Origin of the sequence: Enterobacter sp. 168J2 (genome assembly GCF_034107265.1) — a bacterium.
Lineage (GTDB): Bacteria > Pseudomonadota > Gammaproteobacteria > Enterobacterales > Enterobacteriaceae > Enterobacter > Enterobacter nematophilus.
In genome coordinates, this window is record NZ_JAWNEB010000002.1 from 1 (window position 1) to 57,103 (window position 57,103).

At 56.4% G+C, this 57,103-nt stretch carries 54 protein-coding genes, 3 tRNA genes and 1 rRNA gene (1 of these 58 cut by a window edge); 32 read left to right on the top strand and 26 right to left on the bottom strand.

The features are described 5' to 3' along the window. Window positions 1-109, top strand: a 5S ribosomal RNA gene (gene rrf, locus USG84_RS08060); the annotation flags it as partial. A 221-nt stretch (window positions 110-330) separates the two neighbouring features. Here the strand turns inward: rrf and USG84_RS08065 are convergent. Continuing rightward, a tRNA-Phe gene (locus USG84_RS08065) sits at window positions 331-406 on the bottom strand. Between the two features lie 168 nt (window positions 407-574). On the opposite strand from USG84_RS08065, the gene USG84_RS08070 reads away from it, so the two are divergent. Both USG84_RS08070 and USG84_RS08075 read left to right on the top strand, forming a co-directional pair. Further along, window positions 575-1,420: an AraC family transcriptional regulator gene (locus USG84_RS08070; protein WP_253540404.1), complete on the top strand. Its 846-nt coding sequence runs from the start codon at window positions 575-577 to the stop codon at window positions 1,418-1,420. A gap of 37 nt (window positions 1,421-1,457) precedes the next feature. After that, window positions 1,458-2,048, top strand: coding sequence for a LysE family translocator (locus USG84_RS08075; protein ID WP_151413444.1), 591 nt, complete (start codon window positions 1,458-1,460; stop codon window positions 2,046-2,048). Here the strand turns inward: USG84_RS08075 and USG84_RS08080 are convergent. The 5 genes from USG84_RS08080 to aspA all read right to left on the bottom strand — a co-directional run bounded on the left by USG84_RS08080 (window position 2,045) and on the right by aspA (window position 7,640). Further along, entirely contained in the window at window positions 2,045-2,620 is a 576-nt protein-coding gene (locus USG84_RS08080; protein ID WP_028015225.1) for a transcriptional regulator, read from the bottom strand. The two genes, USG84_RS08075 and USG84_RS08080, sit on opposite strands and share 4 nt — an antisense overlap. Before the next feature lie 49 nt (window positions 2,621-2,669). Next, window positions 2,670-4,373 (bottom strand): protein-disulfide reductase DsbD, encoded by a 1,704-nt coding sequence (locus USG84_RS08085; protein ID WP_151413445.1) that lies wholly within the window; start codon window positions 4,371-4,373, stop codon window positions 2,670-2,672. Further along, the gene (gene cutA, locus USG84_RS08090; RefSeq protein WP_014168278.1) at window positions 4,349-4,672 is read right to left on the bottom strand and encodes a divalent cation tolerance protein CutA; all 324 of its coding nucleotides are present in this window, start codon (window positions 4,670-4,672) and stop codon (window positions 4,349-4,351) included. Before cutA ends, USG84_RS08085 begins: the two co-directional genes overlap by 25 nt. 113 nt (window positions 4,673-4,785) lie before the next feature. Continuing rightward, on the bottom strand, window positions 4,786-6,087 hold the full coding sequence (locus tag USG84_RS08095; protein ID WP_008502949.1) for an anaerobic C4-dicarboxylate transporter: 1,302 nt from the start codon (window positions 6,085-6,087) through the stop codon (window positions 4,786-4,788). A gap of 116 nt (window positions 6,088-6,203) precedes the next feature. Further along, window positions 6,204-7,640, bottom strand: coding sequence for an aspartate ammonia-lyase (gene aspA / locus USG84_RS08100; protein ID WP_003855923.1), 1,437 nt, complete (start codon window positions 7,638-7,640; stop codon window positions 6,204-6,206). Between the two features lie 335 nt (window positions 7,641-7,975). Between aspA and USG84_RS08105 the strand changes: the two genes are divergently transcribed. Further along, window positions 7,976-8,440: an FxsA family protein gene (locus USG84_RS08105; protein WP_253540407.1), complete on the top strand. Its 465-nt coding sequence runs from the start codon at window positions 7,976-7,978 to the stop codon at window positions 8,438-8,440. 22 nt (window positions 8,441-8,462) lie between these two features. Here the strand turns inward: USG84_RS08105 and yjeH are convergent, their stop codons facing one another. Further along, window positions 8,463-9,710 (bottom strand): L-methionine/branched-chain amino acid transporter, encoded by a 1,248-nt coding sequence (gene yjeH / locus USG84_RS08110; RefSeq protein ID WP_253540410.1) that lies wholly within the window; start codon window positions 9,708-9,710, stop codon window positions 8,463-8,465. Between the two features lie 177 nt (window positions 9,711-9,887). Here yjeH and USG84_RS08115 point away from each other — a divergent pair, with 177 nt between their 5' ends. Together USG84_RS08115 and groL are read left to right on the top strand one after the other, a co-directional pair. Further along, on the top strand, window positions 9,888-10,181 hold the full coding sequence (locus USG84_RS08115; protein ID WP_003855929.1) for a co-chaperone GroES: 294 nt from the start codon (window positions 9,888-9,890) through the stop codon (window positions 10,179-10,181). Window positions 10,182-10,212: 31 nt separating this feature from the next. After that, window positions 10,213-11,856, top strand: coding sequence for a chaperonin GroEL (gene groL, locus USG84_RS08120; RefSeq protein ID WP_023310114.1), 1,644 nt, complete (start codon window positions 10,213-10,215; stop codon window positions 11,854-11,856). A gap of 64 nt (window positions 11,857-11,920) precedes the next feature. Here the strand turns inward: groL and iadA are convergent, their stop codons facing one another. From iadA to USG84_RS08135, 3 genes are read right to left on the bottom strand one after another with little or no spacing between them, the layout of a single operon-like run. After that, window positions 11,921-13,084: a beta-aspartyl-peptidase gene (iadA, locus tag USG84_RS08125; RefSeq protein WP_151413447.1), complete on the bottom strand. Its 1,164-nt coding sequence runs from the start codon at window positions 13,082-13,084 to the stop codon at window positions 11,921-11,923. 10 nt (window positions 13,085-13,094) lie between these two features. Continuing rightward, entirely contained in the window at window positions 13,095-13,556 is a 462-nt protein-coding gene (locus USG84_RS08130) for a YjiG family protein (RefSeq protein WP_061099499.1), read from the bottom strand. Next, complete coding sequence (locus USG84_RS08135) at window positions 13,537-14,202, bottom strand: nucleoside recognition domain-containing protein (protein WP_061099498.1); 666 nt, start codon at window positions 14,200-14,202, stop codon at window positions 13,537-13,539. Before USG84_RS08135 ends, USG84_RS08130 begins: the two co-directional genes overlap by 20 nt. A 234-nt stretch (window positions 14,203-14,436) precedes the next feature. Here USG84_RS08135 and USG84_RS08140 point away from each other — a divergent pair, with 234 nt between their 5' ends. Then, window positions 14,437-14,790 carry a DUF4156 domain-containing protein gene (locus USG84_RS08140; protein WP_014882205.1) on the top strand — a complete coding sequence of 118 codons (354 nt, stop codon included), beginning with the start codon at window positions 14,437-14,439 and terminating at the stop codon, window positions 14,788-14,790. Window positions 14,791-14,854: 64 nt separating this feature from the next. Here the strand turns inward: USG84_RS08140 and epmB are convergent, their stop codons facing one another. Continuing rightward, window positions 14,855-15,883: an EF-P beta-lysylation protein EpmB gene (gene epmB, locus USG84_RS08145; protein WP_253540412.1), complete on the bottom strand. Its 1,029-nt coding sequence runs from the start codon at window positions 15,881-15,883 to the stop codon at window positions 14,855-14,857. 40 nt (window positions 15,884-15,923) lie between these two features. Between epmB and efp the strand changes: the two genes are divergently transcribed. The 3 genes from efp to ecnB all read left to right on the top strand — a co-directional run bounded on the left by efp (window position 15,924) and on the right by ecnB (window position 16,935). Beyond that, on the top strand, window positions 15,924-16,490 hold the full coding sequence (efp, locus tag USG84_RS08150) for an elongation factor P (RefSeq protein WP_003855940.1): 567 nt from the start codon (window positions 15,924-15,926) through the stop codon (window positions 16,488-16,490). Window positions 16,491-16,548: 58 nt separating this feature from the next. Further along, window positions 16,549-16,680 carry an entericidin A/B family lipoprotein gene (locus USG84_RS08155; RefSeq protein ID WP_028015234.1) on the top strand — a complete coding sequence of 44 codons (132 nt, stop codon included), beginning with the start codon at window positions 16,549-16,551 and terminating at the stop codon, window positions 16,678-16,680. A 108-nt stretch (window positions 16,681-16,788) separates the two neighbouring features. Beyond that, window positions 16,789-16,935 carry a lipoprotein toxin entericidin B gene (gene ecnB / locus USG84_RS08160; protein ID WP_003025482.1) on the top strand — a complete coding sequence of 49 codons (147 nt, stop codon included), beginning with the start codon at window positions 16,789-16,791 and terminating at the stop codon, window positions 16,933-16,935. 37 nt (window positions 16,936-16,972) lie between these two features. On the opposite strand, the gene USG84_RS08165 is transcribed toward ecnB, so the two are convergent. Further along, window positions 16,973-17,572: a helix-turn-helix transcriptional regulator gene (locus tag USG84_RS08165; protein ID WP_151413448.1), complete on the bottom strand. Its 600-nt coding sequence runs from the start codon at window positions 17,570-17,572 to the stop codon at window positions 16,973-16,975. A 257-nt stretch (window positions 17,573-17,829) separates the two neighbouring features. On the opposite strand from USG84_RS08165, the gene sugE reads away from it, so the two are divergent. After that, the gene (sugE, locus tag USG84_RS08170) at window positions 17,830-18,147 is read left to right on the top strand and encodes a quaternary ammonium compound efflux SMR transporter SugE (RefSeq protein ID WP_061099494.1); all 318 of its coding nucleotides are present in this window, start codon (window positions 17,830-17,832) and stop codon (window positions 18,145-18,147) included. Here sugE and USG84_RS08175 read toward each other — a convergent pair. Together USG84_RS08175 and blaACT are read right to left on the bottom strand one after the other, a co-directional pair. Further along, on the bottom strand, window positions 18,144-18,674 hold the full coding sequence (locus USG84_RS08175) for a lipocalin family protein (protein WP_119917119.1): 531 nt from the start codon (window positions 18,672-18,674) through the stop codon (window positions 18,144-18,146). The genes sugE and USG84_RS08175 overlap by 4 nt on opposite strands. A 106-nt stretch (window positions 18,675-18,780) precedes the next feature. Further along, entirely contained in the window at window positions 18,781-19,926 is a 1,146-nt protein-coding gene (blaACT, locus tag USG84_RS08180; protein WP_253540414.1) for an ACT family cephalosporin-hydrolyzing class C beta-lactamase, read from the bottom strand. 132 nt (window positions 19,927-20,058) lie between these two features. Here blaACT and ampR point away from each other — a divergent pair, with 132 nt between their 5' ends. Further along, complete coding sequence (ampR, locus tag USG84_RS08185) at window positions 20,059-20,934, top strand: LysR family transcriptional regulator AmpR (protein ID WP_151413449.1); 876 nt, start codon at window positions 20,059-20,061, stop codon at window positions 20,932-20,934. Window positions 20,935-20,963: 29 nt separating this feature from the next. Here ampR and frdD read toward each other — a convergent pair whose 3' ends face one another. The 4 genes from frdD to frdA are packed head-to-tail and all read right to left on the bottom strand — an operon-like array spanning window position 20,964 to window position 24,257. Continuing rightward, a complete protein-coding gene (gene frdD / locus USG84_RS08190; protein ID WP_151413450.1) occupies window positions 20,964-21,323 on the bottom strand; it encodes a fumarate reductase subunit FrdD in 360 nt (119 codons plus the stop codon). Window positions 21,324-21,333: 10 nt separating this feature from the next. Beyond that, on the bottom strand, window positions 21,334-21,729 hold the full coding sequence (frdC, locus tag USG84_RS08195; protein WP_028015239.1) for a fumarate reductase subunit FrdC: 396 nt from the start codon (window positions 21,727-21,729) through the stop codon (window positions 21,334-21,336). Window positions 21,730-21,739: 10 nt separating this feature from the next. After that, entirely contained in the window at window positions 21,740-22,474 is a 735-nt protein-coding gene (locus USG84_RS08200; RefSeq protein ID WP_041911494.1) for a succinate dehydrogenase/fumarate reductase iron-sulfur subunit, read from the bottom strand. Further along, window positions 22,467-24,257: a fumarate reductase (quinol) flavoprotein subunit gene (frdA, locus tag USG84_RS08205; RefSeq protein WP_116344014.1), complete on the bottom strand. Its 1,791-nt coding sequence runs from the start codon at window positions 24,255-24,257 to the stop codon at window positions 22,467-22,469. The genes USG84_RS08200 and frdA overlap by 8 nt, the downstream gene beginning before the upstream one ends. Window positions 24,258-24,567: 310 nt before the next feature. On the opposite strand from frdA, the gene epmA reads away from it, so the two are divergent. Together epmA and yjeM are read left to right on the top strand one after the other, a co-directional pair. Continuing rightward, the gene (epmA, locus tag USG84_RS08210; RefSeq protein ID WP_061099488.1) at window positions 24,568-25,545 is read left to right on the top strand and encodes an elongation factor P--(R)-beta-lysine ligase; all 978 of its coding nucleotides are present in this window, start codon (window positions 24,568-24,570) and stop codon (window positions 25,543-25,545) included. A gap of 198 nt (window positions 25,546-25,743) precedes the next feature. Further along, window positions 25,744-27,243: a glutamate/gamma-aminobutyrate family transporter YjeM gene (gene yjeM / locus USG84_RS08215; RefSeq protein ID WP_253540417.1), complete on the top strand. Its 1,500-nt coding sequence runs from the start codon at window positions 25,744-25,746 to the stop codon at window positions 27,241-27,243. A 37-nt stretch (window positions 27,244-27,280) separates the two neighbouring features. Here yjeM and mscM read toward each other — a convergent pair whose 3' ends face one another. The 3 genes from mscM to rsgA all read right to left on the bottom strand — a co-directional run bounded on the left by mscM (window position 27,281) and on the right by rsgA (window position 32,742). Next, a complete protein-coding gene (mscM, locus tag USG84_RS08220) occupies window positions 27,281-30,604 on the bottom strand; it encodes a miniconductance mechanosensitive channel MscM (protein ID WP_253540420.1) in 3,324 nt (1,107 codons plus the stop codon). Between the two features lie 19 nt (window positions 30,605-30,623). Continuing rightward, window positions 30,624-31,592, bottom strand: a complete 969-nt coding sequence (asd, locus tag USG84_RS08225; RefSeq protein WP_151413451.1) for an archaetidylserine decarboxylase — start codon at window positions 31,590-31,592, stop codon at window positions 30,624-30,626. 97 nt (window positions 31,593-31,689) lie between these two features. Then, entirely contained in the window at window positions 31,690-32,742 is a 1,053-nt protein-coding gene (gene rsgA, locus USG84_RS08230; RefSeq protein ID WP_248037420.1) for a small ribosomal subunit biogenesis GTPase RsgA, read from the bottom strand. Window positions 32,743-32,849: 107 nt separating this feature from the next. On the opposite strand from rsgA, the gene orn reads away from it, so the two are divergent. The 3 genes from orn to USG84_RS08245 all read left to right on the top strand — a co-directional run bounded on the left by orn (window position 32,850) and on the right by USG84_RS08245 (window position 33,900). Further along, window positions 32,850-33,395, top strand: coding sequence for an oligoribonuclease (orn, locus tag USG84_RS08235; RefSeq protein WP_151413453.1), 546 nt, complete (start codon window positions 32,850-32,852; stop codon window positions 33,393-33,395). 196 nt (window positions 33,396-33,591) lie between these two features. After that, window positions 33,592-33,667: transfer RNA gene (locus tag USG84_RS08240), tRNA-Gly, on the top strand. A 157-nt stretch (window positions 33,668-33,824) separates the two neighbouring features. Further along, window positions 33,825-33,900 (top strand) — tRNA-Gly (locus USG84_RS08245). 270 nt (window positions 33,901-34,170) lie between these two features. Here USG84_RS08245 and queG read toward each other — a convergent pair. Continuing rightward, a complete protein-coding gene (gene queG / locus USG84_RS08250; RefSeq protein ID WP_253540423.1) occupies window positions 34,171-35,310 on the bottom strand; it encodes a tRNA epoxyqueuosine(34) reductase QueG in 1,140 nt (379 codons plus the stop codon). On the opposite strand from queG, the gene nnr reads away from it, so the two are divergent. From nnr to rlmB, 14 genes are all read left to right on the top strand, one after another. After that, entirely contained in the window at window positions 35,309-36,832 is a 1,524-nt protein-coding gene (gene nnr, locus USG84_RS08255) for a bifunctional ADP-dependent NAD(P)H-hydrate dehydratase/NAD(P)H-hydrate epimerase (RefSeq protein WP_253540426.1), read from the top strand. The two genes, queG and nnr, sit on opposite strands and share 2 nt — an antisense overlap. Then, window positions 36,825-37,286 (top strand): tRNA (adenosine(37)-N6)-threonylcarbamoyltransferase complex ATPase subunit type 1 TsaE, encoded by a 462-nt coding sequence (tsaE, locus tag USG84_RS08260; protein ID WP_028015250.1) that lies wholly within the window; start codon window positions 36,825-36,827, stop codon window positions 37,284-37,286. The genes nnr and tsaE overlap by 8 nt, the downstream gene beginning before the upstream one ends. A gap of 16 nt (window positions 37,287-37,302) precedes the next feature. Next, window positions 37,303-38,634 carry an N-acetylmuramoyl-L-alanine amidase AmiB gene (gene amiB / locus USG84_RS08265; RefSeq protein WP_151412989.1) on the top strand — a complete coding sequence of 444 codons (1,332 nt, stop codon included), beginning with the start codon at window positions 37,303-37,305 and terminating at the stop codon, window positions 38,632-38,634. Window positions 38,635-38,643: 9 nt separating this feature from the next. Then, a complete protein-coding gene (gene mutL / locus USG84_RS08270; RefSeq protein ID WP_151412990.1) occupies window positions 38,644-40,488 on the top strand; it encodes a DNA mismatch repair endonuclease MutL in 1,845 nt (614 codons plus the stop codon). Next, complete coding sequence (gene miaA / locus USG84_RS08275) at window positions 40,481-41,431, top strand: tRNA (adenosine(37)-N6)-dimethylallyltransferase MiaA (protein ID WP_151412991.1); 951 nt, start codon at window positions 40,481-40,483, stop codon at window positions 41,429-41,431. Before mutL ends, miaA begins: the two co-directional genes overlap by 8 nt. Window positions 41,432-41,516: 85 nt before the next feature. Further along, window positions 41,517-41,828 carry an RNA chaperone Hfq gene (gene hfq / locus USG84_RS08280; RefSeq protein ID WP_008502919.1) on the top strand — a complete coding sequence of 104 codons (312 nt, stop codon included), beginning with the start codon at window positions 41,517-41,519 and terminating at the stop codon, window positions 41,826-41,828. Between the two features lie 73 nt (window positions 41,829-41,901). Beyond that, window positions 41,902-43,182 carry a ribosome rescue GTPase HflX gene (gene hflX / locus USG84_RS08285; protein WP_151412992.1) on the top strand — a complete coding sequence of 427 codons (1,281 nt, stop codon included), beginning with the start codon at window positions 41,902-41,904 and terminating at the stop codon, window positions 43,180-43,182. Window positions 43,183-43,238: 56 nt separating this feature from the next. Next, window positions 43,239-44,498: an FtsH protease activity modulator HflK gene (gene hflK, locus USG84_RS08290; protein ID WP_028015254.1), complete on the top strand. Its 1,260-nt coding sequence runs from the start codon at window positions 43,239-43,241 to the stop codon at window positions 44,496-44,498. A gap of 2 nt (window positions 44,499-44,500) precedes the next feature. Continuing rightward, entirely contained in the window at window positions 44,501-45,505 is a 1,005-nt protein-coding gene (gene hflC / locus USG84_RS08295; protein ID WP_061099477.1) for a protease modulator HflC, read from the top strand. Window positions 45,506-45,576: 71 nt separating this feature from the next. Further along, on the top strand, window positions 45,577-45,774 hold the full coding sequence (locus USG84_RS08300; RefSeq protein ID WP_003855996.1) for a DUF2065 domain-containing protein: 198 nt from the start codon (window positions 45,577-45,579) through the stop codon (window positions 45,772-45,774). 104 nt (window positions 45,775-45,878) lie between these two features. Then, window positions 45,879-47,177 carry an adenylosuccinate synthase gene (locus tag USG84_RS08305; protein WP_024907332.1) on the top strand — a complete coding sequence of 433 codons (1,299 nt, stop codon included), beginning with the start codon at window positions 45,879-45,881 and terminating at the stop codon, window positions 47,175-47,177. A 192-nt stretch (window positions 47,178-47,369) separates the two neighbouring features. Further along, a complete protein-coding gene (gene nsrR / locus USG84_RS08310; RefSeq protein WP_061099476.1) occupies window positions 47,370-47,795 on the top strand; it encodes a nitric oxide-sensing transcriptional repressor NsrR in 426 nt (141 codons plus the stop codon). Window positions 47,796-47,833: 38 nt separating this feature from the next. Then, window positions 47,834-50,275 carry a ribonuclease R gene (gene rnr, locus USG84_RS08315; RefSeq protein WP_151412993.1) on the top strand — a complete coding sequence of 814 codons (2,442 nt, stop codon included), beginning with the start codon at window positions 47,834-47,836 and terminating at the stop codon, window positions 50,273-50,275. Between the two features lie 65 nt (window positions 50,276-50,340). Further along, window positions 50,341-51,075 (top strand): 23S rRNA (guanosine(2251)-2'-O)-methyltransferase RlmB, encoded by a 735-nt coding sequence (gene rlmB / locus USG84_RS08320; RefSeq protein ID WP_320738237.1) that lies wholly within the window; start codon window positions 50,341-50,343, stop codon window positions 51,073-51,075. 90 nt (window positions 51,076-51,165) lie between these two features. Here rlmB and USG84_RS08325 read toward each other — a convergent pair whose 3' ends face one another. Beyond that, on the bottom strand, window positions 51,166-52,440 hold the full coding sequence (locus USG84_RS08325; RefSeq protein ID WP_253540433.1) for an MFS transporter: 1,275 nt from the start codon (window positions 52,438-52,440) through the stop codon (window positions 51,166-51,168). 194 nt (window positions 52,441-52,634) lie between these two features. On the opposite strand from USG84_RS08325, the gene USG84_RS08330 reads away from it, so the two are divergent. Next, window positions 52,635-54,257 (top strand): isovaleryl-CoA dehydrogenase, encoded by a 1,623-nt coding sequence (locus USG84_RS08330; protein ID WP_048998725.1) that lies wholly within the window; start codon window positions 52,635-52,637, stop codon window positions 54,255-54,257. Here USG84_RS08330 and USG84_RS08335 read toward each other — a convergent pair. From USG84_RS08335 to bsmA, 3 genes are all read right to left on the bottom strand, one after another. Continuing rightward, entirely contained in the window at window positions 54,254-56,185 is a 1,932-nt protein-coding gene (locus USG84_RS08335; RefSeq protein WP_253540435.1) for a methyl-accepting chemotaxis protein, read from the bottom strand. The genes USG84_RS08330 and USG84_RS08335 overlap by 4 nt on opposite strands. Window positions 56,186-56,356: 171 nt before the next feature. Then, on the bottom strand, window positions 56,357-56,644 hold the full coding sequence (gene yjfN, locus USG84_RS08340) for a DUF1471 family protease activator YjfN (RefSeq protein ID WP_032644956.1): 288 nt from the start codon (window positions 56,642-56,644) through the stop codon (window positions 56,357-56,359). Between the two features lie 136 nt (window positions 56,645-56,780). After that, window positions 56,781-57,103 carry the 3' portion of a biofilm peroxide resistance protein BsmA gene (gene bsmA / locus USG84_RS08345; RefSeq protein ID WP_028015263.1) on the bottom strand. It continues 7 nt past the right edge of the window, so the window shows 323 of its 330 coding nt (coding positions 8-330); its start codon lies off the right edge, out of view; it ends in the stop codon at window positions 56,781-56,783.

Below are 57,103 nucleotides of genomic sequence, written 5' to 3' on the forward strand. Positions count from 1 at the left end.
GCTTTAGCGCGGTGGTCCCACCTGACCCCATGCCGAACTCAGAAGTGAAACGCCGTAGCGCCGATGGTAGTGTGGGGTCTCCCCATGTGAGAGTAGGGAACTGCCAGGCATTAATTAAGAAGAACCCCGTACCGTAAGGTGCGGGGTTTTTTGCTTTTGTGCGTAGAAAAAACCAGTAGCGCTGCGGGCTTAGTAGGCCGGATAAGGCAAAGCCGCCATCCGGCAACACAGGCCGCACGATCCCACGGCAAAGAGAAGCAAGAATATAAAGAAGGGATTTAGAAACGCAGAAAAGCAAAAACCCAGCCATAGGCTGGGTTCTTTAAATAGTGGTGCCCGGACTCGGAATCGAACCAAGGACACGGGGATTTTCAATCCCCTGCTCTACCGACTGAGCTATCCGGGCAACGGAGCGCATTAAACCGCAATCGCGCCTTATCGTCAACATTATTTCAGGAAAAGCTGTTCAACTGCTTAAGTTTGCGGCAATCTGTTCGTTTTCGCCGTGAAAATGCACAAATCTTCCAGACAATACCGGGCCGTGCGGCAATGCTGATAACAACAGGAGGGCAGTATGGCAAACGACTGGCTTGAGCTTCGTCAGCATGCGGATACCGGCATTGAAACGATCAAAGCGCACTTCGAAGGCCATGCCTTCGATCCCCACTGGCACGATAGCTATCTGGTCGGGATTACCCTTTCAGGCACCCAGCAGTTCCACTGTCGTCGCGAACGACACCACAGCCGTCCGGGTGATGCGTTCTTACTGGAGCCGGGTGAAATTCATGACGGCGACGCGCCTGTGGAAGGGGGCTTTACCTATCTCACCTTCTATCTTGACGAGCAGTGGCTGACGCGCACCCTCCGGGGATTATATGAAGCCACGCCGGATCGCTACTCGCTTCACTTTGCTCAAACGCTAACGCGAGAACCTCAGCTGGTCCGTTCTATCGGCGAGACGTTTAACGCGCTGCATAGCGATGAGATGAAAATTGTTCAGCAGAGCACAATGGATAAGCTGCTCTCTCAGATCACCTCCCATTGCCACTGGCGTAAGAAACTCCCGTCGCAGCTACAAAGCGCTGCCGTGGCGCACCGCGCACGCGACTATCTTTATGCGCATATCGGCGAGAACGTGGGGTTGTCTGACCTTGCGCGCGAGACGGGCACGGATCGCTTTACGCTGACGCGCTGTTTTAAGCGCGAGTTCAACATGGCACCGCACGCCTGGCTTATTCAGCTGCGTCTGGCAAAGGCGCGACAGCTGCTGGCGCACGGCGAGCAGCCTGTTAACGTGGCTACAGCGCTCGGCTTTGCCGACCAAAGCCATCTGGGACGCTGGTTCCAGCGTGCATACCGCATTTCCCCTGCCCACTACCGCCGGTTATGCACAAACCTTCCAGACGTTTCCAGAAAATAGCGGCACAGTGATGGCTCTAAGAAAAAAGGAGCCCTCTGTGAGTCTGATGCCTTATCTGTTGTTTGCCTTTGTCGCGTCGATAACGCCCGGCCCGACGAATATCCTCGTTCTCACTAACAGCCAGCACTTTGGCGTGAAAAATACCGTCCCCGCCATTTTGGGGGGATGTATTACGGCGAGTCTGATTGTGCTGATATCGGGCGCAGGTGCCGGAGAGGTGCTGCGTCAGTTTCCTCTGATACGCCAGGCAATGAGCTGGGCGGGCGTAGTGTGGCTCACCTGGATGAGCTGGAAACTGTATCGCGCGCCTGCGGCGAATCTTTCTGAGAAGGCGCCTCATCGCTTCACCGCGCAAGCCGCAGCGCTGCTGCAGGTGGTGAATCCGAAAACGTGGATGATGGCGCTGGCGGTAGTGAGTCTTTTTGCCCCCGCGAGCATTCATCCGTTAAGAGATATTGCGCTGATGGCGCTATGGTTCTTACTGATTTCTGTGATGTGCCTGATGTGCTGGGCGTGGCTGGGGAAGGCGGTAAACCGGGTGTTTCGCACCACCGTGGCGATGGTGCGGTTTCAGCGCATGATGGCGCTATGTCTGCTCGTCTCCGCCTGGGCAGGCATGCTGGTTTAGGTCAGCGCCCCGCCCATACGACATTGGGCAAAGCGCAGAATGTCTTCCGCCAGGCGGTGCGCCGTATCCACATCGGCCTGACTACGGTTCACCAGCATGCGGCTCAGGCAACCTTCCAGTACGAGCTCCATCTGCTTAGCGACCATTGCCGGGTCATCCACTTCAAGCGTTGTCAGCAGTTCGTGGGTGAAGTCATGCGCCGCACGTTTTTGCTGATCCGCCAGCTGGTGTATTGGATGGCCAGGATCGGGGTAAAACGTACAGGCAGCAATAAACAGGCAGCCTGGATAACGATTGTTGCTGACGCATTCTGTCAGGGCGGTGTAGCGCGCCAACAGCTTTTGCTCAGCCGTCAGCTCTTCATTCAACATTAGCTGCCTGCGCCAGATATCCACCTGCTGGCTAAGATAGCGTAGGGCATCATAAAGCAGCGCCTCTTTATCCGGCCAGAAGCGCTTTAGCTCATCCAGAGGGTAATCGATACGGTCGGCTACCATCTCAAGCGTGGTGCTGGCGATCCCTTGAATCTCAAGTAGTTGCAGGGCTTGTCCCAGTACGTCTTCGCGTTGCACGGTTATCTCCTCCGCTATTCCCAACGGTATGTCCCGTCTAAAGTGTTGTTTACGGTTGGCGATTGCGCAAATGCGCGCTGAATGCCGTTGCATCCATAAACCCGGTTACACGCTGTTCTGGCTGCTCTTCCCCCTGCTCATTAAAGAACAGAATAGTCGGCAGCCCGAGTACGGTAAGGTGTTTAAGCAGGGCCTTATCCTGCGCATTGTTGGCTGTGACGTTTGCCTGAAGGAGTACCGTCTCTTTCAGGGCATTTTGCACCTGCGGATCGCTAAAGGTGTATTTTTCAAACTCTTTGCAGGCGACACACCAGTCGGCATAGAGATCGAGCATCACCGGTTTGCCTTTTGCCTGCGCCAGCGCGCTGTCGAGCTCATCGACGTTCTTAACGTGTATAAAGTTTAAATGTGCCTGCGTCTGGCCCACAGGCGAGCCGAACGCCCAATCCTGAAGCGGACGCACGCTCACCAGCGCGGCGGCGAGCAGGAGAATTTGCACCAGACGCATCCACGCTTTTTTTGCCCCCAGGCTAACGATAAACGCCCAGGAGAAGAACGCCACGCCAAGCATGGCCCACAGGCGCAGACCCCACGCGTCACCAATAATGCGTTCCAGCAGGAACACCGGAAGCGCCAGGATGACAAAGCCAAACGCGGTTTTCACCGTCTCCATCCACGGGCCGCTCTTCGGCAGCAGTCGGTTGCCAAACACCGTCACCAGAATCAGCGGCAGGCCCATACCCAGCGCATAGAGATACAGCGTACCGCCGCCGAGCCACATGTTGCCGCTCTGGGCAATGTACAGCAGGATAGCGCTGAGCGGTGCGGTGGTGCAGGGGGAGCAAATCAGCCCGGCGATGGCACCCATTGCGAACACGCCGCCCGCAGAGCCGCCCTGCTGGCGATTGCTCATCAGCGTTAAGCGGGTTTGCAGCGAAGAGGGCAGCTGCAGCGTGAACAGGCCAAACATCGACAGCGCCAGCAGGATAAATACGACGGACAGGCCGATAAGCACGTAAGGGTGCTGAAGCGCCGCCTGGAACTGCAGCCCGGCCGCGGCGACCACGAGCCCGAGCGCGGTATAGGTGAGCGCCATACCCTGCACGTAGATAAACGCCAGCAGCAGCGCCCGGGCGGTAGAAAGACGCTGTTTGCCGCCCAGTACAATCCCGGAGATAAGCGGGTACATCGGCAGGACACACGGGGTAAAGGCAATGCCGATACCAATCAGTAAGGCCCAAAGCGCTGAGAAAGGCAGTTCAGAAGCAGCTTCGCCTTCACCCCTCACCCTGGCCCTCTCCCCTGAGGGGAGAGGGGAGGCAGCCGCTTTAACTTCACTAAGCGGAACGACCTTCGTTTCAGGGGGGTAGCAGAAGCCCGCGTCGGCACAGCCCTGATACGTCACCGTCAGCGTGGCATCTTTATCCGCCTGATTCACCGTGACGGGCACGCTCAGGCGCTGGCGATAGATTTCACTTTTACCGTAGAACTCGTCCTCGTGCCACTCGCCTGCGGGCATCTGCGGTGCGCCGACGCTAGCCTTTGCAGGCGTGATGCTGACCTGCTTGCGGTAGAGGTAGTAGCCCTCTTTCACCTGCCAGGTCAGATTGAGATCGTGCTGGTTTTGCTGAAAGTCGAAAACAAACGCCTGATCGGCAGGAATAAAGTTTGAACGGCCGGGTGCGTCAAACAACCCGGCAAATACTGACGTGCTGCACAGCAGCAGGATCAGCGTAAAGAAGCGTTGAGCCATGAGAGATAGTCGTTATCGCCGTGGACCACTGGCAGCACCAGCAGCTCCGGGGTTTGGTAAGGATGATGAGACTTGAGGCAGTCAAGGAGCGCCTGCTGATTCGCCAGATTGGTTTTAAGTAACATCTGGACTTCATACTCCTGCTCCAGCTTGCCTTCCCAGTAATAGAGGGAGGTCGCGCCGGGGAGCAGCGTTACGCAGGCTGCCAGTTTTTCGGCCAGCACCTTGGCGGCGAGATCCTGGGCAGAGGCTTCATCAGGGGCGGTACACAGTACGACGACAGCATCAGGCGTGTTCACAAGTCGACCTCCTCATCACGAAAGTCTTCACTATATCACGCAAGACGATTGGTCATTAATGAAACGGGCCGCAGAGCGGCCCGATTTTAACTATTTTTACAACGGCTAACGGTTTACAGCACAATGCCGCCGATGATAAAGCCGAGGACGACGCAAAGCGTAATCGCCACCACGCCCGGGATCAGGAACGCGTGGTTAAACACGTACTTACCGATGCGGGTTGAGCCGGTATCGTCCATCTCAACCGCCGCCAGCAGGGTTGGGTAGGTTGGCAGAACGAACAGCGCAGAAACCGCCGCGAAAGAGGCAATCGCCGTCAGCGGCGTCACGCCCAGCATCAGTGCCGCAGGCATCAGCGCTTTGGTGGTGGCAGCCTGGGAGTAAAGCAGCGTCGCGGCAAAGAACAGTACCACCGCCAGCAGCCACGGGTAGTTGTGCAGCAGGTCGCCGGCAACGGTCTGGATGTCGCTGATGTGCGCTTTCACGAAGGTGTCACCGAGCCACGCCACGCCCAGTACGCACACGCAGGCGCTCATACCGGATTTGAAGGTGCTGGCGTTCAGCACTTCGCTGGTGTCGATTTTACAGGTGATGCTAATCAGCGTTGCGATGGTCAACATGAACACCACGATCGCTTCGTTACGCGGCAGCACCGGGTTCTGAATCAGCCCCACGGTGTCGCTGATGGCGGTCGCGTAGAACATCACGGCGACGATACCGATCAGGAACAGCAGCACGGAGCGCTTCGCGTGCGGCTTCAGTTCGAAGACCTGGCTACCGCGCAGGCTTACTTCACCTTTTGCCAGACGCTCCTGGTAAACCGGATCGTCTTTCAGCTCGGCGCCGAGGAAGTTACACAGCACGGCGGTAATCATCACCGCAATCAGCGTAACTGGAATACAGATCGCCAGCAGCGTCAGGTAGCTCACGCCCATCGGCTCAAGGATACCCGCGAAAAAGACTACGGCGGCTGAGATTGGCGACGCGGTGATCGCAATCTGCGATGCCACCACGGCAATAGAGAGCGGACGAGACGGGCGAATACCCTGTTCTTTTGCCACTTCAGTGATCACCGGCAGCGTGGAGAACGCCGTGTGGCCGGTTCCCGCGAGAATGGTCATAAACCAGGTCACCAGCGGGGCAAGGAAGGTTATATATTTCGGATGGCGGCGCAGCATGCGCTCCGCCAGGCTCACCAGGTAGTCCATACCGCCTGCCACCTGCATGGCCGCAATAGCGGCAATAACCGCCATGATGATTTCGATAACGTCAAAAGGGATTGCGCCGGGTTTAATCTGAAAGATAAGGGTAAGTACGAGCACCCCGAGACCACCGGCAAAACCAATGCCGATACCCCCGAGCCGCGCGCCCAAATAAATCGCCAACAGGACGATGACGAGTTCTGCTCCAAACATAAAGACCTGCCTTGCTTATTAACAAGTTGATATTGAATTGTTGTATTTAGGTAACGCCTAAAAAGAAAAAAGGCACGTCACAAGTGACGTGCCTTTCGGAAGCCTAGCCTGAACTGTTACTGTTCGCTTTCATCAGTATATCGTTTCGCTTTATATGCCGGGTGCATCAGGTTCTGGGCCGAGAAGATATCGTCCAGCTCAGCTTCGGTCAACAGTCCGCGCTCCAGCACGACTTCACGCACGCTCTTACCGGTTTCGGCACAAATCTTACCAACGATGTCACCGTTGTGGTGGCCGATGAACGGGTTGAGGTAAGTAACGATCCCGATAGAGTTATAAACATAGCCTTCACAGACTTCTTTATTCGCGGTGATGCCGTTAATGCATTTTTCCAGCAGGTTGTAGCAGGCGTTTGTCAGGATGTGAATGGATTCAAACATCGCCTGGCCAATCACCGGCTCCATCACGTTCAGCTGCAGCTGACCCGCTTCGGAGGCCATCGTCACGGTGGTGTCGTTACCGATGACTTTGAAGCACACCTGGTTCACCACTTCCGGCACAACCGGGTTTACCTTGGCTGGCATGATGGACGAACCGGCCTGCAGTTCTGGCAGGTTGATTTCGTTCAGGCCAGCGCGCGGGCCGGAGGAGAGCAGGCGCAGGTCGTTACAGATTTTGGACAGTTTCACCGCCAGACGTTTCAGGGCGCTGTGTACCATCACGTACGCGCCGCAGTCGGAGGTGGCTTCAATCAGGTCTTCCGCAGGTACCACCGGCAGGTTAGACACTTCCGCCAGCTTCTGAACCGCCAGCTGCTGATAGCCATCCGGGGTGTTCAGACGCGTACCGATGGCGGTTGCGCCCAGGTTCACTTCCAGCAGCAGCTCGGAAGTGCGCAGCAGGTTTTTAGTCTCTTCGTTCAGCAGCACGTTAAACGCGTGGAATTCCTGACCCAGCGTCATTGGCACTGCGTCCTGCAGCTGGGTACGACCCATTTTCAGAATGTCCTGGAACTCAACCGCTTTACGCTGGAAGCCATCGCCCAGCTGGTTGATCGCGTCCACCAGTTTGACCACGGAGGCATACACCGCGATGCGGAAGCCGGTTGGGTAGGCGTCGTTGGTGGACTGGCATTTGTTAACGTGATCGTTCGGGTTCAGGTACTGGTACTCACCTTTCTGGTGACCCATCAGCTCCAGGCCAATGTTTGCCAGTACTTCGTTGGTATTCATGTTGACGGAGGTACCCGCGCCGCCCTGATAGACGTCAACCGGGAATTGGTCCATACATTTGCCGTTGTTCAGCACTTCATCGCAGGCAGCGATAATCGCATTTGCCGCGCTTTTAGGAATGGTTTGCAGCTCTTTGTTCGCCAGCGCTGCGGCTTTCTTCACCATCACCATGCCACGGACAAACTCAGGGATGTCGCTGATTTTGCTGTTGCTGATGTAGAAGTTTTCAATCGCTCTCAGAGTGTGAACACCATAGTAGGCATCCGCTGGAACTTCCCTGGTACCCAACAAGTCTTCTTCGATACGAATGTTGTTTAACATGTGAACCTTCTTTTCAAGCTGCCGATGGATTGTACTAAACACACAGTATTTATGTGGTTTTGAATATTTTCTGACCGACGATTATTCCCTCAATCAGCCAGATGTTCGAGATCATATGCTGATGATAGCGAATTGCCGTAAGCTGGATCACTTATTATCGAGCCGATTCCATGATAATTATTAATCTGTGAAATGGGTCACCGCTTTAATATTTCCAAAAAAAATATCCGTGCAAACCGATTGAATTTTCGCTAACCGTCACCATCTCATACAAACGCGCGTCGCGAACACATTCAGACAGGGGCCCGACGGCACCTGCCCTACAGGAGATACCAGTGCGCTGGATACCGTTTATTGCTTTCTTTCTCTATGTTTACATTGAGATTTCCATTTTTATCCAGGTTGCCCACGTGCTGGGCGTCCTGCTGACGCTGATTCTGGTGATCTTCACCTCCGTCATCGGTATGTCACTGGTGCGTAATCAGGGTTTCAAAAATTTCCTGATAATGCAGCAGAAGATGGCCGCAGGCGAAAGCCCGGCAGAAGAGATGATCAAAAGCGTGTCGCTGATTATTGCGGGCCTGCTGCTGATCCTGCCGGGGTTCTTCACCGACTTCCTCGGCCTGCTGTTGCTGCTGCCGCCGGTACAGAAGCACCTGACCATGAAGCTGCTGCCGCATCTGCGCTTTAGCCGCATGCCGGGCGGCGGGTTCAGCACAGGGCCAGGCGATACCTTCGAAGGGGAGTATGAGCGCAAGGATGAACAGCGCGACCGTTTAGACCATAAAGACGATCGATAATTTTATTGCCCGGTGGCTTCGCTTACCGGGCCTGCGGATTTTTCCGCTTCGGTAAAAACGCCCACAGTCCCGCCAGCATGACGATGGCGTACACACTCTTCCATCCCACCATCGCCAGCAGCAGCAGGCAAAGCACGCCCCCGACGACCGCCAGTGCTTTATAGCGACCTTTCAGCAGACGACAACCCGCCAGCATGCACAGCAGGTAGATCATGATGAAAATGCCGTTGGCGTAAATAATTAGCGCATCAAGGTTGATGTCGAGAATATAAATGCCCAGCGAGCTCAGGACGCAGCAGCCCAGCACGGCATTCAGCGCATTCATCGGAAGTTGACGTTTAGACAACCGCGCGAGGCGGCTCTCGGGTTTGTCGCGCGCCTGTGACCACACGAGACGGGCGAAGCTCTGGATATAAATGTTGAGGCTGGCAAAGCAGGCGAGATAGCCAATCACGCAGGCCACCCATAGCGCCTTCACGCCGAAAAGTTCAACCACAATACCCGGTAGCGATGCGGCGGCGGCTTTATCTTCGCCGAACGCGTTGAAGTGCAGCACCAGCACGGTACAGGCCCAATATACGGTGCCTGCCAGCAGCAGACCAATCATCAGCGCGCGGGGAAAATCACGCTCGGGCTGTTTAAACTCGGATGCCAGGTGAGCGAACGCTTCAAGACCAACGAAACACCAGAACATGACGGATAACGCAGCGAAAAGCTGTGAATGGTCAATATCGTTTATCGCAGGGAAGGGGATATCCGCCACGGTAATGTTACCCGCAAACCAGATGGCGACGATCAGCACGACGATCAACGCTGCAACCAGCGTTTGCAGATTCGCGCTTGAGCTGGCCCCGCGCGAGCCCACCCACCAGACAATCGCCAGCGTACCCAGTTCAGCCATCAGTAGCTGCTCGTCGTGCCAGCCAAACAACGCCTGTCCAAAGCCGGTGGCGATATGCAGGGCTGCCGGAAGGCCAACGGGTATTACCGACAAAAACAGCCAGCCGGTCACGCGCTCCATGCGCGGACCAAACGCCATGCCGACAAAATGCGCCACGCCGCCCGCGCTGGGGAAATGTCGTCCGAGGATGGCAAACACAATCGCCACCGGGAACACCAGCAGGATCAGCACCGGCCATGCCCAAAGGCTGTTATTTCCGGCGACCAGCGCCGCCAGTGCCGGTACGGCAAACACGCCCGTACCTAACAAGGAGGTTGAAAGCAGGCCAACGCCCTGCGCCAGCCCCAGCTCCTGCCTGAGTCCGCTCATTTACCTGTCCCGCCACCATCAAAAGAGAGTGGATGGTAACACTTTCGCAAATTTTTTTTCGATTCCCCCTTGAAGGGGTAAAAAGCTATCCCCATCTCTCAGGGCACTAGTCGGAAAACCGCATGCGGGCCGGCGTCATCCATAACTGATAATGACTTTCTCAAAGGAGAGCTATCAATGAGTATTCGTCCGTTACATGATCGTGTGATCGTCAAACGTAAAGAAGTTGAAACCAAGTCTGCTGGCGGCATCGTTCTGACCGGTTCTGCAGCAGCCAAATCAACGCGTGGCGAAATCATCGCTGTCGGTAAGGGCCGCATCCTGGAAAACGGAACTGTGCAGCCGCTGGACGTTAAAGTTGGTGACATCGTAATTTTCAACGATGGCTACGGCGTGAAATCCGAGAAGATCGACAATGAAGAAGTGTTGATCATGTCCGAGAGCGACATTCTGGCAATTGTTGAAGCGTAATTTACGCACGAGAATTTGAGGAAATAAGAACATGGCAGCTAAAGACGTAAAATTCGGTAACGACGCTCGTGTAAAAATGCTCCGCGGCGTAAACGTACTGGCAGATGCAGTTAAAGTGACCCTGGGCCCGAAAGGCCGTAACGTAGTGCTGGATAAATCCTTCGGCGCGCCAACCATCACTAAAGATGGTGTTTCTGTAGCACGTGAAATTGAGCTGGAAGACAAGTTCGAAAACATGGGCGCGCAGATGGTGAAAGAAGTTGCCTCTAAAGCGAACGACGCTGCGGGTGACGGTACCACCACCGCGACCGTACTGGCGCAGGCAATCATCACCGAAGGTCTGAAAGCCGTTGCTGCGGGCATGAACCCAATGGATCTGAAACGTGGTATCGACAAAGCTGTCGCCTCCGCTGTTGAAGAACTGAAAGCGCTGTCCGTACCGTGCTCTGACTCTAAAGCCATTGCTCAGGTTGGTACCATCTCCGCTAACTCCGACGAAACCGTAGGTAAACTGATCGCTGAAGCGATGGATAAAGTCGGTAAAGAAGGCGTGATCACCGTTGAAGACGGTACCGGTCTGGAAGACGAACTGGACGTGGTTGAAGGTATGCAGTTCGACCGCGGTTACCTGTCCCCATACTTCATCAATAAGCCAGAAACTGGCGCTGTTGAGCTGGAAAGCCCGTTCATCCTGCTGGCTGACAAGAAAATCTCCAACATCCGCGAAATGCTGCCAGTGCTGGAAGCCGTTGCGAAAGCAGGCAAGCCGCTGGTTATTATCGCTGAAGACGTTGAAGGCGAAGCGCTGGCGACCCTGGTGGTTAACACCATGCGCGGCATCGTGAAAGTGGCTGCGGTTAAAGCACCTGGCTTCGGCGATCGCCGTAAAGCAATGCTGCAGGATATCGCTACCCTGACCGGCGGTACCGTGATCTCTGAAGAGATCGGTATGGAGCTGGAAAAAGCGACTCTGGAAGACCTGGGCCAGGCAAAACGCGTTGTGATCAACAAAGACACCACCACCATCATCGACGGTGTGGGTGAAGAAGCCGCTATTCAGGGCCGTGTTGGTCAGATCCGTAAGCAGATCGAAGAAGCCACTTCCGATTACGACCGTGAAAAACTGCAGGAGCGCGTAGCGAAACTGGCTGGCGGCGTTGCGGTAATCAAAGTTGGTGCTGCGACCGAAGTTGAAATGAAAGAGAAGAAAGCACGCGTTGACGATGCCCTGCACGCGACCCGTGCTGCGGTAGAAGAAGGCGTCGTTGCTGGTGGTGGTGTCGCGCTGGTGCGTGTAGCCGCTAAACTGGCTGGCCTGACCGCTCAGAACGAAGACCAGAACGTGGGTATCAAAGTTGCGCTGCGCGCAATGGAAGCTCCTCTTCGTCAGATCGTGTCCAACGCCGGTGAAGAGCCATCTGTCGTTGCGAACAACGTGAAAGCGGGCGAAGGTAACTACGGTTACAACGCTGCAACTGAAGAATACGGCAACATGATCGACTTCGGTATCCTGGACCCAACTAAAGTGACCCGTTCTGCTCTGCAGTACGCGGCATCTGTAGCTGGCCTGATGATCACTACCGAGTGCATGGTGACCGACCTGCCAAAAGGCGACGCGCCTGACTTAGGTGCTGCTGGTATGGGCGGCATGGGTGGAATGGGCGGCATGATGTAATCATGCTGTTCTGAACCTCTCAGAACGAACCCCGGACAGAAATGTCCGGGGTTTTTTATTGCCGCTACTCAAATGTTCCCTTCACGCATGCTACGCCTTCGCGCACCATCTGGCGGCCTTTCGCCCAGACCTCGCGGATCTTCAGGTCATCCGTCAGCACCAGGAAATCGGCATCGCATCCGGGCGCGAGCCGCCCCTTATGCTCCAGCCCGAGGAACTCCGCCACGTTACGCGTAAACGGCAGAAGCGCCTCCTCCAGCGGCAGATGATACCGGTTGACCAGCTGCTGTAGGGTTTCGGGCAGGGACTCGAAGCCCGCTACGCCAATGCCCACCAGATTACCGTTCGCATCAAAAATCGGCTGGCTGCCGTTACCGTCCGAGCTGAGCGTAAGCCGGTTCAACGGCACCTGCGCTTCACGGGCCGTCACGATGGCGGTGGCGGCATCAATGGGCTCTCGAATGCTGGTGGTAATATCGATATAACCCCCTTCGCGGGCATAGTTAAGCGCGGCGAGGAACAGCGCCTGGTCGCGGTTAACGTGGGTTGGCAGCAGCTTCGTACGGGGAACGTCGGCGTTATCGAGGATGTTAAACAACGGCTCCAGCAGCTTCGGGCTGTTGCCGAGGTGAAACACGGATATGCCCGCTTTGGCACCCAGCAGCCCGCCGACGCGCGACTGGGCGGCCATATTCGCGAGCTGGTCATCCGTCGGTGCGGAAGAGCGATGGTCGGAAATCGCGCATTTCACGCCGATGATTTTATCTATCAGCGCCACATCCTTTTCGACGCTGCCGGTAATCGTCGGAGAAGGCAGTCCGTACGCGCCTGTCAGCATCCACGCGCTGATCCCTTCATGCTCAAGCGCCCGCGTTTTTGCCAGCAGGGATTCGGGATGGCGGGTCACGCCGTCGGTACCCAGCAGGCCAACAACGGAGGTGATGCCCGCCGCCACCAGCGCGGATAACCGTACCTCAGGCGTCCGGGTGTGCGGACCGGCTTCACCGCCGCCTCCTATCAGATGCACATGCTGATCGATAAAGCCCGGGCAAACCACCGCCCCGGCGAGATCGCTTTCAGGACAGTTAAGCCGCGCTGTTGCGCGATCCGTTTTTTCAATCGCGACGATTTTTCCCCCGGCGATCAGCAGGTCGCAATATCCCCGATTCTCCGGCGCGTAAAGATGCACATTGCGGAAAAGATGGGGTTCCAGCACTGAAAAATCCATTTTTATCTCCTCAGAAGAGTAGCTGCATTACCCACATTGAGAGCAGGGCGTTAATGACGCAGATCGTAATGATGTGCGGGTAATATTTGGGGTTAACCCCTGCGGTACCCAGGCAGCGTCCCGTGTTTTGCACAGGATTGCCCATCAGATAGATGGCGGGAAGCAGGACGGTGGCATCGTGGCCGTTGAGCGTGCCGGCAGCCACCAGGCTGGCGCAAACCCCCACGCCCCCGCCCATACTCATCACCGAGGCCAGAAGGACCGTTGCCGCCGCGCCCGGAAGCCCCCACAGCGCCATGATCGGCTCGCAAATATTGCCAACAATATCCAGCAGGCCGGTCACCTTGAGCGCCTGAATGATGACAAACGCCATAACCACGTTCGGCAGCAGGCTGGTGGTGGCGATGGTAAAGCCTCGGCGGGCGCCATCAATAAACATGTCCATGATATTTTTACGCGGCTGGGCGATCATTTTTTTCCTCCTGAATACAACGATCTTCCATGTGAGCGATCCACAGACGCAGGAAGTTCGCGCCAACAAATTTAAACACCAGTATGACGGCCAGCGGCGTGATTACCGGGACGGTAATAAACGTGAAGAGTGCGGCACCGGAAGAAAAATAGTTGGTAATGATGGCGCTACCGCTGGTCTGGAAGGTGGCGAAAATGGCGCGCTCGCGATCGGTAATAGCCCCTTCGTCGGTCAACTCTTTGGTCATCCCTGCTGCGGCATCGGTATTTTGCAGGTTGGCGATGAGGGCCAGAGAGCAGATGCCCGGTACGCCAAGCAGCGGGCGCAAAATGGGCGTCATCAGCTGTTGCGCGGCACGCAGCCCGCCCAGCCCCTCGGTGACGGCAATGATCCCGAGCGATAAAATGACCGAAGGCGCCAGCTCAAGGGCAAATAAGAAACCGTCTTTCGCCCCCGTGCCACCCTCGCCGCGAAACGTTAGCGCGCCGTTCACCGAACCAAAGCTGCCGTTTAGGACGGTAAAATCCAGCACGCGCCACCATTCGGTACTTTTGGCGAAAAAGCCTGAGAAAAATACGATGGTGAGCACAAACGCCAGATAGCCCACCCATGTTACCTTTTCCTCTCCTGAGGATGATGCACTCATGAAACCCCCTGTTTTAATCGCGTACAAAAGTGGTACGTCGCAACACTAAAAACGATCGGGGGCTAAAACACGATATCCCAAAGGGCATTATCAGAATTCATTTAAGATATCGGAGGAGTGACGTACGGAATCTGGCTCGCAGAAATGCGCGGGGATTTTTCTTTTAGTCATCTTTTAGGTATAAGATTTACACACGGACAATTACTGTCCAGCTTATTGAAAACGAGGAATAACATGCGCGTAAAAGTCTGTGCAGGGATCGTAGGAGCAGCGTTGCTGCTGGCGGGTTGTAGCTCCAGCAATGAACTGTCGGCAGCGGGCCAGGGCGTTCGCTTTGTGGAAGATAAGCCAGGCAGCGAATGCCAACTGTTGGGTACAGCCACCGGTGAACAAAGCAACTGGATGTCGGGTCAGCATGGTGAAGAAGGCGGTTCTATGCGCGGCGCGGCGAATGCCCTGCGTAACCAGGCTGCTGCAATGGGTGGTAACGTGATTTACGGCGTGAGCAGCCCGACGCAGGGAATGCTCTCCAGCTTCGTGCCAACGGCCAGCCAGATGAGCGGCCAGGTCTATAAGTGCCCGAACTGAGTTAACTTGCTGATGGCGCTGCGCCCCACCTCGTAGGGCAGGTAAGCGTAGCGCCACCTGCCTTTTAGTGCTGCCGCAGCTGCAAATCCAGCGGCGTCTTACTAGGCTCTCCGCCAATCTCTCGTGCCAGCTTCGGCACCATATAACCCGAAACCAGCGTTAACAGTTCGCGCATAATCTGTCGGGCTTCGTCATCCGTCACCATAAAGTGCGCCGCTCCCTGCACGCGATCCAGCACGTGCAGGTAATAGGGCATCACGCCTGCGTCAAACAAGGCGTTGCTGAGATCGGCCAGCACGCGGGCATTATCGTTCACGCCGCGCAGCAGGACGCTTTGGTTGAGCAGCGTGACGCCCGCCTTACGCAGACGCGCCATCGCCGCGCGAAATTCATCGTCGATTTCGTTCGCGTGGTTGATATGGTTTACCAGCAGCACCTGCAGGCGGGACTGCTCCAGGCGTGCAGCCAGGCCGTCAGTGATACGTGCCGGAATGACAATCGGTAAACGGCTGTGAATGCGCAGACGTTTGATGTGCGGGATGGCTTCAAGCTGCGTCAAAAGCCAGTCCAGTTCATGATCTTTTGCCATCAGCGGGTCTCCGCCGGAAAAAATAATCTCATCCAGCTCTGGATGGGCGGCGATATAGTCCAGCGCAACCTGCCAGTTACGCTTATTTCCCTGGTTTTCGGCATACGGGAAGTGCCGACGGAAGCAATAACGACAATTTACCGCGCAGCCGCCTTTTACCAGCAGCAGGGCGCGATTGTGATATTTGTGCAGTAAACCCGGCACCACGCTGTTTTGCTCTTCCAGCGGATCGGTGCTGTAGCCCGGCGCGGTAATAAACTCATCCTGCGACGTAAGGGTTTGTTTTAATAAAGGATCGTCAGGGTTACCTTTTTCCATGCGCGCAACAAACGCGCGGGGAACGCGCAGGGCGAAAAGCCGCTTTGCCTCACGGCCGGCAAGCAACGCCGGGTGCTGATCGAGGTCTAAAAGACGCAGCAATTCATCAGGACTGGTGATTACATCGGCAAGTTGCGATAACCAATCTTCTCTGGATGGGGTGTTTAGGGTTACAATATGCGCCATTTTGTGGCTTAGCTACCAGTTAACAAATTTAGAGGGCCTTATGGCAACGTACTATAGCAACGATTTTCGTGCTGGTCTTAAAATCATGATGGACGGCGAACCGTACGCGGTTGAAGCCAGCGAATTCGTTAAACCAGGTAAAGGCCAGGCATTCGCACGCGTTAAGCTGCGCCGCCTGCTGACCGGTACCCGTGTTGAGAAAACCTTCAAATCTACTGACTCCGCTGAAGGCGCTGATGTTGTCGATATGAACCTGACTTACCTGTACAATGACGGTGAGTTCTGGCACTTCATGAACAACGAAACGTTCGAGCAGCTGTCTGCTGACGCGAAAGCGATTGGCGATAACGCGAAGTGGCTGCTGGATCAGGCCGAGTGCATCGTGACCCTGTGGAACGGCCAGCCTATCGCTGTTACCCCGCCAAACTTTGTTGAGCTGGAAATCGTTGAAACCGATCCAGGTCTGAAAGGTGACACCGCGGGTACTGGCGGCAAGCCAGCAACGCTCTCCACCGGCGCTGTGGTGAAAGTGCCACTGTTCGTTCAGATCGGTGAAGTGATTAAAGTGGATACTCGTTCCGGCGAATACGTATCCCGCGTGAAGTAATTTACGTCATGATTCGAGGCGCAGCGCCCGCTGCGCCTGATTTTTGCAGGCAGGGATGATGAAACGTACCGTTAAAATTCTGCTTCTGTTAGCGCTCTCCAGCGTACTGCTTTCCGGCTGTAACACCGCCCGTGGCATGGGGGAAGATATCCAGGACCTCGGTCATATCATTTCTCACGCAGCCAGCTAAGCTCGTCTAATTTTCCTAAAAATGCTTCCTTTTCCGTCAATCGGCGGGATCTTGTCTATTCTTAAGTTGCTATACACAAAACAACTTTGGCTATAAAAGGAAGATATTATGGTTAAGAAAACAATTGCAGCGATCTTTTCAGTCCTGGTACTTTCTTCAGTGTTAACGGCCTGTAATACCACGCGCGGCGTCGGTCAGGATATTTCTGAAGGTGGTAGCGCGATCTCTGGTGCGGCGACGAAAGCTCAGCAGTAATTAACAAACGGTACGGGACCGAATGGGTTTCGTACCGTCAGCTTTCTGACTCCTGCAGGGATAAAAACGGTGAAAAGCGCGTATCCATATGCAGCTTCATGCGGATATTGCGTTTATAGGTATAAACCGTTTTGCCATTGATACTCAGGTGAGCGGCAATTTTTTGATTGCTCGCGCCGTCCATCCACAACGTCAGCACTTTCTCTTCCTGTCGGGTTAGCAAGGGAGCGGCTACGGTTGGTCTGTGCGTGCTTGCGCCCGAGATTAACGCGTCATTAATAACCTCCGCGAGTTCCTCAAGAGGGGCGTTTTTCATTAACGTAGACCAGACCGGGAAGTTCTCCAGCCAGGCCGTCATGTCCCTGTCCTCTCCTGATTGCAGCATTATAAAAGGTAATTTTTCGCTGGCGTTCAGCAAGGAAGAGAATTGCTGGAAATGGTGAATATCCTGCCTGAAACCGTGCAGATCAGCGATAACCAGCGCAGGTTTCCATTGCAGAATGTGTTCTCTGGCGAGGAAAAGATTGTTCAGCCCGGTCACAACATAGTGCCCCGGGAACAAACCGGAATGATTGAGCCAGGCTTCAAACCCGGTGCGGGTGAAGTGACAACGGTCAATCAAAAGAATTTTGAACATATTTTATTCGCAGTCGGCTAGTGGTTTGGCTTCCTGCCATCAGAAAGCACATCATCATAGAGAAGTCCGATGAGCTATAAATGCCTGAACTCCGCGCCATACTGCGGCTATTTCTGGGCTTAACGCGTTCATCAAAAAATGATTGAAAAAAAATCGCACGCTAACCAAAATATGGGGTGTTATCTGCCTTGCGGGACGACCCGTAAGCGCTTCTTTCATCGGGGACGGCCCCAACTTTTTAAGTTAAGGAGCCCGAGATGTCCTGGATTATTCTTTTAATTGCTGGCCTGCTCGAAGTGGTATGGGCGATTGGCCTCAAGTACACCCACGGATTTACCCGCCTGACGCCCAGCGTCATTACCGTTACTGCGATGATCGTGAGTATTGTTCTGCTCTCGTGGGCGATGCGTTCCCTGCCGGTGGGAACGGCCTATGCCGTCTGGACGGGGATCGGTGCCGTAGGCGCGGCGATTACCGGCATTCTGCTGCTGGGTGAGTCAGCGAGCCTGGCGCGCATTGCCAGCCTCGCTCTGATTGTGGCCGGTATCATTGGACTGAAGCTCAGCACCCATTAACGGGGCTGTTTTACCCAGATGAGTTTCGACACATCAAACCCCTGTCGGGTCGCGACGTCCAGCATCTGCTGTTTCATCTCTGACGAAATAGTTGGCGTGCGGGAAAGTATCCAAAGATAGTCGCGATCCGGCCCGCAGACCAGCGCGTGACGGTACTCTCTGTCGAGCGCTATCACGTTATAGCCGCCATAAAACGGGCCGAAGAAAGAGACTTTGAGCGCGGCCCGTCGCGGGTCGCCAGTGAAGTAGGCTTTCCCCACCGACTGCTGCCACATCTCCCGGTCGGGATTATAGCCCCGGTTGATCACCTGAATACCGCCATCATCCATCGGGCTGTAATGTGCCGTGACCTTCTCCAGGCCCTGCTCAAACCGATGATCGAGTCGTGCGATTTCGTACCATGTTCCGAGGAAGCGTTGCGCATCAAAAGGCGTGACGACGGTGACGCCGGGCGGTGGAGTAGGGGAACTGCAGGCAACCACTAAAAACGCGGCTGTCACCGCGGCGATAACAGGCAGAATGCGCATAGGAGTTTCCTTACTGTTTTTTTGTTAAGTGTAGATGACGGCAAGGAAAATGGGTTTTTTGTGCGGTGTATTTCGCCGGGTAAGCGCAGCGCCACCCGGCAATGTTTTACTGCAGCGCGTCGAGGATACGGTATGCCGCCTCAACTCGCGCCGGGTTCGGATAGCTTTTATTCGCCAGCATCACAATGCCGAGCTGCTTTTCAGGAATAAAGGCCACGTAGCTGCCAAACCCGCCGGTTGAGCCCGTTTTGTGCACCCATGAGGCCTTAACCGGGGGAACGGGTGGACTCACTTCTCTTGCAGGCAACGGTGCCAGCGCCACCTTGTTATCGCTGCCTCCGACCACGGTTTTGGCATCGACCGGCCAGTTGAGCATCTCCCAGCCTAACCCCTGATACATGGCACCCACGCGCCAGTAGCGAGACTGCGCCAGCGTAATGCCTTGCTTCAGGGGCGTATCCTGCAGCGCGTCAGGTGCCATATTGGCCATCACCCAGCTCGCCATATCCTGCACGTTGGTTTTCACGCCATACGCCTCTGCGTCCAGCATGCCCGGTGAAACGTGGACCGCTTTACCGTCACGATATCCCCAGGCGTAATGCGTCTCCTCCGCTTTCGGAACGTTAATCCAGGTATGGTCCAGCCTGAGCGGCTTAAAGACCCGCGTCGTCATGGCCTGCTCATAGCTCATGCCGGAAGGTTTGACCGCCAGCGCGCCAAAAAGACCGATGCTGGAGTTGGCGTAAAGACGCGTGGTGCCCGGCTTCCACTGGGGCTGCCAGTTTTGATAGAAGCGCAGCAGGGAGGCATTATCAGTCACCTCGTCCGGCACCTGGAGCGGCAGGCCACCGGCGGTATAGGTCGCCAGATCGAGCATGCGAATTCCCTGCCACTGCTTGCCGGTCAGCTCAGGCCAGTATTTAGTCACCGGATCGCCCAGCGAAATTTCGCCGCGGGCAATAGCATCGCCCCCCAGCACGCCGGTGAAGGTTTTACTTATAGAGCCCAGCTCGAACAGGGTTTGCGGGGTGACGGGTTTGTTCGCCGCGATATCGGCCTTTCCGAAGGTAAAGTAGTGTGGCTGGCCCTGATAAATCACGGCCACCGCCATGCCTGGAATACCCTGCGCTTTCATCAGGGGCGTAACGTGGCGTTCTACCACGTCAGCCAGCTGTTTTTCCGACATCGGCGCGGCGAGTACAGAGCAGGATGTGCTGAGCAGCAGGGCGCAGCAAAGGAATTTTTTCATCATCAATTATCTTCCATAATAGCAGGTCAAGGGAGTGTCCGGGCCCGGCAGACCGCTGTAGTCTGTGGGATTTGACTATGGCTGACAAACGGTTAAATTTAGCATGAGCTGTTAATTTTTCTAACGGATGGAACAATGACCCGCAGCTATCTTCCGCTTAATTCGCTTCGCGCCTTCGAAGCGGCCGCCCGGCACCTCAGTTTTACGCATGCTGCGATAGAGCTGAACGTCACCCATTCTGCCATCAGCCAGCACGTTAAGGCGCTGGAGCAGCATCTGAACTGTCAGCTGTTTGTCCGCGTCTCGCGCGGCCTGATGTTGACCACGGAGGGGGAAAATCTGCTGCCGGTGCTGAATGATTCATTCGATCGTATCGCCGGAATGCTGGATCGCTTTGCCAGCCAGCGCGCTCAGGAGAAGCTAAAAATCGGCGTAGTAGGGACTTTCGCCACGGGTATCCTGTTCTCTCAGCTCGCGGACTTTCGCCGCTGTTATCCGCATATCGATCTTCACCTTTCCACCCATAACAACCGCGTCGATCCGGCGGCTGAAGGGCTTGATTATACGATCCGCTACGGCGGTGGGGCATGGCACGGCACCGAGGCGCAGTTCCTGTGCCCCGCGCCGCTGGCGCCGCTTTGCTCGCCTGACATCGCCGCCGTGCTCCAGTCTCCGGCCGATATCCTGAAGTTTACCCTGCTACGCTCTTACCGACGCGACGAATGGTCGGCGTGGATGCAGGCGGCAGGCGAGCATCCTCCGTCGCCAACGCACCGGGTGATGGTGTTTGATTCGTCTGTCACCATGCTGGAAGCCGCGCAGGCAGGTATGGGCATTGCCATTGCGCCTGTCGATATGTTTACCCATTTGCTGAACAGCGAGCGCATTGTGCAGCCGTTTACCACGCAGATTGATCTGGGCAGCTACTGGTTAACGAGACTGAAGTCGCGGGCTGAAACCTCCGCAATGCGTGAATTTGCCCAGTGGCTGGTGGGAAAAATGCAGAAATAAAAGGCCCGCCGGATGGCGGGCCTGAAGCGTCAGATAGTGACCACGGCAATTAGCGTCACCACGGTCAGGATGGTTGCCAGCCCGTAGAACACCCATTTACCGCTCGGCACATGGATTTTCAGATCGTGCATCGCATGATGAATGCGGTGCAGGCCGCACCACAGCGGCAGGACGATCGTCAGGAAGATGAACACGCGGCCAATAAAGCTGCTCGCAAACGCCAGCACGCGCTCGTACCTCAGCGCATCGCCCGGGAACAGCCCCAGCGGCAGCATAATGCCGACCAGCAGGATAATAACCGGGGCGATGATGGCACTCCACATGCCGCCTGCGCCAAACAGGCCCCAGAAGACCGGCTCGTCTGAACGTTTTGGATTTGGATTGATCACAGTAGTCTCCTTACCAGAACAGTGCGACAAACAGAATGACCACAGTGACCAGAATCGTCACTGCCCACAGCCCTTTAATGACTGGCTCCGGCCCCATTTTTTCGTCTTTAATGATGATGTTCGCCGCTTTTGGCGCCAGTTCAAACCAGGTTTTGGTATGAAGCAGCGCCGCCGCGAGCGCGATCAGGTTCAGAACCACGATGATTGGGTTTTGCAGGAAACCGACAAAGTTCGCCCAGGTTTCCGGCCCGTGTTTAAGGGCAAAAACGCCATACATTAACTCAAGGCTGAACCACACCGCCGGTACCGCCGTGCCTTCACGCAGCATATAGAAGCGATAAAACGGCAGGTTTTTCCACCAGGTGGACGGCACTGGCCGCACGTAGGCTTTGCGTTTAGTCGTCATCATGCACTCCTTAGCGTGGTTTCAGGGTAGCGATAAGAAAGTCTTTCGAGCTTTCCACTTTACCCTGCTGAATGGCGGCGGCCGGGTCGACGTGCTTCGGACAGACTTCGGAGCAGTAGCCCACAAAGGTACAGGTCCAGACGCCGTTCTGGCCGTTAAGCTGCGCCATACGTTCTTTTTTGCCGTGGTCGCGGCTGTCTTCGTTATAGCGGTGCGCCAGGGTAATGGCGGCCGGGCCGATGAACTCCGGGTTCAGGCCAAACTGTGGACAGGCGGCGTAGCAAAGGCCGCAGTTAATGCAGCCGGAGAACTGATGGTATTTCGCCATCTGCGCCGGCGTCTGGGTGTTCGGACCCTGGTCCGGCGTGCGCGGGTTGCCGATGATGTACGGCTTAATCGCTTCCAGGCTTTCAATAAAGTGGGTCATATCGACCACTAAATCGCGCTCGATCGGGAAGTTACCCAGCGCTTCAACCTTGATGCCTTTGGTGTAATCGCGCAGGAAGGTTTTACATGCCAGCTTCGGAACCTTGTTGACCATCATGCCGCAGGAGCCGCAGATCGCCATGCGGCAGGACCAGCGGTAGCTCAGGTCCGGCGCCAGGTTGTCTTTGATATAGCCGAGCGCATCCAGCAGGGAGGTTTGCTCGTCATAAGGCACTTCGTAGAAAGCGCTGTGGGGGGCGGTATCCACTTCCGGGTTGTAGCGCACCACTTCAACTTTCAGTTTTTGCATCTCAGCCATTCGCCTTCTCCTTCTTCTCGGCGGCTTCTGCTTCTGCGCCGTACACGCGTTTAGCCGGTGGCAGCGTGGTGATTTTCACGTCGCTGTAGTCCAGACGCGTGGTGCCATCCGCATCGCGCCAGGCGAGAGTGTGTTTCAGGAAATTGACGTCGTCACGTTCGGTACAGCCTTCGTCCAGACGCTGGTGGGCGCCGCGAGACTCTTTACGCGCCAGCGCAGAGTGCGCCATACATTCCGCGACGTTCAGGCCGTGGCCCAGCTCAATGGTATAGAGCAGGTCGGTATTGAAGACGCTGGAGGTGTCGGTGATGCGCACGCGCTTGAATCGCTCCTGAAGCTCCGCCAGCTTGTCGACGGTTTTCTGCATCAGCTCCGGCGTACGGTAGATACCGCAGCCTTCTTCCATCGACAGGCCCATCTCGTCGCGGATCTTCGACCAGTTCTCGTTGCCTTCCTGGTTCACCAGATCCTTCAGGCGTTTTTCAACGTCTGTGACCTGCGCATCCAGCGCCGCGCCGTTTGCTTCGCCTGCGGTCGCCGCACGCTCCATCGCGCGCTCGCCCGCCATGCGGCCAAAGACGACCAGCTCTGCCAGCGAGTTAGAGCCCAGACGGTTGGCGCCGTGCAGGCCGACGGAGGAACACTCGCCCACGGCAAACAGCCCTTTAATGCGGGTTTCACACTGCTGGTCGGTTTCAATCCCGCCCATGGTGTAGTGCGCGGTTGGGCGTACCGGAATCGGCTCTTTCACCGGATCGACGCCGACGTAAGCTTTTGCCAGTTCGCAGATAAACGGCAGACGCTCCAGCAGTTTCTTCTCGCCCAGGTGACGCAGGTCGAGATAGACCACGTCGCCGCGCGGCGTTGAGATGGTGTTGCCCTTGCGCCACTCGTGCCAGAAGGCCTGAGAAACTTTGTCGCGCGGGCCGAGTTCCATGTATTTGTTCTTCGGCTCGCCGAGCGGGGTTTCCGGGCCCATGCCGTAATCCTGCAGATAGCGGTAGCCGTTTTTGTTGACCAGAATACCGCCTTCACCGCGGCAGCCTTCCGTCATTAAAATGCCGGAGCCCGGCAGGCCGGTTGGGTGATACTGCACAAACTCCATATCGCGCAGCGGCACGCCGTGGCTCAGCGCCATGCCCATCCCGTCGCCGGTGACGATGCCGCCGTTGGTGTTGTAGCGATAGACGCGTCCCGCACCGCCCGTTGCCATCACCACCGCATTGGCGCGGATCTGGACGAGCGTGCCTTCCATCATGTTCATCGCCACCAGGCCACGTGCATGACCGTCGTCGACCAGAATGTCGAGGACGAAATGTTCATCAAAGCGCTGGATTTGTGGGAACTGAAGGGAGGTCTGGAACAGGGTATGCAGCATGTGGAAGCCGGTCTTATCGGCGGCGAACCAGGTGCGTTCGATTTTCATCCCACCGAAGCGGCGGACGTTAACGCTCCCGTCCGGCCGGCGGCTCCACGGACATCCCCACTGCTCAAGCTGGGTCATCTCCGTTGGGCAATGGTGCACGAAGTAGTCAACGACATCCTGTTCGCAAAGCCAGTCGCCCCCTGCAACCGTGTCGTGGAAATGGTATTCAAAGCTGTCATGATCCTGCGCAACGGCAGCGGACCCTCCTTCTGCTGCCACCGTGTGGCTGCGCATTGGATAGACTTTTGAAATCAATGCGATTTTAGCGTCAGGATTAGCTTGTGCTGCAGCAATCGCAGCACGTAATCCCGCCCCGCCAGCGCCTATTACGGCAAGATCGGCTTGAAAAGTTTGCACGACATTCCTCCAGATTTTTGTTATTTCGCAACGCGACAAACTAAAGGTAGTTCACCCGCCCAACGGGACGATTGCGAAAGCGTTTCCACTGCTCCTTTATGGGTAAAAGAGTATAACCGTGTAGATGTCAGGGAAATTTGACGTGTTCGATTTTTTTGCTGTTCTGTGCGGTGATTTATCATCGTGATTGATGAATTGCATCACGGAATAATCCACCTAAATGAAATGCGCATTTTTACTGCGCAAAATTTGTCTCTGCCCCTGCTAACGAGTAGACTTCGTGCCCTTGTCTGAAATCGGAGAAAAACTCATGAGCGAAACGGCCACCTGGCAGCCGAGCGCATCCATCCCAAATCTGTTAAAACGCGCCGCAATTATGACGGAGATCCGCCGTTTCTTTGCCGACCGCGGCGTCCTGGAGGTGGAAACCCCGTGCATGAGTCAGGCAACGGTAACGGATATTCATCTGGTCCCGTTTGAAACCCGTTTTGTTGGTCCTGGCCACTCTCAGGGCATGAATCTGTATCTGATGACCAGCCCGGAATATCACATGAAGCGCCTGCTGGCGGCGGGGTGTGGTCCGGTGTATCAGCTGTGCCGCAGCTTCCGTAATGAAGAGATGGGGCGTCACCACAACCCGGAATTCACCATGCTGGAGTGGTACCGCCCGCACTATGATATGTACCGCCTGATGAATGAGGTGGACGATCTGCTGCAGCAGGTACTGGACTGCTCAGAAGCCGAAACGCTCTCCTATCAGCAGGCCTTCCAGCGCCATCTGGAAATCGATCCGCTGTCGGCGGACAAAGCCCAGCTGCGTGAAGTGGCGGCAAAACTGGATCTGAGCAACGTGGCGGATACCGAAGAGGATCGCGACACGCTGCTGCAGCTGCTGTTCACCTTCGGCGTGGAACCGCAGATCGGCAAAGATCGCCCAACGTTTGTCTATCACTTCCCGGCAAGCCAGGCGTCTCTGGCGCAGATCAGCACCGAAGATCACCGCGTGGCAGAGCGTTTTGAGGTCTACTACAAAGGCATCGAGCTGGCGAACGGCTTCCACGAGCTGACCGACGCGCGCGAACAGCAGCAGCGTTTCGAGCAGGATAACCGCAAGCGCGCCGCGCGGGGTCTGCCGCAGCAGCCGATTGATGTTAACCTGCTTGAAGCATTAAAAGCCGGTCTGCCGGATTGCTCCGGCGTGGCGCTGGGCGTTGATCGTCTGGTCATGCTGGCGCTGGACGCCGAGCAGCTGGGCGACGTGATTGCGTTTACGGTCGATCGCGCCTAAAGAATTGCCGGGTGGCGCTGTCGCTCACCCGGCATAGATTACCTGTGGCAATATTCCTTTCCATTTCTTATCGGCAACATTAAAAACTGCCATTTTCTCTGTACACGGATCTTTTTCTTAAATTGCCTCGTATAGACACAATATTAGTCTGGTCATCTGCTACCATCCGCGCAGTTTAATTCCTCTTCGGATGGCGATATGTCCCACTCACTTAAAAAGATGACCCTCACCGGGCTCATCCTGATGATTTTTACGTCAGTCTTTGGTTTTGCCAATAGCCCGTCGGCCTTCTATCTGATGGGCTACAGCGCGACGCCGTTTTATATCGTGTCCGCTCTGTTCTTCTTTATCCCGTTTGCGCTGATGATGGCGGAGATGGGCTCGGCTTACCGGAAAGAAGAGGGCGGTATCTATTCATGGATGAACAACAGCATCGGCCCGCGCTATGCGTTTATCGGCACGTTTATGTGGTTCTCCTCCTACGTCGTCTGGATGGTCAGCACGGCGGCCAAAGTCTGGGTGCCGTTCTCCACGTTTCTTTTCGGGGCGGATAAAACGCAGATATGGTCTCTGACGGGGCTGAGCTCCACGCAGGTGGTCGGTATTCTGGCGGTGTGCTGGATGGTGGTGGTCACGCTGGTGGCGTCAAAAGGCATCAACAAGATTGCCCGTATCACCGCCGTTGGCGGTATTTCCGTGATGTGCCTGAACCTGGTGCTGCTGCTGGTGAGTATCGCCATTCTGTGCCTGAACGGCGGACACTTTGCTCAGGAGGTGGACTTCGTTTCATCGCCTAATCCGGGCTATCAGTCCGGGCTGGCTATGCTCTCCTTCGTGGTGTTTGCCATTTTTGCCTACGGCGGTATTGAAGCGGTCGGTGGGCTGGTCGATAAGACCGAGAACCCGGAAAAGAACTTTGCCAAAGGGATTATTTTTGCCGCCATCGTCATCTCCATCGGCTATTCGCTGGCGATTTTCCTCTGGGGCGTCAGCACCAGCTGGCAGCAGGTGTTGAGTAATGACACCACCAACCTCGGGAACATCACCTACGTGCTGATGAAAAGCCTGGGGATGACGCTGGGTAACGCCATGCACCTGACGCCGGAAGCATCGGCCACCATGGGGATCTGGTTCGCGCGCATTACCGGTCTGTCGATGTTCCTTGCCTATACCGGCGCGTTCTTCACGCTGATCTACTCGCCGCTGAAAGCCATCATTCAGGGTACGCCTAAAGCGCTGTGGCCAGCGCGCATGACGCAGCTCAACACCGCAGGCATGCCTGCCAACGCCATGTGGATGCAGTGTCTGATGGTGTGCGTGTTCATTCTGCTGGTGTCATTTGGCGGTGATACTGCGTCTGCGTTCTATAACAAGCTGACCCTGATGGCGAACGTGTCGATGACGCTGCCGTACCTGTTCCTGACCCTGGCGTTCCCGTTCTTTAAGGCGAAGCGGGATCTTGAGCGTCCGTTTGTGATCTTCAAAACCCCCGCTGCAACGCTGCTGGCGACCACGGTGGTGGTGCTGGTGGTAGCGTTTGCCAACATCTTTACCGTTATTCAGCCCGTGGTTGAGGCGAACGACTGGAACAGCGCGCTGTGGATGGTCGGTGGGCCTGTCTTCTTCTCGCTGCTGGCGATGGGGATTTATGAGAATTACCGTCGGCGCTCAATAGCGTACGTCGCGGAAGTGGCGTAGCGGTAAAATGCCCCTCCCGAAAGGGAGGGGCGAAAGATTACAGACTTCCCGCCGGGCGCGATCTTGCCGCCGACGTGAGCGTTTTACCCATCTTACGTCCGTCCATGCTCTCCAGACGCATCTGGAACGGTGGGAACGGCATATCAATACCATGCTCGCGGAAGCCCGCCAGAATCAGCTGGTGGATCTCATGGCGCAGCGGCATGCGGTGCCCCATTTCGGCAGCGTAAATACGCAGTTCGAAAATCTGGATCCCCTGCTGTAAATCGACCAGGAACACTTCCGGTACGGGGTTATCGAGCACCAGCGTACAGCGTTCGGCAGCGGTGTAGAGGATCTGGGTGACTTCTTCACTGTTGGCATCCGACGGCGCTGGTACCGTCAGCACCACACGCGTAACGGAGTCCGACAGGGACCAGTTGATAAACTGCTCGGTAATAAATGCCTTGTTCGGCACGATGATCTCTTTACGGTCCCAGTCGCTGATCGTGGTGGCGCGGGTGTTGATCTTCGTTACGCTCCCGGTCAGATCGCGGATCGTCACCGTATCGCCAATACGAATCGGCTTTTCAAACAGGATGATCAGGCCGGATACAAAGTTGGCGAAAATCTCCTGCATGCCAAAGCCAAGGCCAAACGTCAGCGCGGCCACCAGCCACTGCAGTTTAGACCACTCAATACCCATCATTGAGAACCCGACCATCCCGCCAAACAGCAGTATCAGGTATTTCGTAATGGTCGTAATGGCGTATCCGGTGCCGGGGGTTAAATCCAGATGCTGCAGCAGCGCCAGCTCCAGCAGTGCTGGGAAGTTACGTACCAGCTGGGTGGTGATGATCAGCACCAGAATGGCAATCAGCACCGCGCCTAAGGTGATCGGCTCCAGGCTTTCAACGCCCTGCACCGTGGACGTCACGTCCCACAGAGAGATGTTTTCCAGGAAGCCAAACGCGGAATGAATTTCCGACCACAGGAAGATCACCGACAGAAGGGCAATCAGCATCAGGAGGGAGCGCACCAGGCGCAGAGACTGGGTACTGATGGCATCCAGATCCAGTTCGACCTCGTCCGAATCCATCGTCCCTTCCGTGCTGTTAACATGGGTTGGCTCTTCCTCGCCACGGGCACGCTGAGCGAGGATCTCCGCCCGGCGATGCTTGGCGCGGTCAAAGGCCAGACGGCGGCGCTGGATCAGCATCCCGCGACGGATCACGTGATACACCACCAGCAGCAGGAACCAGATCGCCACCGACGTTTCCAGTCGTGCCAGCAGCGCCTGCGAGGTTGCCAGGTAACCTACCGCCGCGGCCAGCATCGCAATCAGAGGAGCGCTCAGCAACAGGTTCCAGAGCAGCCGGTTGAACATGTTGTCGCCGCTGCCGGATTTATCCAGATAGAGCGGTATCCCCGCGCGTTTCAGGCTGAGGGTGACGATGGCCAGCGCGCCGCAGATCAGCATAAAGCAGAGGCGGCCCAGCGAGCCTGAGAATTCCCGATCGTTGAGATTATCAAACATAATCAGCGCCATAATCAGCGGCACAATCAGCCCGATGCTCATCAGGTAGTAGCGCATGGCGCGCGCCACGCGGTTACGCGGCCAGCCAAAGTGGGCAATGAACAGACCGTTGGGACGCGCAAACGTCGCGCAAATCATCACCACCCACAGGAGCGGCACCGTGGCGGTGACGCCATCGCCAATGGCGACCGCGAGCGGATAGGGCCAGGCTTCCCGCAGGCCGTAGCCAAGCGTCATCCACAGCACCGGTAGCGGAGACGCGACGAGAATCGACCAGAACACGGTGCGCAACGTCAGCCAGAAGTGATCCTGAGTGACTTTCCCCACCCGCGCGCTGGAACGCTCCAGGAAGCGGGTGAAATGTCTGCGCGAGTAAATGCTGAAGCCTACCAGGATCAACGCGCCCAGCAGCGGGAAAATCGTCTCTTTACTGGTCAGCATCATCACGCTGGCCTGTCCGAGCTGGCTGAAGGTGTCGAGCGAAATCAGGCGGCGCAGATCCTGAACGATCTCAATTGGCCACGAGAAGGTCATTGGACGCACGTCTGACGTCCAGAAGAGATAACGGTGCGTAGCCTCGTTCACCTCTTTCAGCGCGTCCTCCAGCTGGCTGTTAGAGACCTTGAGCTTAGTCAGTTCCAGAATCAGCGTATCCCCGCCCTGCAGCAGGGAGTTCAACAGTTCGCGCTGGGTGCGCAGCTGGGCTTCCAGAATACGGTTTTGCTCGCTGGTCAGAGGTTGCCCGTCAGCCTGACGGATCTGGCGAATTTGCGGCTGCTTATTGAGAAGATCTTCAAAGTGCAGTCGCTGCACGCGCAGCTGGGCCATCTCGGTATCCAGCTGCTGCGGCTTCGGCATTTCCGGCAGGCGCGCGACCTGGGCGCGTAACGCTTCGCCCAGCAGGTTTGATGACCCGAGCCACTGGGACTGCTCGCGCAGGGTGTTGAGCGCCTGGCGCACCTGCAGGGTTTGATTCGTCGCCTGGCGCTGCTGGGAGGCAACCAGATCCATACGCTGCGCCTGCTGATTCAGGGCGGCTGAAAGCTCACGGTTGACCTTGAACTGATCGACGATACCTTCTGGCAGATTGGCGCTGTTTTCCGCCAGCAGCTCGGTGCTTTCAAGCGCTCGCTCGGCTTCGCGCTGGCGCTGGCTGTTAAGCAAATTACGCAGGGCCTGAAGGTACGCATCCAGCTGCTCGCTCTGCTTCTGAGCGAGTTCAGAGCGCATCCGCGCCAGCTCCTGGCGGTTGTTGGCGGAAAGTTGCGCCAGCTCCAGCTCATCCACAAGGGCTTTCAGACGAGCAGATTCGGCCTGCAGACCCACATTTTGCGCCTGAGCCTGCGGCGTGTTGCCGCTTTGCGTACCCACGCGGCGTTCCACTTCGTTAAGCTGGCGGCGGGCGTCGGTTTGCTGCTGCGGAAGCTGGCTGAGGGAGTCGGCAATTTCACGCGCCCGCTCCTGCTCCTGCTGAGCCAGGCGGCTCTTTTCCAGAAGCTGGCTGCTGACCTGCAGGATTTCCTGATTCAGGGCGTCGGTGGTCATGCCTTCCGGCACTTCGCGCGGCTCATCGCGCAGATTAGCGAGCTGCGCGCGCAGCGTTTGCGAGAGTTTAGGGAAGTTGTCGATAACCTGCTGATACTGCTGAGCGCGCTCAAGAGAGCCTTTCCGCTCCTCAAGCGCGTTCAGTGCGGACTGGAGCGACTCAACGGTCTCTGGCTGAGCGGGTTTAGCCGCTTTCGCCTGCTCCAGCTCCTGGGTTATCTGTTTGGCGTCGGGGGCTGTCGCTGCGTACGCCCCCATGCTGAGGCACCAGGCCATCAGTAAAACGATAATCGGGCGCACGTCAGCGTTACCTCTGTTGTTAGCCTTCGTCTTTTTTGTCGTCAACCAGCGGGCTGGCGTCGTGCTCGGCCTCAATCTCTTCTTGCGGCAGCGGAGCAGGCTCTGCGTCCGGCGTCACGAAGGTTTCGGTAGAGACCGCCAGCGGCTGGCCAAGCTTGGTGACTGACAGGCTTTCGAGCTGTTCAGCCAGCTTAACTTTGCCCGGCGCAAACAGGTTGATGACGGTAGAGCCCAGCTTAAAGCGACCCATCTCCTGGCCTTTCAGCAGGGCGACAGAGCCTTCCTCTTCACCGGCAGGCCACGTCCAGCGCTTGATCACCCCTTCACGCGGCGGGGTGATGGTGCCAGCCCAGACGGTTTCGATGCTGCCGACAATGGTCGCGCCTACCAGAATCTGCGCCATAGGGCCGAATTCAGTATCGAACAGGCAGATGACGCGTTCGTTACGGGCAAACAGGTTCGGTACGTTTTGCGCGGTCAGGTGGTTCACGGAGAACAGATCGCCCGGCACGTAGATCATCTCACGCAGAATACCGTTACACGGCATGTGCACGCGGTGGTAGTCGCGCGGTGACAGATAGGTGGTGGCAAAGGTGCCGTTGCGGAACAGGTCCGCCATCAGGTAGTTGCCTGCCAGCAGCGCTTCCAGGCTGTAGTTGTGGCCTTTCGCCTGCAGGATTTTGTCGTCTTCGATGTTACCCAACTGGCTGATCACGCCGTCTGCTGGCATTACCAGGACGTTAGGGTCGGTGTTCAGCGGGCGCACTTCGTCGCGCAGCGGGCGCACGAAAAACTCGTTGAACGTGCGGTAGCTGGCGGTGTCCGGCTTCTGCGCTTCTTTCATGTCGACCTTGTAATACTTCACGAAAAGGTCGATGACCAGTTTGGTCAGCCAGCCCGCGCGTTTGCTTGCGCCCCAGCCCGCCAGGCGAGTGAGCCACAGTTTTGGCAGAATGTATTGAAGCGAAAGTTTAAATGCGTTTAACAAGGTAGCCTCCAGGCCATTGTTTTGCCGTTCCTGATCCGGCGGTAAGCCGCCGGAACCTGAAAAAAGGGGACGATTTTAGCGATGCTTAGCTTAGTTGTCAGTTATCAGAATCAGAAAAGTTTTTACGCGTTTTTACCTGATCCATGCTCTCAAGAATGCGGTGGTAATTCTCGAAGCGGGTTTCCGCAATCTCACCTTTCTCAACCGCTTCGCGGATAGCGCAGCCTGGATCGTTATCGTGTTTACAGTCGCGATATTTGCAAGCGCCTAAATAATCATGGAATTCGACAAATCCATTAAAGATTTGTTCCGGCTCAAGGTGCCATAAACCGAATTCACGCACGCCCGGGGAGTCGATGACATCGCCGCCGTGCGGGAAGTGATACAGGCGTGATGCGGTGGTGGTGTGCTGGCCCAGACCCGAGACGTCAGACACATCGTTGGTGAGGATCTCCTGCTGGAGGCCGAGCAGATTGTTCAGCAGGCTCGATTTGCCCACGCCGGACTGGCCTGCAAAGATGCTGATGCGATCGGTAAGCGCCTCTTCAAGCGGTTTCAGGCCATCTTTGGTATGGCTGGAGACCATCAGGACGCGATAGCCAATCTTGCGATAGATATCCATCTGCTCATTAACGAAAGCCATGCCTTCGTCATCCAGCAGATCGATTTTGTTCAGCACGATAATCGGTTCAACCTGCAGCGTTTCGCAGGCGACGAGATATCGGTCGATAATATTGAGCGAAAGTTCGGGCAAAATCGCCGATACGATAACAATCTGGTTAATGTTGGCGGCAATCGGCTTCACCCCGTCGTAAAAATCGGGACGGGTTAATACGGACGTACGCTCATGGACCGCTTCAACGATACCTTTAACCGTAACGCCCTCTGCCGCCTCTTTACCCGGTCGCCAGACGACGCGGTCGCCGGTCACCAGGGAACGAATGGTCCGGCGAATGTTGCAGCGGTGGATTTCGCCATCGGCGGATTCCACGTCGGCGTGCATACCGAAACGGCTGATGACTACGCCTTCCGTTGGTTCGCCAAACAGGTTGTCGTCGTAATCGACCTTCTCCGAAGTGGTTTTAAGACGGCGCTGGTGATTGGCATTCACGCGGCGCTGCTGCCCTTTGGAGAGTTTATTTTTACTCAATCGCACTGGCTCCTGGTCGCCCGTAGGGGGCAAAACCTCTATGATACACTCTAATTAATACTAGTTAACCAGCTACTGCCGGTTATGCGAGAAGGGTGGAAAATAACATGAGCGCGGATGAAAACAACCTGATTTGGATCGATCTCGAAATGACCGGGCTGGATCCCGAGCGCGATCGCATTATTGAGATTGCAACCCTGGTGACCGATGCCAACCTGAATATCCTGGCCGAAGGGCCAACGATTGCGGTGCATCAGTCAGACGACCAGCTAGCGCTGATGGATGAGTGGAACGTGCGTACCCATACCGGCAGCGGCCTCGTCGAGCGCGTGAAGGCCAGTAACTTCGGTGACCGTGAGGCGGAACTGGCGACGCTCGAATTTCTGAAGCAGTGGGTACCGGCGGGCAAATCGCCGATCTGCGGGAACAGCATCGGTCAGGATCGCCGTTTTCTGTTTAAGTACATGCCGGAGCTGGAGTCTTACTTCCATTACCGCTATCTGGATGTGAGCACCCTGAAAGAGCTGGCGCGTCGCTGGAAACCTGAAATTCTGGACGGCTTTAAAAAACAGGGTACGCACCAGGCGATGGACGATATCCGCGAGTCCGTGTCGGAACTCGCGTACTACCGCGAAAACTTTATTAAGCTGTGATTTTGAGATCCGGCGCCTTGCGTGGCCGGGTTTTTGTCGTTAAATTGTTCAGCTTGCCGATTAAATAAGCATTTGAACTGAATTTCGAAAAAATCACTTTAAGGGGGGTTGCAGCTAAAAGGATTTCTCGTATAATGCGCCTCCCGTAACGACAGAGAATTACACGTTACGACAGCAACAAAAGCAGTACAGATTTGCGGGAATAGCTCAGTTGGTAGAGCACGACCTTGCCAAGGTCGGGGTCGCGAGTTCGAGTCTCGTTTCCCGCTCCAAAATTTGAAAGTGCTTCTAAAGCACGGACCACCAAATCGTGGGATTTCGAGTTGCAACAAGGCGGCAACTGAACGAATCCTTAGGAGCTTACTTAAGTAAGTGACTGAGGTGAGTGAAGGCAGCCAACGCAGTGGCAGCTTGAAAGACACAGATTAAGCGGGAATAGCTCAGTTGGTAGAGCACGACCTTGCCAAGGTCGGGGTCGCGAGTTCGAGTCTCGTTTCCCGCTCCAAATTCTTCTTCATCTCTAAAATATCCACAGCGAAAAGACGCGCTGGGGACGTTTTCTATTGCATCTGAAATACTGTTGTAAACAGAGTTATCCACAGAATTCGCGCTTTGCCCAAACTGTACAGAAAGTTAGCAGGGTGAATAATATCTTCTCAAGTTACTGTATTATTGGGATAAATTTTCATTTCAAAATGTTATCGAGATCACTTGACCTCTTATCAAGCCCAGATGGCGCTTGAGTTTTTATTTTTATTCACAGGCTGTGAATATATCACGCATCCCGCGTAAGCCCTTTTTCGATCACCCTAACCAGCCGCTGTTTCTTTGGAAGCTGCACCTCGACCACACAGGCATTTCGCTTCTCGATTTGCTGCGCAATCGCCCATTCTATGTGTTCATCAAGAAGTGGGTGCTCACCTCTACGGTTTTCGAGCGCCTGAATATTCGCTTCATCCCACGGGGCATTGCCCAGCGCGACGGCCACGTTTCGCAGCCAGCGCAGGTGGCCGATACGCCGAATGGCGGAACCCTCCGTCACCTTCAGGAACCAGGCTTCGGTCCAGGCGAACAGCTCGATCAGCGGCGGGGCATGTAGCGCCCTGCGCGGACTGAAGTCTTCTTCATCCGTCAGCTGTGAGTAGCGGTTCCACGGGCAGATCAGCTGGCAGTCGTCGCAGCCGTAGATGCGGTTGCCGATAAGCGGTCGAAACTCTTCCGGGATCGCCCCTTCGAGCTCGATGGTGAGATAGGAAATACAGCGGCGCGCATCGACGGTGTACGGCTCAACGATGGCGCCAGTCGGGCAGATGGTCATGCAGGCCACGCAGCGCCCACAGCCTTCCTCCACCGGGCCATCTACTGGCAGGGGTAAATCAATCAGCAGTTCACCGAGGAAGAAGAACGATCCGGCGTCGCGGCTAAGGATAAGTGAGTGCTTACCTGTCCAGCCAAGCCCGGCTTTTTCGGCGATAGGGCGCTCAAGAATAGGCGCGGAATCGACAAAGGGTCTAAAATTCAGCGAAACACAGTGCTGCTGAATAGTTTCTCCAAGTTTTTTTAGGCGGTTACGCAGAAGCTTATGGTAATCACGTCCCAGGGCGTACCGGCTGACGTAACCCAGGGAGGGATTTTTTAGCGTGCGCGCAAAGGCCGCGTTGGCAGGCAGGTAGTTCATGCGCACGCTGATGACGCGTAGTGTACCCGGTAAAAGCTCATGTGGACGGGCGCGCATCATGCCGTGACGCGCCATCCACTCCATTTCGCCGTGGTATTGTTTGTCCAGCCAGGCCTGCAGCTTTGGCTCGCTGGCAGAGAGGTCGGTATCGGTAATGCCTACCTTCTGGAAGCCAAGCTCAGCACCCCACTGTTTTATTTTTTGCGCTAATTCATTGAGATCGAGGGGCTGTGACATGACGGACCATACGGTGAAGAAAAACCCCGCAAGTATACCACATTCCATCTGGCATGCGGATGACCTCCGGCGCGCCGAAAAAGAGGCCGCAGACAGCCTCGGCATTACCCTTTATGAACTGATGCAGCGCGCGGGAGAGGCGGCGTTTAACGTTGCCCGCAGCGCGTACCCCCAATCCACTCACTGGCTGATTTTGTGCGGGCACGGCAATAACGGCGGCGACGGCTACGTTGTTGCGCGTCTCGCGGTTGCGGCCGGTCTGCGCGTTACCCTGCTGGCGCTGGAGAGCGATAAGCCTCTGCCGGAGGAAGCCTGCGCGGCGCGGAAGGCATGGCTAAACGCAGGCGGCGTGATTCATGCCCCTGATATCGTCTGGCCGGAAGATGTTGATCTGATTGTTGATGGTCTGCTGGGGACCGGGCTACGCAGCGCGCCTCGCGAGAACATCGCCGCGCTTATTAAACACGCTAACGGGCACTCCGCGCCGGTAGTCGCGCTGGATATTCCGTCTGGCCTGATCGCGCAGACCGGCGCGACGCCTGGCGCCGTTATTCAGGCTGCGCACACCGTGACCTTTATCGCCCTGAAGCCGGGCTTGTTAACCGGAAAAGCGCGGGATGTGGTCGGCGTATTGCACCATAACGCGCTGGGGCTGGAGAGCTGGCTCGTTGGGCAGGAAACGCGCCTGTCGCGCTTTGATTCCTCGCAGCTAAAAGAGTGGCTTCCGCCGCGCCGCCCAACCTCCCATAAGGGCGACCACGGCAGGCTGGTAATTATTGGTGGCGATCGCGGTACGGCAGGAGCGGTTCGCATGACCGGTGAGGCGGCACTGCGCAGCGGTGCCGGATTAGTGCGACTACTCACTCGCATTGAAAATATTGCGCCAATCATCACGGCCCGGCCGGAACTGATGGTTCATGAGCTTACGCCCCAGGCGCTGGAAGAAAGCCTCGAATGGGCGGATGTGGTGGTCATTGGTCCCGGGCTTGGGCAACAGGCATGGGGTAAACAGGCCCTGCAAAAGGTCGAGAATTTTCGTAAACCGATGCTGTGGGATGCCGACGCGCTTAACCTTCTGGCAATAAATCCGGATAAGCGTCACAATCGCATTCTGACGCCACACCCCGGCGAAGCCGCGCGCCTGCTTAACTGCAGCGTGGCAGAAATTGAAAGCGATCGCTTACTTTCTGCTCAGCGTCTGGTAAAACGTTACGGAGGTGTTGCCGTTTTGAAAGGGGCAGGAACCGTTGTCGCCAGTGACGAGACGCAGGGCATTATTGATGCCGGAAATGCGGGCATGGCGAGCGGCGGTATGGGCGATGTGCTTTCAGGCATCATCGGCGCATTGCTTGGACAGAAACTTCCCCTTTATGATGCAGCCTGTGCGGGCTGCGTGGCCCACGGCGCGGCGGCTGACAGGCTTGCTGCACGAGAGGGTACGCGCGGTATGCTGGCCACCGATCTTTTTTGCACGCTGCGGCGTGTTGTTAACCCGGATGTGATTGACGTAGAAAATGACTAATCGAGCGATTCCTTTACCTGATGAACAAGCCACTTTAGATCTCGGCAAGCGCGTGGCGCAGGCCTGTCAGGGGGCAACCGTCATTTATCTGTATGGTGATTTAGGTGCGGGTAAAACCACCTTCAGCCGGGGTTTTTTGCAGGCGTTAGGACACAACGGGAACGTGAAAAGCCCCACCTATACGCTGGTTGAGCCGTACACCCTCGACAATCTAATGGTGTACCACTTTGATTTATACCGCCTTGCGGATCCTGAGGAGCTGGAATTTATGGGGATCCGTGATTATTTTGCCAACGACGCCATCTGCCTGGTGGAGTGGCCGCAACAAGGTGCGGGTGTGCTGCCTGACCCGGATGTCGAAATTCACTTAGATTACCAGGCTCAAGGGCGTGAGGCTCGCATCAGTGCGGTTTCCTCATCAGGGTGTTCCTTACTGGCGCGTCTCGCCGGTTAAGAGTAGGGATGACGGGATGATTAGTCGCGTTAAAGGTTGGGTGTTGGCTGCGACGGTGCTGCTGTGCGCGCAGGCCGGGGCGGCAAGCCTTTCGGATATTCAGGTGTCAAACGGCGAAAGCCAGGCTCGGATCACCTTCAGCTTTATGGGGGACCCTGAATACGCGTTTTCACAGCCAGACAGCCACAGCGTGGCGCTGGATATTAAACAGACTGGCGTGATCCAGGGGTTACCGCTGCGGTTTAGCGGTAATAATCTGGTGAAAAGTATCCACTCGGGTACCCCTCAGGACAGCCAGTCATTGCGCCTGGTGGTCGATCTGACCGAAAAGGGCAAAACGAAGGCGGTGAAGCAGCAAAACGGGGCGAACTATACGGTGGTCTTCACCATCAATGCCGACGTTCCGCCGCCGCCTCCACCGGTTGTCGCGAAACGCGTGGAAGAGCCTGTGTATACGCCGCGCCCATCGGAACCTGCGCGTAATCCGTTTAAATCGCAGAACGATCGCATCACCGCGGCAACCAGCAGCAACACGGTAACGCGTCCGGCGGCCAGCGCACGGCGCGCGGTCAGCGGTGACAAAGTGATTATCGCCATTGATGCCGGACACGGTGGACAGGATCCTGGTGCGATTGGCCCGGGCGGCACGCGAGAGAAAAATGTCACTATTGCGGTGGCCCGCAAGCTGCGGACGCTGTTAAACGATGACCCGATGTTTAAAGGCGTACTGACCCGCGACGGCGACTATTTTATCTCCGTGATGGGCCGCTCAGACGTGGCGCGTAAGCAAAACGCCAATTTCCTGGTCTCCATTCACGCGGATGCCGCACCGAACCGTAACGCGACGGGGGCCTCGGTATGGGTTCTGTCGAACCGCCGGGCGAACAGCGAAATGGCCAACTGGCTGGAAGAGCATGAGAAACAGTCTGAACTGTTAGGCGGCGCGGGTGACGTGCTGGCAAACAGCCAGTCTGACCCGTATCTCAGCCAGGCGGTGCTGGATTTACAGTTCGGCCATTCTCAGCGCGTCGGGTATGATGTCGCCACTAACGTTTTGAATCAGCTGCAGGGCATCGGGGCATTGCACAAGCGTCGCCCGGAACATGCGAGCCTGGGCGTTCTGCGTTCGCCGGATATTCCGTCAATTCTGGTAGAGACCGGCTTTATCAGCAATACCAGTGAAGAGCGCCTGCTGGGCAGCGACAGCTACCAGCAGCAAATTGCCGAAGCGATTTATAACGGTTTACGTAACTATTTTGAGGCGCATCCTCTGCAGTCCGCGCCGCAGGGCGGAGCAGCCCAGACGGCCAGCGCCGCGCAGCCGGGCGAGCTGACCGCCACAAATTAAGGAGAATTCATGCCGATTCAGGTTCTGCCGCCGCAGCTCGCGAACCAAATCGCCGCCGGTGAGGTGGTGGAACGCCCTGCGTCGGTGGTGAAGGAGCTGGTTGAAAACAGCCTCGATGCGGGCGCCACCCGCATTGATATTGATATCGAACGCGGCGGCGCAAAGCTCATCCGCATTCGCGACAACGGCTGCGGCATCAAAAAAGAGGAGCTGGCGCTGGCGCTGGCGCGTCATGCCACCAGTAAAATCGCCTCTCTGGATGACCTGGAAGCGATTATCAGCCTCGGTTTTCGCGGCGAAGCGCTGGCCAGTATCAGCTCGGTTTCCCGCTTAACGCTGACCTCCCGCACCGCTGAACAGCAGGAAGCCTGGCAGGCCTACGCTGAAGGGCGGGATATGGACGTGACGGTCAAGCCCGCGGCGCACCCTGTCGGTACCACGCTGGAAGTTCTGGACCTGTTCTACAATACTCCCGCCCGCCGCAAGTTTATGCGTACCGAAAAAACCGAGTTCGGCCATATCGACGAGATCATCCGCCGAATTGCGCTCGCCCGTTTTGACGTCACCATCAACCTCAGCCATAACGGCAAGGTGATGCGCCAGTACCGCGCGGTGGCTGAAGGTGGGCAGAAAGAGCGACGTTTAGGGGCTATCTGCGGGACGCCGTTCCTGGAGCAGGCGCTGGCTATCGAGTGGCAGCACGGCGATCTGGCTTTACGTGGCTGGGTGGCCGATCCAAACGCCAGCAGCGCGGCGTTCTCTGAAATTCAGTATTGCTACGTGAACGGCCGCATGATGCGCGACCGCCTCATTAACCACGCCATTCGCCAGGCCTGTGAAGACAAGCTCGGGGCCGATCAGCAACCGGCCTTTGTGCTTTATCTGGAGATCGACCCGCATCAGGTGGATGTCAACGTCCATCCTGCCAAGCATGAGGTGCGTTTCCACCAGTCGCGTCTGGTGCATGATTTTATCTACCAGGGCGTGCTGAGCGTGCTGCAACAGCAGCTTGAACCCACGCTGCCGCTGGAAAAAGAAGACTCCGCACCGCGCCCCATTCCGGAAAACCGTGTCGCTGCGGGCCGCAACCATTTTGCGGAGCCAGCCGTCGTGCGTGAACCGGACGCCCCGCGTTTCTCCTCTGGAGGAGCTGCGCCGCGTCCGACGGGCGCGAACTACCCGAACGCTCAGCCCGGCTATCAAAAGCAGCAGGGAGCGCTGTACCGTAAACTGCTGGAAACGCCCGCAGTCGAGCGCAAAGAGCACGTTTCGGTGGAGACACCTTCTCTTGAAGGCCATAGCCAGAGTTTTGGCCGGGTGCTGACGATTATCGCACCGGATATGGCCCTGCTTGAGCGCGACGGCAAACTGCTGCTTCTGGCGCTGCCGGTTGCCGAACGCTGGCTCAAGCAGGCGCAGCTGACACCGGGGGAAAATGCGGCCTGTGCGCAGCCGCTATTGATCCCGGTGCGCCTGAAAATATCCGCTGAAGAAACAAGGGTATTGCAGCGTGCAGAGGCCCAGCTGGCGCAAATGGGCATTGAAATTGTGCTCGAACCACAACATGTGACAATTCGCGCAGTGCCTTTACCCTTACGCCAACAAAATTTACAAAACTTGATTTCTGAACTGATAGGCTACCTGGCGCAGCAAACATCGTTTGAGGCTGCCAACACCGCGCAGTGGATCGCCCGCCATCTGGCCAGCGAACATTCACCGTGGAGTATGGCGCAGGCGATTAGCGTGCTGGCGGAGGTGGAACGCCTCTGCCCACAGCTGGTGAAAGCGCCGCCGGGTGGGTTATTACAACCTGTTGATTTAAAAACGGCGATGACCGCCCTGAAACATGACTGACGTAAGTAAGGCGAGCCTGCCAAAGGCAATTTTTTTAATGGGCCCAACGGCCTCCGGTAAAACGGCGTTAGCCATTGAGCTACGTAAAGTTTTGCCTGTAGAGTTGATTAGCGTCGACTCCGCCCTCATCTACCGAGAGATGGACATCGGCACGGCGAAGCCCGGCGCAGACGAACTGCGTGCGGCACCGCACCGTTTGCTGGATATTCTCGACCCGGCAGAGGCTTACTCCGCAGCGGATTTCCGCCGGGATGCCTTAGCTGAGATGGCCGAGATCACCGCCGCGGGGCGTATACCGCTGTTGGTTGGCGGAACCATGCTCTACTTCAAGGCGCTGCTGGAAGGATTGTCACCATTACCTTCCGCGGACCCTGAAGTGAGAGCAAAGATTGAGCAGCAGGCGGCAGAGCAGGGGTGGGACGTATTGCACAAGCAGCTGGCGGAGGTTGACCCGGTTGCGGCAGCGCGGATCCATCCAAATGATCCGCAAAGGCTTTCCCGGGCACTGGAAGTTTTTTTCATTTCGGGTAAAACTTTAACGGAACTGACGCAAACGTCAGGAGACGCTCTGCCGTATCAGGTGCATCAGTTCGCCATCGCCCCGGCGAGCCGTGAACTGCTCCATCAACGAATTGAGCAGCGTTTTCATCAGATGTTGGCTTCAGATTTTGAAGCAGAAGTGCGGGCGCTATTTGCCCGTGGAGATTTGCATACGGATATGCCTTCCGTTCGTTGTGTGGGATACCGCCAGATGTGGTCGTATCTTGAAGGTGAGATTTCATACGATGAAATGGTTTATCGAGGTGTTTGCGCCACGAGACAGTTAGCGAAGCGCCAGATCACCTGGCTGCGCGGTTGGGAGGGAGTTCACTGGTTAGACAGTGAAAAACCGCAACAGGCGTTAAACGAGGTGATTGAGGTTGTTGGTGATATCGCCCACTGAATGTGTACAATTGAGACGTATCGTGCGCAATTTTTCAGAATCGCAAGGTTCTAAGTACAAAACAAGCATATAAGGAAAAGATAGAATGGCTAAGGGGCAATCTTTACAAGATCCGTTCCTGAACGCATTGCGTCGGGAACGTGTTCCAGTTTCTATTTATTTGGTGAATGGTATTAAGCTGCAAGGTCAGATTGAGTCTTTCGATCAGTTCGTGATCCTGTTGAAAAACACGGTCAGCCAGATGGTCTACAAGCACGCTATCTCTACTGTTGTTCCGTCCCGTCCGGTCTCTCATCACAGCAATAACGCTGGCGGCGGCACAGGCAGTAACTACCATCATGGCAGCAACGCGCAGGGTTCTTCAACGCCAGCGCAGGACAGCGACGAGACCGAATAAGGTTTTAGCTGTTATCCACACGGGGAGCCAGGGATCCTGCGTTCCCCGCTGATCTTTTTAGAGAGGTTTACGCTTGTTTGACCGTTATGATGCCGGTGAGCAGGCGGTGCTGGTACACATCTATTTTTCGCAAGACAAAGATATGGAAGACCTCCAGGAGTTTGAATCTCTGGTCTCTTCCGCCGGTGTCGAAGCAATGCAGGTGATTACCGGTAGCCGTAAAGCGCCGCACCCAAAGTATTTTGTTGGTGAAGGTAAAGCAGTAGAAATTGCGGATGCCGTAAAAGCAACCGGCGCGTCAGTCGTGTTGTTTGATCATGCGCTGTCTCCAGCCCAGGAGCGCAACCTGGAAGCTCTCTGCGAATGCCGTGTTATCGATCGCACGGGATTGATTTTAGATATTTTTGCTCAGCGTGCCCGTACCCACGAGGGGAAACTGCAGGTTGAGCTGGCGCAGTTGCGCCACCTGGCGACGCGTCTGGTGCGTGGCTGGACCCACCTTGAAAGACAAAAAGGCGGGATTGGTTTGCGCGGTCCGGGTGAAACCCAGCTCGAAACCGACCGCCGTTTGCTGCGTGGCCGTATTACCCAGATCCTCTCACGTCTGGAACGTGTAGAGAAACAGCGTGAACAGGGGCGTCGGGCGCGAACCAAAGCCGACATCCCAACGGTGTCGCTGGTGGGCTATACCAACGCCGGTAAATCCACCCTGTTTAACCAGATAACCGAGGCCCAGGTGTATGCCGCAGACCAGCTGTTTGCGACCCTGGACCCGACGCTGCGCCGTATTGACGTTGCAGACGTGGGTGAAACAGTGCTGGCGGATACCGTAGGGTTTATCCGCCATCTGCCGCACGATCTGGTAGCGGCGTTTAAGGCGACGTTGCAGGAGACGCGTCAGGCGACCCTGCTGCTGCACGTGATTGATGCGGCTGACGTACGCGTGCAGGAGAACATCGACGCGGTGAACGTGGTGCTGGAAGAAATTGACGCCCACGAAATTCCCACGCTGTTGGTGATGAATAAGATCGATATGCTGGAAGATTTCGAACCGCGTATCGACCGTGATGAAGAGAACAAACCGATACGGGTCTGGCTTTCTGCTCAGGCCGGTGTTGGTGTGCCACTGCTTTTCCAGGCTTTGACAGAACGTCTTTCCGGTGAGGTAGCTCAGCACACGCTGCGACTGCCGCCACAGGAAGGCAGGCTGCGCAGCCGGTTTTATCAGCTTCAGGCGATAGAAAAAGAGTGGATGGAGGATGACGGCAGCGTGGGGATGCAGGTGCGTATGCCGATCGTTGACTGGCGTCGCCTCTGTAAACAAGAACCTGCGCTGGCGGACTATATCGTCTGATCAGAAAGGGGAAGCCTGAAAAATTCGCCCTTGCATAACAAATATGGAGCATATACATGGCGTGGAATCAGCCCGGTAATAACGGACAAGACCGCGACCCGTGGGGAAGCAGCAACAATCAAGGCGGCAACTCTGGGGGAAATGGCAACAAAGGTGGTCGCGAGCAGGGGCCGCCGGATCTGGATGATATCTTCCGCAAGCTGAGCAAAAAGCTTGGTGGCCTTGGCGGAGGAAAAGGTTCTGGCTCGGGTGGCAGTTCCAGCCAGGGACCGCGCCCGCAATTAGGTGGCCGCCTGGTGGGCATCGTTGCTGCCGGGCTGGTGATCGTCTGGGCAGCCAGCGGGTTCTACACCATTAAAGAAGCAGAACGCGGCGTGGTCACCCGTTTCGGTAAGTTCAGCCATCTGGTTGAGCCGGGCCTGAACTGGAAACCGACCTTCATTGACGACGTCACTGCGGTCAACGTGGAGTCCGTCCGTGAACTGGCGGCTTCCGGCGTGATGCTGACGTCTGACGAGAACGTGGTGCGCGTTGAAATGAACGTGCAGTACCGCGTGACCGATCCAGAACGTTATCTGTTTAGCGTGACCAGCGCGGATGACAGCCTGCGTCAGGCGACCGACAGCGCCCTGCGTGGTGTGATCGGCAAATACACTATGGACCGCATTCTGACCGAGGGTCGTACCGTTATTCGTAGCGATACCCAGCGCGAGCTGGAAGAGACCATTCGTCCGTACAACATGGGTATCACCCTGCTGGACGTCAACTTCCAGGCTGCGCGTCCGCCGGAAGAGGTAAAAGCCGCGTTTGATGATGCGATTGCTGCCCGTGAAAACGAACAGCAGTACATCCGTGAAGCAGAAGCGTACACCAACGAAGTGCAGCCGCGTGCTAACGGTCAGGCGCAGCGTATTCTTGAAGAGGCGCGTGCGTATAAGACCCAGACCATCCTGGAAGCTCAGGGTGAAGTGGCTCGCTTCGCGCGCATCCTGCCGGAATACAAAGCCGCACCGGAAATTACCCGCGAGCGTCTGTATATCGAGACCATGGAAAAAGTGCTGAGCCACACCCGCAAAGTGTTGGTTAACGACAGCAAAGGTGGAAACCTGATGGTTCTGCCGCTGGATCAGATGCTGAAAGGCGGTTCTGCACCGGCAGCGAAAGACACCAGCGGAGCGAACAACCTGCTGCGTCTGCCGCCAGCCTCATCAGGCAGCTCCAGCGCGAACACAACGCCTTCTTCGAACGATGGTGACATTATGGACCAACGCCGTGCTAACGCGCAGCGTAACGACTACCAGCGTCAGGGGGAATAAGGATGCGTAAGTCAGTTATTGCGATCGTCGTCATCGTACTGGTCGTGCTGTATACCTCGATCTTTGTGGTGAAAGAGGGCGAGCGTGGGATCAAATTCCAGTTCAGCAGCGTCGTGCGTGACAGTGACAAACGTCCGGTCATTTATGAGCCGGGCCTGCACTTCAAGGTGCCGTTTATTCAGTCAGTGAAAACCCTGGATGCGCGTATCCAGACCATGGATAACCAGGCTGACCGTTTCGTGACCAAAGAGAAGAAAGACCTGATCGTTGATTCTTATATCAAATGGCGCATCAGCGATTTCAGCCGCTACTTCCTGGCAACGGGCGGCGGTGACGTTTCTCAGGCGGAAGTGCTGCTGAAACGTAAGTTCTCTGACCGTCTGCGCTCCGAGATTGGTCGTCTGGATGTGAAAGACATCGTGACCGATTCCCGCGGTCGTCTGACCCTGGAAGTGCGCGATGCGCTGAACTCCGGTACAGCGGGCACCGAAGACGAAGTGGAAACGCCAGCAGCGGATGACGCGATTGCTAAAGCCGCTGAACGCGTTCAGGCTGAAACCAACGGCAAAGTACCGGTGATCAACCCGAACAGTATGGCAGCGCTGGGTATCGAAGTGGTTGACGTGCGTATCAAGCAGATCAACCTGCCAGCTGAAGTGTCCGAGGCGATCTACAACCGTATGCGCGCCGAGCGTGAAGCGGTAGCCCGTCGTCACCGTTCACAGGGTCAGGAAGAAGCTGAAAAACTGCGTGCGGCAGCGGACTATGAAGTGACCAAGACGCTGGCGGAATCAGAGCGTCAGGGCCGTATCCTGCGCGGTGAAGGCGATGCGGAAGCCGCGAAGCTGTTCGCCGATGCCTTCAGCCAGGATCCAGACTTCTACGCCTTTATCCGTAGCCTGCGCGCTTACGAGAACAGCTTTAAGAGCAACCAGGACGTGATGGTGCTCAGCCCGGACAGCGATTTCTTCCGTTATATGAAGACGCCGACCAACGCAACGCGATAAACTCAGGCTCGTTTGAGTATTCAAACCACCGCTCCCAACGGAGCGGTGGTTTTCTTTTATAAGGATGAAAAATGAATTCAACGATCTGGCTCGCGCTGGCCCTGGTTCTGGTGCTGGAAGGCCTCGGCCCGATGCTCTATCCGCGAGCATGGCGTCGTATGATCGCAACGATGAGCCAGCTGCCGGACAATATTTTGCGTCGTTTCGGTGGTGGTCTTGTGGTTGCCGGTATCGTTATCTACTACATGTTGAGGAAAACGATTGGCTGATCAAAAACTAGCCGCAATTGGCATATTTTAGGGTCAAAAAGTGCTGTATATCTGAAAAAGCGATGGTAGAATCCATTTTTAAGCAAACGGTGATTTTGAAAAAAATGGGTAACAACGTCGTCGTACTGGGCACCCAATGGGGTGACGAAGGTAAAGGGAAGATTGTTGATCTTCTGACTGAACGGGCTAAATATGTTGTACGCTACCAGGGCGGTCACAACGCAGGCCATACTCTCGTAATCAACGGTGAAAAAACCGTCCTCCATCTTATTCCATCAGGCATTCTTCGCGATAACGTCACCAGCATCATCGGTAACGGCGTTGTGCTGTCTCCTGCTGCGCTGATGAAAGAGATGAAAGGTCTGGAAGACCGTGGTATCCCTGTTCGTGAGCGTCTGCTGCTCTCCGAAGCCTGCCCGCTGATCCTGGACTATCACGTGGCGCTGGACGTGGCGCGTGAAAAAGCGCGTGGCGCGAAAGCGATCGGCACCACCGGTCGTGGCATCGGCCCGGCATATGAAGATAAAGTTGCACGTCGCGGTCTGCGCGTCGGTGACCTCTTCGACAAAGCGACCTTCGCTGAAAAACTGAAAGAAGTGATGGAATATCACAACTTCCAGCTGGTGAACTTCTACAAAGCTGACGCTGTTGACTACCAGAAAGTGCTGGATGACGTCATGGCGATTGCAGACATTCTGACCGGTATGGTTGTTGATGTGTCCGATCTGCTGGACCAGGCGCGCAAGCGTGGCGATTTCGTCATGTTCGAAGGTGCGCAGGGTACGCTGCTGGACATCGACCACGGTACCTATCCGTACGTAACCTCCTCGAACACCACCGCAGGTGGCGTGGCGACCGGCTCCGGCCTGGGTCCACGTTATGTGGATTACGTTCTGGGTATCATCAAGGCGTACTCCACTCGCGTGGGTGCGGGTCCATTCCCGACCGAGCTGTTTGATGAAACCGGCGAGTTCCTGTGCAAGCAGGGTAACGAGTTTGGCGCGACCACCGGTCGTCGTCGTCGTACCGGCTGGCTGGACGCGGTTGCAGTGCGTCGCGCAGTGCAGATCAACTCCCTGTCTGGCTTCTGCCTGACCAAGCTGGACGTGCTGGACGGCCTGAAAGAAGTGAAAATCTGCGTAGGCTACCGCATGCCGGATGGCCGCGAAGTGACCACCACTCCGCTGGCCGCTGACGACTGGGAAGGCATTGAGCCAATCTACGAAACCATGCCGGGCTGGTCTGAGACCACCTTCGGTGTGAAAGAGCGTAGCGGCCTGCCGCAGGCGGCGCTGGATTACATCAAGCGCATTGAAGAACTGACCGAAGTGCCGATCGATATTATTTCTACCGGCCCGGATCGTACTGAAACGATGATCCTGCGCGACCCGTTCGACGCATAATCTTCGTGACTGCTGGCCTGCGGGGAGACCCGCAGGCCGGATAAGCGTAGCGCCAACCGGCGACCGCTCCTGGATCTCCGCTTTTTCGCCCCGTCTGTCAAATAAATTAGCCCCTAACTATCTGGCTGGTTTATCATCATTAATGAATATCTCTGCGGTTTAACCGCGTTTTCCCTTTTTCCTGAGGTTGATGTGCAGTTAACAAGTTTCACCGATTACGGCTTACGCGCGCTGATTTACATGGCGTCGTTACCCGAAGGGAAGATGACCAGTATCTCTGAAGTGACAGAGGTATACGGTGTATCCCGTAATCATATGGTCAAAATAATCAATCAACTTAGCCGTGCCGGATACGTTGCTGCCGTCCGCGGGAAGAATGGAGGGATCCGTCTTGGTAAACCGGCACAGAGCATTCGTATCGGGGATGTGGTACGCGAGCTGGAGCCTTTGTCTCTGGTGAACTGCAGCAGCGAGTTCTGCCACATTACGCCCGCTTGCCGCCTGAAACAGGCGCTTTCTAAGGCCGTGCAAAGTTTTCTCAAGGAACTGGATAACTACACGCTGGCCGATTTGGTTGAAGAGAATCAACCGCTTTATAAATTATTGCTGGTGGAATGAAGAAAATTTCCACCGGAGCTGACAACGGAGGAACCGACATGTCACAAGATCCTTTCCAGGAACGCGAAGCCGAAAAATACGCGAATCCTATCCCCAGCCGCGAGTTCATCATTGAACACTTAACAAAACGCGAAAAACCCGCCAATCGTGAAGAACTTGCCGTTGAATTAAATATTGAAGGTGAAGAGCAAATTGAAGCCCTTCGCCGCCGCCTGCGCGCGATGGAGCGTGACGGGCAACTGGTCTTTACCCGCCGCCAGTGCTACGCGCTGCCAGAACGCCTCGACCTGCTGAAAGGCACCGTGATCGGTCACCGTGACGGCTTTGGCTTCCTGCGCGTGGAAGGCCGTAAAGACGACCTGTACCTCTCATCTGAACAGATGAAAATGTGCATCCACGGCGACCAGATCCTGGCGCAGCCGCTGGGCGCTGACCGTAAAGGCCGCCGCGAAGCGCGCGTGGTTCGCGTGCTGGTGCCGAAAACCAGCCAGATTGTGGGCCGCTACTTTACCGATGCAGGCGTGGGCTTTGTGGTGCCGGACGACAGCCGTCTGAGCTTCGACATTCTGATCCCACCTGAAGAGGTGATGGGCGCGCGCATGGGCTTTGTGGTGGTGGTAGAACTCACCCAGCGTCCGACCCGCCGCACCAAAGCGGTTGGGAAAATCGTCGAAGTGCTGGGCGATAATATGGGCACCGGGATGGCCGTTGATATGGCGCTGCGCACGCATGAGATCCCGTACGTCTGGCCGAAAGCGGTCGAAGAGCAGATCGAAAACCTGCGTGAAGAAGTGCCGGAAGAGTCTAAAGCGGGCCGTGTGGATCTGCGCTCCCTGCCGCTGGTCACCATTGATGGTGAAGACGCCCGCGACTTCGATGATGCCGTCTACTGCGAGAAAAAGCGCGGCGGCGGCTGGCGTCTGTGGGTGGCTATCGCTGACGTAAGCTACTACGTTCGTCCGCACACGCCGCTGGATAACGAAGCGCGCAGCCGCGGTACGTCGGTCTACTTCCCGTCTCAGGTTGTACCGATGCTGCCGGAAGTGCTCTCCAACGGCCTGTGCTCCCTGAATCCGCAGGTTGACCGTCTCTGTATGGTTTGTGAGATGACCATCTCCAACAAAGGGCGCTTAACGGGCTACAAATTCTACGAAGCGGTAATGAGCTCGCACGCGCGTCTGACCTATACCAAGGTCTGGCATATGCTGCAGGGCGACCAGGACCTTCGCGAGCAGTACGCGCCGCTGGTTAAGCATATTGAAGAGCTGCATAACCTCTACAAAACGCTGGATCAGGCGCGCGAAGAGCGCGGCGGGATCTCGTTTGAGAGCGAAGAAGCGAAGTTCATCTTCAACGCAGAACGTCGTATTGAGCGTATCGAACAGACCCAGCGTAACGATGCGCACAAGCTGATCGAAGAGTGTATGATCCTGGCGAACATCTCGGCGGCGCGTTTCGTTGAGAAAGCGAAAGAGCCTGCGCTGTTCCGCATTCACGATAAGCCGTCGACGGAAGCCATTACTGCGTTCCGCTCCGTGCTCGCTGAACTCGGTCTGGAGCTGCCGGGCGGTAACAAGCCTGAGCCGCGCGATTACGCCGAACTGCTGGAATCCATTAGCGACCGTCCTGACGCAGAAATGCTGCAGACGATGCTGCTGCGTTCCATGAAGCAGGCGATTTACGATCCGGAAAACCGGGGCCACTTCGGCCTGGCGCTGCAGTCTTATGCGCACTTTACCTCGCCGATCCGTCGCTATCCTGACCTGTCCCTGCACCGCGCGATCAAGTATCTGCTGGCGCAGGAGCAGGGCCATAAAGGGAACACTACCGAAACCGGCGGTTACCACTACTCGATGGAAGAGATGCTGCAGCTGGGCCAGCACTGCTCCATGACCGAACGCCGTGCTGATGAAGCCACGCGCGACGTGGCGGACTGGCTGAAGTGTGACTTTATGCTGGACCAGGTGGGCAACGTCTTTAAAGGCGTGATTGCCAGCGTCACCGGCTTTGGTTTCTTCGTTCGTCTGGACGAGCTGTTTATCGACGGCCTGGTGCACGTCTCCAGCCTGGATAACGACTACTACCGCTTCGACCAGGTCGGCCAGCGTCTGATTGGCGAATCTGGCGGCCAGACCTACCGTCTGGGCGATCGCGTGGAAGTGAAGGTTGAAGCCGTGAACATGGACGACCGTAAAATCGACTTCAGCCTGATCTCCAGCGAGCGCGCGCCGCGTAACGTGGGTAAAACCGAGCGTGAAAGGGCGAAAAAAGGCGGAAATGGCAAAGCGAGCGGTAAACGTCGCCAGGCGGGCAAAAAGGTAAACTTCGAGCCGGACAGCGCGTTCCGCGGCGAGAAGAAGCAGAAGCCAAAGGCGGCGAAGAAAGAGGCTCGCTCAGCGAAAAAGCCTTCCGCGAAGACGCAGAAAATTGCTGCCGCCACCAAAGCGAAGCGCGCAGCCAAGAAAAAGCAGGCGGAGTAATTCTCCCCTCACCCTGACCCTCTCCCCAACCGGGAGAGGGGAAATACTTATTACGAGAACCATCAATGAGTGAAATGATTTACGGCATCCACGCGGTGCAGGCCCTTCTCGAGCGCGCACCGGAGCGCTTTCAGGAAGTGTTTATTCTGAAAGGGCGTGAAGACAAACGTCTGATGCCGCTGATCCACGCGCTGGAAGCGCAGGGCGTGGTGATCCAGCTGGCGAACCGCCAGTTCCTGGATGAGAAAAGCGAAGGTGCGGTGCACCAGGGGATCATTGCCCGCGTGAAGCCGGGCCGTCAGTATCAGGAAAACGATCTGCCGGATCTGATTGCCGCGCTGGATAACCCGTTCTTCCTGATCCTCGATGGCGTAACCGATCCGCATAACCTCGGCGCGTGCCTGCGCAGCGCGGATGCGGCGGGCGTGCACGCAGTGATCGTCCCGAAAGATCGTTCTGCCCAACTGAACGCGACGGCGAAGAAAGTGGCCTGCGGCGCGGCGGAAAACGTCCCGCTGATCCGCGTGACCAACCTGGCGCGCAACATGCGTCTGCTGCAGGAAGAGAATATCTGGATCGTCGGTACCGCGGGCGAAGCGGATCATACCCTGTACCAGAGCAAAATGACCGGCCGCCTGGCGCTGGTGATGGGTGCGGAAGGTGAAGGCATGCGTCGTCTGACGCGCGAGCACTGCGACGAGCTGATTAGCATCCCGATGGCGGGCAGCGTGTCGTCTCTGAACGTTTCCGTTGCGACGGGTATCTGCCTGTTTGAAGCGGTGCGTCAGCGCGGAGAATAAACAGTAAGGCCGTCCAAAGGACGGCCTTTTGTGTTTCCTCCCTCTCCCCGTGGGAGAGGGCCGAGGTGAGGCCACCAGACGGTGACAACCTCACTCCTCTAACGACCGCAAATGGTCATCCTTCCTCAGCGTCATCAGCGCGAAAATACTCACCACCGCCGTTGCCATCACGTAGTACGCCGGAATATCCAGGTTGCCCGTCTCTTTTATCAGCCCGGTAATAATCAATCCCGCACAGCCCGAGAAGATCGCGTTCGACAGGGAATAGGCCAGCCCCAGCCCGGTATAACGTACGCGCGTCGGAAACATTTCAGACAGCATCGCTGGCCCTGGCCCTGCCAGCATCCCCACCAGACCGCCCGCAATCAACACCACAATCGCTTTGACGGCCAGCGTGCCGGACTCCGCCTGCAAAATTTTCAGCAGCGGCAGGGCGAGGGCCAGCAGCAGCGCGGTGGCGATAATCATCACCGTGCGGCGGCCAATCCTGTCGCTCAGGATCCCGGCCGGGATAATCGTCAGCGCAAAACCGATGTTCGAAATCACCGCGATCAGCAGCGCCTGGTTAAAGCCGGTGTGTAGAGCTGACTGAAGATAGGTTGGCATAATCACCAGATAGGTATACCCCGCTGCGGACCAGACCATCACGCGGCCAATGCCCATCAGGATGATTTTGAACGTGGCGGAGGTGCTGGCCCGAGCGACAGCCGGTTTTTCCTGCTGCTGCACAAAGCTCGGCGTCTCTTCCATACTCACCCGCAGCCATAGCGCGACCGCGCCCATCGGCAGGGCAAGGAAGAACGGAATGCGCCAGCCCCAGTCGTGCAGGGCTTCAGGCGTGAGGAGGGCAGAGAGCAGCGCGACAATACCCGCGCCCGCTAAAAGCCCGAGCGCCACGGTAAAGGACTGCCAAGCGCCGTACAGGCCGCGCTTGCCGCGCGGGGCGAACTCCGTCATCAGCGAGACCGCACCGCCGTACTCGCCGCCCGCGAACAGGCCCTGCAGGATGCGCAGCAGCGTAACGATCAGCGGCGCAGCAATGCCGATGCTGGCGTAGACGGGCACGATGCCGATGGCCGTGGTGGCGAGCGTCATCAGCACCAGCACAATAATCAGCGTCGGTTTTCGGCCAATCCTGTCGCCCATGCGGCCAAATACCACCGCACCCAGCGGACGGAAGAAGAAGGCGATGGCAAACGAGGCCCAGGTGAGGATCAGACTGGTCAGCCCCGCCTCTCCCTCAAGCTGGAAGAAGTTCTTCGCAATCACGGTCGCCAGAAAACCGTAGACCGCAAACTCATACCACTCGATAAAATTACCAATTGAGCCTGCAATTAATGCTCGCTTGTGCGCATCCTGTTGCATAACGATCCTCACAAAGACGGGTTAAGAATAAATTATTCAGCATAAGCGGAGTAATGAAATAGTTTATTCTTATGTTCTGTGAGCTATTTCACGAATGATATCAGCGGGATCGCCATCGTGTGACTTCACTCCCATGCAGCGTTCATGCAGTCTGTCCATACTTACCTTCATTGCTACTGAAGGAGGGAGACAGCATGCACTGGCAGACCCATACCGTTTTTAATCAACCAGCCCCACTCTCTAACAGCAACCTCTTTCTCTCTGACTGCGCCCTGCGCGACGCGGTTGCGCGCGAGGGTGCCGAGTGGGATATGGATCTTCTTGCCAGCATCGGACAGCAGTTAGGCACTGCGGAGTCGCTGGAGCTGGGCAGGCTGGCGAACGTCAATCCGCCGGAGCTATTACGCTACGACCCCACGGGAGAGCGGCTGGATGACGTCCGCTTTCATCCGGCATGGCACCTGCTGATGCAGGGGCTCTGCGCCAACCGGGTACATAATCTGGCTTGGGAGGAAGAGGCACGAAAAGGGTCTTTCGTCGCCAGGGCCGCGCGCTTCGTGCTCCATGCTCAGGTAGAAGCGGGGACGTTATGCCCGGTGACCATGACCTTTGCCGCCACGCCGCTGTTGCAGCAGTCGCTGCCCAAACCGTTTCATGAATGGTTAACGCCGCTGATGAGCGACCGTTACGATCCCCATCTCGCGCCGGGTGGGCAAAAGCGCGGCCTGCTGATCGGCATGGGAATGACGGAAAAGCAGGGCGGCTCGGACGTGCTCAGCAACACCACCAGAGCGGAAAAATGCAGCGACGGCAGCTACCGGCTGGTGGGCCACAAGTGGTTTTTCTCCGTGCCGCAGAGCGATGCGCATCTGGTGCTGGCGCAGGCGAAAGGCGGTTTGTCCTGCTTCTTTGTTCCGCGTTTCTTACCCGACGGACAGCGCAACGCCGTACGGCTGGAACGTCTGAAAGACAAGCTCGGCAACCGCTCCAACGCCAGCAGCGAGGCGGAGTTCCTCGATGCCTCCGGCTGGCTGCTGGGTGAAGAGGGAGAAGGCGTGCGGCAAATCCTGAAGATGGGCGGGTTGACGCGCTTCGACTGCGCGCTGGGCAGCCACGGGCTAATGCGCCGAGCGCTCTCCGTGGCGCTGTACCACGCCCATCAGCGTCAGACCTTCGGCAAAAATCTTATCGACCAGCCGCTAATGCGTGAAGTGCTGAGCCGTATGGCGCTGGTGCTGGAAGGGCACACGGCGCTGCTGTTCCGCCTGGCCCGGGCGTGGGACAACCGCACCGACCCGCAGGAGGCCGCCTGGGCGCGGCTTTTTACCCCGGCTGCAAAATTCAGCGTGTGCAAAGCGGGCATTCCGTTTGTGGCGGAGGCGATGGAGGCACTCGGCGGCGTCGGGTACTGCGAGGAGAATGAACTTCCACGCCTGTATCGCGAGATGCCGGTGAACAGCATCTGGGAAGGATCGGGCAATATCATGTGCCTGGACGTGCTGCGCGTGCTGGCAAAGCAGCCAGGGATCCACGATCTGCTCGCCGACGAGTTTGCCCAGGTCAAAGGGCAGGACAGACACTTTGACCGCAGCTGGCGGCAGCTTCAGCAAAAGCTGCGTAAACCGCAGGAGGCGCAGGGGAGGGAGATCGCGCAGCAGCTCTTTTTGCTGGGGGCCGGAAGCCAGATGCTGCGGCACGCATCGCCGCCCGTGGCGCAGGCGTGGTGCCGCATGATGCTGGATACCCGTGGCGGTACGCTCATGAATGAGCAGGTGCAAAGCGATCTGCTGCTGCGCGCCACGGGCAGGGTTGGCTAGCGTTTAAGCTGGAACAGGCTCACCAGTTGGGTAAGGTGTGATCCTTTTTCGCGCAGCGTGCGTGCGGTTTGCTCGCTGCGTGAGATACGGTCGGCATTGATATGCGACGCTTCGCCAATGTGGGTCATGGCGAGATTGACCTGGCCGATCCCAGCGGACTGCTCGCGTGACGCGTGGTTAATCTCCGTGACCAGCTGGCTGATATTGTCGATATGAACGATGATGGAATCCATCGCCAGACGCGTCTGTTCAGACAGCGCGTGGCCTTCGCCCACTTTTCGCAGCGTATCGCCAATCAGCTGTTCAATCTCCTTCACCGCGTTGGCGCTTCGACCTGCCAGGGCGCGAACTTCCTGCGCGACCACCGCAAACCCTTTTCCATGCTCGCCAGCGCGTGCCGCTTCTACCGCCGCATTCAGCGCCAGAATATTGGTCTGGAACGCGATGGACTCGATCACGCGGGTGATGTCTTCGATACGTTTTGACGCTTCGCGAATGTCGTCCATCGTGGCAACCGCATGGGTTACCGTTTCACCACCCTGATGAACCGCGCGCGATGTTTCACCTACCAGCTGCTGCGTTTGCTCCATGTTGGCGGCATTTTGCTGCACGGTCGCGGCCAGCTGCTCCATGCTGGCGGAGGTCTCTTCAACGCTGCTGGCCTGCTTGTTGATCTGTTCGGAGATGTCTCCGGTATCGGAGGCCAGCGCATTGGTGCCCAGATGGATCTCGCCCGCGGCCTCGCGGACCTGCAGGACAATTTTTTGTAGCCCATCGCCGATACCGTTAATGGCTTCAACCAGTTGGCCAACCTCATCCTGACGGGTGACGGGCAGGCTGGAGCGTAAATCGCCCGCGGCATACTGGCGGGCAAGATCAATCACGTTACGCAGCGGACGGGTCAGCATCCGACGAATGAGCACTACAAAGAGGCCCGCGAAAAGGACAGACAACGCTACGCCGGCCAGCAGGAAACGGTCGCGCATGGCGTTAACGCTCGAGAGGAGGACTGATTTATCCACTTCACCGACGATGGTCCAGTTCCAGCCGGGCAGCGGCGTATAGGCCATTTTAAGCGTGCGGCCGTCGTCGCTTATGCGTTCCAGCGTGCCTGAGGAATCGCTCAGCAATTGCTGTTGGGTGGCGCTATCCCACTTCGGCTGTTTTCCCTCTTCGCTGGGGTGGAACAGATACTGACCGCGCGTTTTGCCGTTGCTGCGGTCCAGCACAAAGAAGTGCCCGCTCTCGCCCAGGCGGCGGTTGAGGATTTTCTCGCGCATGACGTTCCAGGAGTGAGTGATATCCACCCCCACGAAGATGATCCCAATGACCTGGCCTTCACTATCCTTCACGGGCTGATACTGGGTGATGTAGCGTTTGCCAAACAGGAGCGCCAGGCCGCGGTACACCTCGCCTTTAGTAACGGAGGCAAACGCCGGGCTGCTCGCGTCCAGAACGGTTCCCATGGCGCGATCGCCATTCTCTTTGCGCAGGGAAGTGGCAACGCGGATGAAGTCGTTACCGCTGCGAACAAACAGCGTGGAGATTGCTCCCGTACGATTCAGAAAGTCATCAGAAAAGGTTGTATTTTCATGGAGTTCAGCGTCGCCGCCTTTCAGGAGGGGAACCGTGAGCCCGTAAATAGTCCGGGTCTGCTGAGTATCGACGCTAAACGGCTGGGGCAGAAATGTCGTAAACAACCTGGTGTAGCTTTCGACTTCTTCGCTCAGGCTGGTATTAAACATCTGTACCATGTCGACCATACCGGTGGACTGATTATGCAGATCTTCGACCGCGAGGGCTTCAAGCTGCTGGCTGGCTTTTTGGCTGAGCAGGAAAGTGAAAAGCAGAAACAGCGTGGCGACGCTGACGCCCGTCAGCAGCGACAGCTTTGTTCCAAGGCCCGCACGGCGGAAAAAATTGATCATAAATTGCTCATCATTGAAAAGGTATGGTTCTTCAACGGCAGAGCGGAGATTACGTTTACTGAATTAATGTAACAAAATGTTATTTTATTGTTTTAGAGTGGTTTTAAAATAGATAAAAAATTTGCAAAAACGAAAAGCCACTAAAAATAAGTGGCTTTTATCAGGAAGGATTTATACGTAGAGAATGGCCTGTACCCGCCACTGGTCGATATGGTTATCTTCCTGCATCTGAATGATGCGATACCATGACGCGCCCTGTTCATCGGCCTTTAATGCCACGATACGTTCAACGTCTTGCGGGCTCCCCGGAATGTTATTGACGGAGATTTGGCCTATTTCATTCAGACCTGTTACGCAATCCGCACTGGCGAATTCTGCTGACTGCGCGGTGGTGCTCACAAGGCCTGCTGAGAGCAACAGAGAGGTCAAAGCAAGAGTTCGTTTCATCGTCAGCTCCATTTCACATATTTCCGGTATCCGCCGGGCAATCCTTCGCGAATAAACTCCCATTCCTTGTCGCTGGCATGGAGTTTATTGTGGACAGGAAAATGTCTATGGACGCAAAGCAGTGTAAATGTCGTTCAAAGGTAAACCATTATTTCCGGTACAAAATGGCTTGTGAATACCACTGTCCCGTTATGATGGTTTCGTCGATCATAATAATGACGTAATAATCTGCTTTGGCGGCGACGGCTTGTGCCTTTATTGCATCTTCTGCGTCATCCGGCGAACCGCGAACCAGCGCGGAGACGGTGCCCATTCGCTGTAATCCTTCCGTCTGATTACGACGAATCTCCTGCGGATGATCGGCAACCGGGGGAGCGGGTTGCGGTGTACCCTGCAGTGCGCTACAGCCGCTGAGCAGAAACACCAGCAATAAAGCAGCAAACCTGTGCATAACCATATCTCGTTTCCTGT

Coding starts and splice junctions, on each gene's coding strand:
- USG84_RS08335 (WP_253540435.1), bottom strand. CDS start 56,185: ATGATCAATTTTTTCCGCCGTGCGGGCCTTGGAACAAAGCTGTCGCTG.
- USG84_RS08095 (WP_008502949.1), bottom strand. CDS start 6,087: ATGTTTGGAGCAGAACTCGTCATCGTCCTGTTGGCGATTTATTTGGGC.
- yjeM (WP_253540417.1), top strand. CDS start 25,744: ATGTCCCACTCACTTAAAAAGATGACCCTCACCGGGCTCATCCTGATG.
- orn (WP_151413453.1), top strand. CDS start 32,850: ATGAGCGCGGATGAAAACAACCTGATTTGGATCGATCTCGAAATGACC.
- USG84_RS08130 (WP_061099499.1), bottom strand. CDS start 13,556: ATGATCGCCCAGCCGCGTAAAAATATCATGGACATGTTTATTGATGGC.
- sugE (WP_061099494.1), top strand. CDS start 17,830: ATGTCCTGGATTATTCTTTTAATTGCTGGCCTGCTCGAAGTGGTATGG.
- yjeH (WP_253540410.1), bottom strand. CDS start 9,710: ATGAGCGGACTCAGGCAGGAGCTGGGGCTGGCGCAGGGCGTTGGCCTG.
- USG84_RS08300 (WP_003855996.1), top strand. CDS start 45,577: ATGAATTCAACGATCTGGCTCGCGCTGGCCCTGGTTCTGGTGCTGGAA.
- queG (WP_253540423.1), bottom strand. CDS start 35,310: ATGTCACAGCCCCTCGATCTCAATGAATTAGCGCAAAAAATAAAACAG.
- USG84_RS08305 (WP_024907332.1), top strand. CDS start 45,879: ATGGGTAACAACGTCGTCGTACTGGGCACCCAATGGGGTGACGAAGGT.
- USG84_RS08115 (WP_003855929.1), top strand. CDS start 9,888: ATGAGTATTCGTCCGTTACATGATCGTGTGATCGTCAAACGTAAAGAA.
- amiB (WP_151412989.1), top strand. CDS start 37,303: ATGATTAGTCGCGTTAAAGGTTGGGTGTTGGCTGCGACGGTGCTGCTG.
- frdC (WP_028015239.1), bottom strand. CDS start 21,729: ATGACGACTAAACGCAAAGCCTACGTGCGGCCAGTGCCGTCCACCTGG.
- tsaE (WP_028015250.1), top strand. CDS start 36,825: ATGACTAATCGAGCGATTCCTTTACCTGATGAACAAGCCACTTTAGAT.
- ecnB (WP_003025482.1), top strand. CDS start 16,789: ATGGTTAAGAAAACAATTGCAGCGATCTTTTCAGTCCTGGTACTTTCT.
- miaA (WP_151412991.1), top strand. CDS start 40,481: ATGACTGACGTAAGTAAGGCGAGCCTGCCAAAGGCAATTTTTTTAATG.
- USG84_RS08135 (WP_061099498.1), bottom strand. CDS start 14,202: ATGAGTGCATCATCCTCAGGAGAGGAAAAGGTAACATGGGTGGGCTAT.
- epmB (WP_253540412.1), bottom strand. CDS start 15,883: ATGGCGCATATTGTAACCCTAAACACCCCATCCAGAGAAGATTGGTTA.
- iadA (WP_151413447.1), bottom strand. CDS start 13,084: ATGGATTTTTCAGTGCTGGAACCCCATCTTTTCCGCAATGTGCATCTT.
- USG84_RS08085 (WP_151413445.1), bottom strand. CDS start 4,373: ATGGCTCAACGCTTCTTTACGCTGATCCTGCTGCTGTGCAGCACGTCA.
- USG84_RS08175 (WP_119917119.1), bottom strand. CDS start 18,674: ATGCGCATTCTGCCTGTTATCGCCGCGGTGACAGCCGCGTTTTTAGTG.
- mutL (WP_151412990.1), top strand. CDS start 38,644: ATGCCGATTCAGGTTCTGCCGCCGCAGCTCGCGAACCAAATCGCCGCC.
- hflC (WP_061099477.1), top strand. CDS start 44,501: ATGCGTAAGTCAGTTATTGCGATCGTCGTCATCGTACTGGTCGTGCTG.
- rnr (WP_151412993.1), top strand. CDS start 47,834: ATGTCACAAGATCCTTTCCAGGAACGCGAAGCCGAAAAATACGCGAAT.
- USG84_RS08330 (WP_048998725.1), top strand. CDS start 52,635: ATGCACTGGCAGACCCATACCGTTTTTAATCAACCAGCCCCACTCTCT.
- hfq (WP_008502919.1), top strand. CDS start 41,517: ATGGCTAAGGGGCAATCTTTACAAGATCCGTTCCTGAACGCATTGCGT.
- ampR (WP_151413449.1), top strand. CDS start 20,059: ATGACCCGCAGCTATCTTCCGCTTAATTCGCTTCGCGCCTTCGAAGCG.
- USG84_RS08200 (WP_041911494.1), bottom strand. CDS start 22,474: ATGGCTGAGATGCAAAAACTGAAAGTTGAAGTGGTGCGCTACAACCCG.
- USG84_RS08325 (WP_253540433.1), bottom strand. CDS start 52,440: ATGCAACAGGATGCGCACAAGCGAGCATTAATTGCAGGCTCAATTGGT.
- rlmB (WP_320738237.1), top strand. CDS start 50,341: ATGAGTGAAATGATTTACGGCATCCACGCGGTGCAGGCCCTTCTCGAG.
- epmA (WP_061099488.1), top strand. CDS start 24,568: ATGAGCGAAACGGCCACCTGGCAGCCGAGCGCATCCATCCCAAATCTG.
- USG84_RS08070 (WP_253540404.1), top strand. CDS start 575: ATGGCAAACGACTGGCTTGAGCTTCGTCAGCATGCGGATACCGGCATT.
- groL (WP_023310114.1), top strand. CDS start 10,213: ATGGCAGCTAAAGACGTAAAATTCGGTAACGACGCTCGTGTAAAAATG.
- aspA (WP_003855923.1), bottom strand. CDS start 7,640: ATGTTAAACAACATTCGTATCGAAGAAGACTTGTTGGGTACCAGGGAA.
- USG84_RS08140 (WP_014882205.1), top strand. CDS start 14,437: ATGCGCGTAAAAGTCTGTGCAGGGATCGTAGGAGCAGCGTTGCTGCTG.
- hflK (WP_028015254.1), top strand. CDS start 43,239: ATGGCGTGGAATCAGCCCGGTAATAACGGACAAGACCGCGACCCGTGG.
- USG84_RS08155 (WP_028015234.1), top strand. CDS start 16,549: ATGAAACGTACCGTTAAAATTCTGCTTCTGTTAGCGCTCTCCAGCGTA.
- nnr (WP_253540426.1), top strand. CDS start 35,309: ATGACGGACCATACGGTGAAGAAAAACCCCGCAAGTATACCACATTCC.
- efp (WP_003855940.1), top strand. CDS start 15,924: ATGGCAACGTACTATAGCAACGATTTTCGTGCTGGTCTTAAAATCATG.
- USG84_RS08165 (WP_151413448.1), bottom strand. CDS start 17,572: ATGTTCAAAATTCTTTTGATTGACCGTTGTCACTTCACCCGCACCGGG.
- yjfN (WP_032644956.1), bottom strand. CDS start 56,644: ATGGAGCTGACGATGAAACGAACTCTTGCTTTGACCTCTCTGTTGCTC.
- blaACT (WP_253540414.1), bottom strand. CDS start 19,926: ATGATGAAAAAATTCCTTTGCTGCGCCCTGCTGCTCAGCACATCCTGC.